This is a genomic window from Sutcliffiella halmapala (genome assembly GCF_050107295.1).
Classification (GTDB): domain Bacteria; phylum Bacillota; class Bacilli; order Bacillales; family Bacillaceae_I; genus Sutcliffiella_A; species Sutcliffiella_A halmapala_A.
Window position 1 is genome coordinate 223,973 of the sequence record NZ_JBNIKR010000002.1, and the last position, 57,671, is coordinate 281,643.

Below are 57,671 nucleotides of genomic sequence, written 5' to 3' on the forward strand. Positions count from 1 at the left end.
TTATTATACAAAAAGGATAAAGCCGAAAAAGAGTACCATGCCCTGCGCAAGGAAATGGTCAAACGCAGCGATGATTACTGGGCTCAGCCCGAAGAATGGAAGCAGCGTCACCAAGTATTTGAAATGATGAAAAAGGAATTTGATATCAATCTATACCATGAAACGAAATAGGCCCTTTGAGGGTCTTATTTTTCGTTACTGGTAAACACCGCTGTTGATTTCCGCACTAGGCTTCGCTTTCCGCGGGGCTTGCGTGAGCCCCCTCGGCTACGCCAGTGGGGTCTCCACTAAACGCTACCTCCCGCAGGACAAGGAAAGCTTCGGAAGCGATACATCGCACGCAGAAAATGCTCGCATTTTCATGGAGTCTTCGCCTATTGCTCCAATCGACAGCTAGCGGTCTTTAAAATCAACCTGATGCTTTAACGCAGCCTTTTTTTAAATAATGCTTATTTCGGATGCCCAATGTTACCGGTTGATCTCCGCTCTAGGATGCAGCAAAAGTCGATATCTTCTTTTGGTTATTGTTAAGCCGCAACATTAATTGAGGATGCCCATGTTGATTGAAGTGCAAGGCATGAGACTCCTGCGGAAGCAGCGTGTCAAGGGAGACCCCGCAGGCGCAAAGCGCCGAGGAGGCTCCCGAGGCCGCCCTGGATAAGCGGATGCCTGGAACGGAAATCAACAGGGTGTTTAATGTAGTTATTTTATTTGAATAGTAGCCCCTTGTTTTAAACTACAAACTTTACAACTTGATCTTTTATAATAATACCTGAAATGGCAATAAACTGACCAATGAAGAGTTTTATGGTATGATTCTGTAACATTCATTTAACGGAGAGAGAAGGGACGTTACCGATGACAATTGTATATATCTTTGGGGCAGCCTTTGTGTGTGGGCTTATACTGCTTTTATACATGTTCAAGCAAGCAAAGGAAGAGACAATAAAGGAAGAAACATTGGCATTTCCTGAGTTTCCTGCCAGCTTCGGAAAGGTATCCATCTTTTTTATTTCTGATATTCATAGAAGAAAGCTATCTTCAGAATTTATACAGCAGCTCGAAGGGAAAGTCGATTTTGTTGTAATTGGCGGAGACCTTGCGGAGAAAGGCGTTTCTTTGGAACAAGTAAAAGAGAATATTCAAGTTTTGAAAAAGCTGGGTCTGATATTTTTTGTATGGGGTAACAATGATTATGAATTGGATTATCACGAACTGGATTCCCTGCTGTTGCACAACGGGGTGAAAATATTGGACAATACTGCTTTCAAGTTCGAGTCAGATACCGGGGAACTTCTTGAGATTATCGGGGTGGACGATATGATTCATGAAAGGGACGATTTGAAGCTTGCCTTGCAGGATGGGACAAAAGATAGCTTTAAAATCTTGGTCAGCCATGACCCGAAGGTAGTAGAAAAGTTCTCGGGTAAAGATAAAATCAGTCTTGTTTTAAGTGGACATACCCATGGAGGGCAAATCCGTATTTTCGGCTATGGACCTCACGAAAAAGGAGCAATCCTTCATCTTCCACACACCACGCTCTTAGTAAGCAACGGTTTTGGAACCACGATGATTCCTTTGAGACTTGGCGCTCCACCTGAAACCCATCTTTTAACGATAACGACGAAAATATGAAATGGGCGACTGGTTGGTCTGGTGATTGGACTGCTCAGTCGTTTTTTTAAAAGTATAGGAAATCGAAGTTTGTATTATTCAAAACCTATACAAAGTTTACACGATGAGTTTCCTCCTATATAATTCAACTAAGGATTTTGTTAGGAGAGAAAGGGATTTTTATGTCAAAAAATGAAGGTAAGTATAATATTAAAGCAGCCTCAAAAATGCTGGGAATTCAACCTGGGACGCTTCGTGCCTGGGAAAGAAGATATCAGATGATTGCACCCGTGCGTAACGACTCTGGTCATCGCCTTTATACGGAGGAGCATATTAAAATATTGAAGTGGCTTATCCAAAAAGTGAATAAGGGTTTTACCATTAGTCAGGCAGTATCCTTGCTTGATAAGGATCAACAGGCGCTCTTGGAGACTGATGGTAGTGATTCAACTGCCAATCAGGATTTTTCCAAGGATCTATTGGAGGAACTATTAAAGGCCCTACTTGAGTTTGATGAAGGCCATGCCCATGAAATAATGGATAAAATATTCAGCTTATATTCAGTCGAAAAGGTTTTGATTGATATTTTAGGAACATTACTAGTCAAGGTGGGGGACCTTTGGGAGAATGCGGAAATATCCAGTGCGCATGAGCATTTCGCATCCGCTTTTCTTCGTTCTCGAATTGGGATGATTCTCCATGGACTGCCAGTGAATGGATTTTTGCCCAAAACGGTATCGGTTTGTGGACCAGGGGAATGGCATGAGCTAGGGTTGTTGATCTATACGCTGTTTGTCAGAAGAAAAGGGTTCGAAACCATTTATCTTGGAACCAGCATAGCCGATAATGATATTCATATCGTGCTGAAGGAAATAAAACCGAAATTTCTATTTTTGTCCTGTACGCTATCCATCAACCTTCCGAAAACACTGGAAATGGTGGATGATCTGCACAGAGACTATCCGGAGCTGATTATTGGGCTCGGTGGCTCTGCTGTTGATAGGATGCCGGAGCATAAACAAAACGAGTATCAAGAATTTTTGATCGGAAACACCATGAAAGAATGGGAAGACTGGCTTAAACAACATATGGCTGCCAAGAATTAATATAATTTACTTCCATTCTATGGGGGAACGTAACGAACCAACTTACCACTCTTATCATAAAATGTAAGAAGTAGCAGGGTGTAAAGGTTGGGAGGAGTCTTTCATGCGGCTGGAACGAATCAACTACAATAAAATAAAGATATTCCTCACGTTTGATGACCTCGATGAAAGAGGGTTGACAAAAGAGGATCTATGGAAGGACTCGCAGAAGGTTCATCAGCTGTTCCGTGACATGATTGATGAAGCGAGCGAAGAATTGGGTTTTGAAGTGAGTGGCTCCTTGGCCGTTGAGGTATATGCATTACAAGCTCAAGGCATGGTCGTCATTGTAACATCCACGGATGAAGAGTTATTGGAAGAGGAATTTACCGATGACTACATCGAAATGCAAGTAACCGTTGATGAAAGTAATGAATTGTTTTATGAGTTCCATTCGTTTGACCACCTTATCGATTTAGCAAAACGTTTAAAGCACTTTCATATAAATGGTGGCATGATCTATTCACTCGAGAATATCTTTTATCTTCTTTTAGAGGAAGAAACGCCTCCAAGCATGGATATTGATGCGCTGATTGCTGTGTTATCAGAATACGGTTTTCCTTCTACCATGACTACTCACCGGGTGCACGAGTACGGAAAGATCATTATGGAGAAGAATGCTTTTCAACAATTGAATGCCTATTTCAACTGAGTTCCAGCCGTGTCTACGCTTTTTGTAGATAGGGCTGGTTTTGTTCTATTGTATTGATGTAGATACCAGTGGAAACTTCCCGGATGAATTGCCTTCCGTATATTGTTGTGTTCAGATCCGCTTTTCTTTGTAACCGTTTACAAATTTTTTTCTAAAATATTATTTTCTATCTTTGCATAAACGGTAGTAAGGTGTATACTATGTCATGAAGATGGACTTCGTAAATTTTGAGTGAAACAATCTAGGAGGGTACTTATGGTAGCCGAGAAAAGCAGCGAGCAGACTAATAAACATGAAGACAAGTTGGATGTATTGAAATCAACACAAGTTGTGATCCATAAAGCCTTGGAGAGGCTAGGCTATCCCGAGGAAGTATATGAACTTTTGAAAGAACCTCTTCGCATGTTAACAGTGAAAATTCCTGTCCGTATGGATGATGGATCTGTGAAGATTTTCACTGGGTATCGTGCTCAACATAATGATTCTGTAGGACCTACAAAAGGTGGAATCCGCTTCCATCCGAATGTAACTGAAAAAGAAGTTAAAGCGCTTTCCATTTGGATGAGCTTGAAATGTGGAATTGTGGACCTTCCGTATGGTGGAGGTAAAGGAGGAATCGTATGCGATCCTCGTGAAATGTCCTTCAGGGAACTGGAACGATTGAGCCGCGGTTATGTCCGCGCCATCAGTCAGATTGTTGGGCCAACTAAGGATATTCCGGCTCCAGACGTATTCACGAACTCTCAGATCATGGCTTGGATGATGGATGAATACAGCCGTATTGACGAATTCAACTCACCTGGATTCATTACCGGTAAACCGCTGGTACTTGGTGGATCACATGGAAGAGAATCAGCTACTGCAAAAGGTGTAACAATCTGTATCCATGAAGCGGCAAAGAAAAAAGGGATAGAGCTTAAAGGAGCCAAGGTTGTTGTACAAGGCTTCGGTAATGCTGGAAGCTACCTATCAAAGTTCATGCATGATGCAGGCGCTAAGGTGGTAGGTATCTCGGATGCTTATGGTGGATTGTATGACCCGAATGGACTTGATATCGACTATCTTCTAGATCGCCGTGACAGCTTTGGGACTGTAACTAAATTGTTCAATAATACAATTACAAATAAAGAGTTGTTGGAATTGGAATGCGATATCCTTGTTCCTGCAGCGATTGAAAACCAGATCACAGAAGAAAATGCCCACAACATCCGTGCTAAGATCGTGGTGGAGGCTGCAAATGGTCCTACTACAATTGAAGGTACACAAATTCTGACAGACCGCGGAATCCTTCTTGTACCTGACGTACTTGCTAGTGCAGGTGGAGTGACAGTTTCCTATTTTGAATGGGTGCAGAATAACCAAGGTTATTATTGGACCGAAGAAGAAGTGGAAGAAAAGCTTGAAAAAGTGATGGTGAAATCATTTAACAGTGTTTATGATACAGCTCAGAACCGCCGTGTTGATATGAGACTTGCAGCATACATGGTTGGTGCACGCAAAATGGCGGAAGCTTCCCGATTCAGAGGCTGGATTTAATTATTTGCACATCAACATACAATCCCCTATCATAAGTGATAGGGGATTTTTTCATGTCCTATTAATAATGTGTACGGAGTTGAAGCAACTGTGATTAACAGAGATGCCATCATTGTAGGTGGAGGACCTTGCGGTATATCGGCAGCGATTGCCTTGCAGGATATCGGGCTCTCCCCACTTGTGATAGAAAAAGGAAACATCGTCAATGCCATTTATCATTACCCGACTCACCAGACTTTTTTCAGTTCAAGTGAAAAGCTGGAAATCGGCGATGTTCCATTTATTACAGAGAACAGGAAGCCTGTCAGAATTCAAGCATTAACTTACTACCGTGAAGTGGTGAAACGAAAAAAGGTGGAGATAAATGCGTTTGAAAAAGTGGAATCGGTCCAAAAGCAGGAAGATGGTACGTTCCTTGTAAAAACCTCGAAAGAAACTTATCTGACAAAATATGTAGTGGTTGCAACAGGTTATTATGATAATCATAATAAATTGGCTATCCCAGGTGCAGATCTTGAGAAGGTAACCCATTATTTCAAAGAAGGACATCCTTATTTTAATAAGCATGTCACTGTAATTGGAGGAAAAAATTCCAGTGTGGATGCTGCATTGGAGTTGGTGAAGGGGGATGCACACGTGACGGTCGTGTACAGGGGCTCGACCTATTCCCCAAGTGTGAAGCCATGGATACTGCCTGAGTTTGACGCACTCGTCAGGAATGGTACCATCAAGATGGTTTTTGATGCAAATGTTACAGAAATAACCGAAGATACGGTAACCTATGCAACACGTGAAGGGAAAGAAGAAACAATCAGAAATGATTTTGTCTTTGCGATGATCGGCTATCACCCAGATCACCATTTCCTGACCAAAATGGGTGTGGAAATTGATCAGGAGTCAGGCAGACCGGCATTCAATCCTGATACGATGGAAACGAATGTTGAAGGCATTTTCATTGCTGGTGTAATAGCTGCCGGAAACAATGCAAATGAAATTTTCATTGAAAATGGCCGTTTTCATGGGGGTCAAATTGCAGCGTGTATCAAGAATAAAATGAAATAAATAAAGAGCCGTCCGAGTAGACAACCCTTTTGTCTGTCGGACGGCTTCTGTATTTTCATCGTTGATATATTGATTCTCGAGAAAAGAGAGGTTGAATAGTGTGAAAGACCTTTTCAAGGTGCGGGAAGTGCAAAAGGTCCATCATCAAGCGGATGAAAGACCTTTCAAGGTGGCGGGCAGGCAAAAGGTCCATCATCAAGCAGATGAAGGACCTTTTCATGGTGCCGGGCGGGTAAAAGGTCCATCATCAAGCGAATGAAGGGCCTTTTCATGGGCGGGCAGGCAAAAGGTCCATCATCAAGCGAATGAAGAACCTTTTCATGGTGCGGGAAGTGCAAATGGTCCATCATCAGGCGGATGAAGGACCTTTTCAAGGTGGCGGGCAGGCAAAAGGTCCATCATCAAGCAGATGAAGGACCTTTTCATGGTGGCGGGCAGGCAAAAGGTCCATCATCAAGCGAATGAAGGACCTTTTCATGGTGGCGGGCAGGCAAAAGGTCCATCATCAAGCGGATGAAAGACCTTTTCAAGGTGTAGAGCACCAAGCATGTAATTTATCTTAAAAAGAGTCTTTGTAACTCCTGGGCATCCTTCGTTTCTTCCAATGCCACAAGCAATTTGATTCGTGCCTTCTGACCGTTCAGGCCGTTGGAGAAAATGACTCCAAGTTGCTTTAACTGGCGTCCTCCTCCATCGTAGCCATAGATGTCCTGCACGATTCCGTTAAAACAGCGGGAAACGAGGACGACAGGGATTTTTGCATCTGTCAGTTCTTTTAATCCGTCCATAGTGGTAGGAGGGAGGTTGCCTTGACCAAGTGCTTCAATCACAACTCCGTCAACCCCCATATCTTTCATAAGAGAGAAAATGGCGGAATCCATTCCGGCATATGCCTTCAGCAGCATCACCTTTTTCGTTACATCCTTGATCGCATACTTGTCTTCTGAGACCGGAGAATGGTGAAAGGAAGCTCCCCGCTTTGTGACAATGCCAATCGGCCCGTATTGCGGACTCTGGAAAGTGGCAATATTGCTGGTATGCGTTTTTGTAACGTTTTTGGCAGTGTGAATCTCATCGTTAAGAACAACCAGTACCCCTTTGTTTTTAGCTTCAGTGCTAGCTGCGACTTTAACAGAAGAGAGAAGATTGTATGGTCCATCAGAGCCGATTTCATTGCTAGATCGCATCGCCCCTGTCAGGACAACCGGAACTTTTGTCTGTACGGTCAGATCAAGGAAAAACGCGGTTTCCTCCAATGTATCAGTCCCATGGGTAATGACGATTCCTTCATAGGATTTCTTTGTTACCTGGGCATCGATGAAAGTTGATAGCTCCCACATATGGTGCGGTGTCATGTGGGGTGAAGGCAGATTGAAAAGTTCATGACTTTCAATAATCAAATTAGGATCTGTGATTATAGGTGATGCGGATAGCGGATTTTTTTCTCCGGGAGAGACCTCCCCCTGTTCGTTTTCTGACATGGAAATCGTTCCACCTGTGTGAATGAGTAAAATCTTTTTCTTCATCTATTTTCACCTCATTAATATACAAACAATTCCAAAAAAACTGGATGTATCATTCCATTAATTACGATAACATGATACGATAAAAAAAAACAGATGGAAACGAGGCTTATTTATGCTGGGCGTTGTATCCGCCGGAATTGCTCCCGGCTTGGCGTTGCTGTCATATTTTTATTTACGGGATACGTTTCAGAAAGAACCGATATCCTATGTGTTCAAGATATTCATGTTCGGGGCACTGCTTGTGTTCCCGCTAATGTTCATACAATACGTGATTCAATTGGAAATGGGTGTGACCTCCAGTTTCATAAAAGCTTTTTTTATGTCGGGGCTGTTGGAGGAATTCTTCAAATGGTTTGTTTTGATTTATCTGGTCTATCGGAATGTGCATTTTGATGAGCATTACGATGGTATTGTATACGGAGTAGCCGTGTCGCTGGGATTTGCCACTGCCGAGAATATTCTGTTTCTCATCGCAAATGGAGTGGAACTTGCCATTGGGAGGGCAGTACTTCCTGTATCAAGTCATGCATTGTTCGGGGTCATCATGGGCTACTATCTAGGTAAAGGTAAGTTTTCCATTGAACAGAAGAAACATAGAATATGTTTGAGTCTTTCTTTATTTGTTCCTTTCTTGCTCCATGGTACATATGACATGATCATTCTCTCACAAAAGCATTGGGGATTTTACATGGTTCCCTTTATGATCTTTTTATGGTGGTTGGGATTGCGAAAAGTAAAACTCGCAAATACAGCATTAGTATAGCCTACAAGGAAAACATATCCTTGTAGGCTATTTTTTTTGAAAGAAGGCTATATAAGTGCGTAGATTTGATTTCATGTTGCTAGTTGTTGATTGGAGCAATAGGCGAAGACTCCTTGAAAATGCGAGCATTTTCTGCGTGCGATGTATCGCTTCCGAAGCTTTCCTTGTCCTGCGGGAGATAGCGATTAGTGGAGACCCCATAGGCGAATCCGAGGAGGCTCCGCAAACGTCCGAGGAAAGCGCAGCCTAGTGCGGAAATCAAAAGCGGTGTTTAACAGGTAAACTCTCCATATTTTGGAATGCTTCTTTTATTGGATGGAATCTGTATAAAATGCCAACATCTACAGAAAATACATCTAACAATTGTTTAAAGAAGACAAAGGAGGAAATGTAAGGTGAAGCGGTTACTAATAATTTCATGTATGTTCCTTATCAGCACCTGTATGCTATTTTCGATAAATCAGCCCAAAGTAAGTGCCTTTTCCGAGCAAATCATTCAAAAGGGTGCTACCGGGAATGATGTGGTCGAGCTTCAAGCACGTCTTCAATACAATGGATATTACCAAGCCAAGATTGATGGGGTTTATGGCTGGACTACATATTGGGCAGTTAAAAACTTCCAACATGAATTCGGGTTGGATGATGTCGATGGTCTGGTAGGTCCCAAAACGAAGGTTATGCTCAATAAAACCACCAAGTTCTATAAGGATTGGGTACATCAACAGATTAATAGCGGGAAAAGATTTACTCATTATGGCGGCATGGAGTTGAAGTATCAGGTGGAACCTTCTGCCGCTACTATGGAAAAAGCAAAGCAGGGTGCTGCAGCAAAATGGAAGCAGGAAAAAACGCAATTTCAGAAGCCTGCACCTCAAAAGGACCCAGCAAAGCCTGAACCACAACAGCAGGCGCCAGCCAAACCTGCGCCAGGGCAGCAACCTGCAGAGCCAGCACCGGAGAAACAGCCAACGCCGGAAAAACAGCCAGCAAAGCCTGCGCCGGAACCACAGGCACCTGCCGAACCTGCTCCAGAAGAACAGCCGGAGGAAGAAAAGCAGACAGCTACAAATATGCCTGGCGGTTATTCAGAGAACGATATTCAATTGATGGCTAATGCGGTATACGGTGAAGCTCGGGGAGAGCCTTATGAAGGGCAGATAGCTGTTGCAGCAGTTATTTTGAATCGAATTAACAGCCCAACATTTCCAAATACGGTTTCAGGGGTAATCTTTGAGCCGCTGGCATTTACGGCTGTAGCAGATGGCCAGATTTGGCTCACACCAAATGATACTGCCAAAAGAGCGGTCGTCGATGCCATTAATGGAATGGACCCTACTGAAGGTGCAACCTATTATTTCAACCCAGATACAGCAACAAGCGGCTGGATTTGGGGGCGTCCGCAAATAAAAAGGATCGGAAAACACATTTTCTGTGAATAAAGAGGGTGGAAAATTATGTTGAGACTTATCATTATCGCTGTTTTAGCAATAGCTGTTGCAGGAACAGGGTATTGGGGTTATCAGGAGCATCAGGAAAAAAACGCAGTCCTCATTAATGCGGAAAATAATTATCAGCGTGCATTTCATGACCTTGTATACCATGTGGACCTGTTACATGACAAAATTGGTACTACGCTCGCCATGAGTTCAAGGGAGCAATTGTCTCCATCCTTTGCAGAGGTTTGGAGAATAACATCAGAAGCTCAAAATGATGTGGGGCAGTTGCCATTAACTTTACTTCCCTTTAACAAGACAGAGGAGTTCCTGACAAATATCGGGGATTACACCTATCAGGTTGCGATACGTGACCTGGATAAGAATCCTTTATCAAAAGATGAATTTGATTCCTTGCAGACACTGTATCAAAAATCAGGTGAAATCAAGTCAGAGCTGAGAAAAGTGCAAAGCATGGTCATGAATCAAAACTTGCGCTGGATGGATGTAGAACTTGCATTATCAGCAAAAGACCAACCGCAGGATAATGGGATTATTGATGGCTTCAAAACTGTAGAGAAGAATGTGGAGGGGTATGAGGAAACAGATTTCGGTCCGACCTTTACATCCATGAACAAAAAGGATGAGAGCTTCAGCAGACTTTCCGGTAAGACCATAACAAGAGAAGAAGCCAAACAGGTTGCTGACCGCTACTTGGAGCTTGAAGGTAATGAAAAAATTACGATAACCGAAAACGGTGAAGGATCCAAGGTAGGATTCTACAGCCTGAAAATCGTGGATAAAAATCAGGTGGATACGTATATGGATATCGCCAAAAAAGGCGGTACTCCCATTTACATTGTGCAAAACAAAGAAGCAAAGCAAAAGAACATTAGCCTGAATGAAGCAACGGAAAAAGCCCGCAACTTCCTGAAGCAGAACAAGTTTGAAAGCCAGGATCTCTATGAAAGCGTGGAATACAATAAGCTTGGTGTATTCACTTTTGTTTCCAATCTGGATGGGGTGAGGATCTATCCGGATGCCATTAAAATGAAGGTAAGCCTTGAAACCGGAGAGATTGTCGGGTTTTCTGCAAAAGACTATCTGATGGCCCACCATCTTCGTGAAATTCCTGAACCTGGAATCACATACGAAGAAGCGACGGCAAGGATCAATGAAAATGTGATGATCATGGAGGATCGCTTAGCGGTCATCAATAATGATATTGGTGAGGAAGTCCTATGCTATGAATTCCTCGGGACCATTAATGAAGATACCTATCAGATTTTCATCAATGCCGAAAATGGAAGGGAAGAAAAAGTGGAAAAACTGAAAAATGCAGAAGAATTATATGATTTGTAATTGGAAAATCGTTAAGGAAAAGCTAAAATTTGGCTTTTCCTTTTTTTGTTTACATGGTTTAATTATAGTAACTAGGGAGCTTGGAAAAAGAGAGACAAGCACGAAAGTTAGGGGGCAATTTTTTTGTTGAAGACAGGGGTAATATTAACTCTTCATATGCAAAATGATGAAGGAGTGGAAAGGTATCGGTGTAAGGTTCAAGAAGTGAAGGGAAATGAATTTTACGTTGACTATCCAGTACACATCAAAAATGGAAAAACTACATACATAATAAATGGCACGCAATTGAACGTTTCATTTGTGACCGATGATGGGCTTGCCTATCATTTTGACAGCGAAGTCATGGGCAGAATAAAGCAATCCATTCCGATGATTCAGCTTTCCTATCCAGGACACGAACAGCTAATCAAAATACAAAGAAGAGAATATGTCCGTGTCGATGGCAGTGTAGATGTAGCTATACATCCCGATTCTGCCGAGTTTCAACCCTTTACCACTGTTACACATGATATAAGTGCAGGTGGCAGTTCCATTATGTTGCCCCAGGGAGCAACATTTCCTGAGTCTGGTACCATCCAGACAAATTTCGTCGTCCATCTTAACAATGGGGAGATCTATTATCTGAAATTAAAAAGTAAGGTGATCCGAATTGTGGATGGGAAAAATGGACGAAAGCGAGCTTCTTTACAGTTCGATCATATCAAAGAGCATGAAAGGCAAATAATCATCAAATATTGTTTTGAGCAGCAACTATTAATGAGAAAAACACACTGATGAGAATATTCACCACTTTTTTCAGTCATAATAAGTAGTAACACTGAGAAAATGTGGTGAGGGAAAAATGAAAAGGTTAGAAGGTATTATCGTAAAACTTCTAATTATTCAACTGTTTTGTCTTGTGATAGCTCAAGCATTGATTCTCTACACGGAGGTTTCCCCTTTCTTGACAAAGGTTGTTCAGTATGAAGGGGTAGATGGTATGGAGATCATGGAGCATATAGAAACATTCGACCAAAATAGATGATTATGATAAAATAATGAAGATTATACGTCTGAAATCTGCAGGGGAGACCTGCTTTTTTCATTATAGGGCAAGAAATAGATCAGTACATACGAGCGATGGAAGATAGGGCTTTATTCTTCAAATTTTGTTCGTTAGCAGGAGGAATTATGAACAATCATCATTTATCAGTAGCAATCGACGGACCGGCCGCAGCTGGGAAGAGTACTGTGGCAAAAATCGTAGCAGGGAAATTGGGCTACATCTATATTGATACAGGTGCAATGTATCGGGCAGTAACTTTTCAGGCTCTTCGCCATGATATTGACCTTGAGGATGAAGAAGCGCTGCAAAGCTTAGTGGAAAAGATGGATATCGATCTGCGTGCGGCTGCCAAACATGAGCAGCATGTATTCATTAATAACGAAAATGTTACAGAGGATATTCGGACACATAATGTGACAAACTCCGTATCCATTGTAGCCAAGCATAAGGCTGTCAGAGAAGAGATGGTGGAACGCCAGCGAATCCTTGCCAAAAGAGGCGGAGTAGTGATGGATGGGCGAGACATCGGTACACATGTATTACCTCATGCAGAAGTCAAAGTATTCCTGTTGGCATCTGTGGATGAGCGTGCTAAAAGAAGACACGCAGAGAACTTGGCAAAAGGTTTTGAATCCGATTTGGAAAAACTGAAAGAAGAAATTGCACGACGTGATAAACTGGATTCAGAAAGAGAGTTTGCTCCACTTGTGAAAGCGAATGATGCAATAGAAATAGATACAACGTCCCTATCTATCGAACAAGTTGTGGAAAAGATTATGGACATTGTCAAAAACACGGAAAGGATCAACAAAGCATGACCTTCTACTCATTTGCTAGATTTATCGTTAGTGTTGCTTTAAAGCCGTTGTATCGTATAAAAGTGGTAGGTGAAGAGAATATTCCGAAAGAGGGACCGGTTCTGTTATGTTCCAACCATATAGATAATCTTGATCCTCCGGTAGTAGGTATAACTTCCCCAAGAACCGTTCATTTCATGGCAAAAGAAGAAGTTTTCCGTGTACCGATTCTAAAGACCATTTTACCAAAATTGCACGCATTTCCAGTGAAAAGGGGAATGAGTGATCGCGAAGCACTACGAACTGCAATAAAGGTTTTGAAAGAGGGGCATCTTCTGGGGCTTTTTCCTGAAGGAACAAGAAGCAAGACTGGTGAACTGCAGAAGGGATTGGCCGGTGCCGGATTTTTTGCACTAAGAAGTGAGGCAGTGGTTGTACCATGTGCTATAATTGGACCGTATAAGGCGTTTCAGCCATTAAAGGTTGTTTATGGCAAGCCGATTGATTTTGCAGAATATCGCAAGGAGAAAGTCTCCGCGGAGGAAGCTACCCTTATCATCATGAATTCCATCAAGGATCTTTTAGAAAAAAATAAATAGTTTAAGAGTTTTGACTTGACAAAATGTCCTATTTATTAGAAGTTAATAGAAAGAAGTTAAAATATTTGATGAATTTTGCTTGAAAATAGCTATTTTTTTCATCAAAGCTTCACTCTGTCTGTTTAACAATAGATGGAATCTAATCCATTTATGAATTATTACACGAAACATGCAACTTTGTTTAAGTGCATATGGTAGTGCTTGGACTTTTGTCCGACTGCTATTCATATATACGTAACGGCTACCGTTACTTACATAAATAATGGAATAGTTGGTTTGTATAGAGGAGGTAATAATATGGTAGAAGACATGAATCAAGTAGAAGTGAAAAATTTAGAGGTTGGTACCAAAGTGACTGGAACTGTTACTAAGGTGGAAGAAAAGCAGGTTCTGGTTTCTATAGAAGGAAGCAAGCTGGATGGAATCATTCCAATCAGTGAGCTGTCAAGCCTTCATGTAGAAAAGGCTACAGATGTTGTGGCAGAAGGGCAAGAGCTTCAGCTGAAAGTGACAAAAGTGGAGGATGAGCTTTTGGTCTTATCCAAAAAAGCGGTAGACGCAGATTTGGCATGGGAAGATCTTCAAAAGAAATTTGAATCCAAAGAGGTATTTGAAGCGGAAATCAAAGACGTTGTAAAAGGCGGCTTGGTAGTGGACCTTGGTGTTCGCGGCTTTGTGCCTGCGTCCTTGGTGGAAAATCATTTTGTTGACGATTTCTCTGATTATAAAGGGAAAACATTGACCTTCAAAGTGGTTGAATTGGAAAAAGAAAAAAATCGCGTAATTCTTTCCCATAGAGCTGTTGTGGAGGAAGAAATGAAAAATAAAAAGCATCAAGTGCTCGATTCCATTGAGACTGGCCAAGTACTTGAAGGTACTGTACAACGCATCACCGATTTCGGTGCATTTGTTGATATCGGTGGAGTGGACGGACTGGTTCATATTTCCCAGCTTTCCTATGAACATGTAACAAAGCCTTCCGAGGTGGTTACTGAAGGGCAAAAGGTACAAGTGAAGGTACTTTCTGTCGATCGTGACAATGAAAGAATCTCCCTTTCCATTAAAGAAACTCTTCCAGGACCTTGGAGTCAGGTTTCTGAGAATCTTTCAGCTGGAAGCGTTACAGAAGGTGTAGTAAAACGCCTTGTTTCATTCGGAGCATTCGTTGAAGTTCTCCCAGGTGTGGAAGGGTTGGTTCATATTTCCCAAATCTCCAACAAGCATATCGGAACTCCACATGAAGTTCTTTCTGAAGGGGAAAAGGTCCAGGTAAAGGTATTGGACATCAATGTTAACGAACAACGAATTTCCTTAAGCATCAGAGAATTGGAAGAGCCTGAACAGGAAGAGGACTACAGCCAATATAGCCATTCCGACGAATCCGGCGGTTTTCAGCTAGGGGATTTGATTGGCGACAAATTGAAAAAACTTAAAAAATAATTTTATAGGTGATAAACGGTGAGCAGAGCAAAAAGGAAAATGGACCATATCAAGCATGCTTTATCAACAGGTCAACAAAGACAACATGGTTTTGAGGATGTTATGTTCGTTCATCAAAGCTTGCCGAACTCCAGTGTTTCATCTGTTCAATTGAATACAAAAATAGGCGAACTTGCTTTAAGTTCGCCTATTTTTATCAATGCAATGACTGGTGGAGGCGGGGCAGAGACACTGGAAATCAACAGGGGTCTTGCTGCAGTGGCAAGGGAATGCAAGCTTGCATTGGCAGTCGGTTCTCAAATGTCTGCAATTAAAGACGTGGATGAAAGGATTACGTATGAAATAGTACGTAAAGAAAATCCAGACGGAATCATCTTTGCGAATCTAGGGAGTGAAGCGTCAGTTGAGCAGGCGGTTCAAGCCGTCGACATGCTTGCTGCTGACGCGCTGCAGATCCATTTTAATGTAATCCAGGAACTTGTAATGCCAGAAGGGGATCGGGACTTTACTGGTGCCCTCAATAGAATGGAGAAAATAGCTTCTTCGATTGATGTGCCAATCATTGTGAAAGAAACTGGTTTTGGCATGAGCAGAGAAGCTGCTCGTAAGCTTTCGGATGCAGGAGTATCCATTATTGATGTCGGCGGTTTTGGGGGAACAAATTTCTCCAGAATAGAGAACGAACGTCGGGAAAATCGACTTACCTACTTTGATGACTGGGGAATTTCCACGACATCCTCCATAGCAGAAGTGAGTCACTTTGTGCCGGAAGCAACAATCATAGGCTCAGGTGGTATACAAAGTGCCCTTGATATAGCAAAATCTATTGCACTCGGTGCATCAGCTGTTGGAATTGCAGGGTATTTTCTTCGTGTTTACTTGGATGAGGGCCAGGAAGCCTTATGTCGATTGATTGCTAATGTGCATGAGGACCTTAAAATGCTCATGACTGCTGTGGGGGCTTCTACTATTGAAGATCTGCAGCGCGTACAATTGGTTCTACGCGGAGAAACCTACCATTGGCTGACCCAGCGTGGAGTGGATACGAGCAGATATAGTAATCGGTAAATCCTTTTCTCGTTGCTTTATTTTTAGGCTATGTTTAACACCGCTGTTGATTTCCACAAAAGGCACAGCGACCCAAGGGGCGGTGATGGAGCCTCCTCGGGCTTTGCCCTGCGGGGTCTCCAGCCTACCGCTACCTCCCGTAGGAGTCTACGCCTTTTGCTCCAATCAACAGGGTGCTTATGGTATACGCCTTATTTCTTAATCGATCAATTACCAATAAATAATCATAAAAAAGCAGCGGTCCCATTTTTGGGGGACCGCTGCTTTTTGTATGCTTATCTATTACGCTCTCTTGCCTCTTTTGGACCTTCAAGCTTTGTTGCACCGGGATATTTCAAAGACTGATCACGGTCTGACTCTGTTCGCTTCTGCGCTTTCAATTTCTTCTCCTGTCTATCTTTTCCCATTTTATCACCTCAAGAAGATTAATTATCTGATTTATTATTTGCTCCTTTTGAAAAAAGATACGAAGTACCGTGACTAGCTTTCTGATTTTTTACCCATAATGGATGGTGTGATGGGAGGGAAATGGCATGGTATTGGAAGGATTATATTTTTATTTTCTATCTTGGGTCGGTTGGATCATTGTGACCTTCTTTTTTGCAAAGAGTCAACAGAGGTTTCTTTTGTCTGCACTTCTTTTATTGATGATTATCGGCTCTAATACATTTATTCCATTTGTTGATTTTCAAGTAAGCGTTTCCTTTATCGTACTTGCGATTACGGCAATCATTCTGCTTGTCAATGTGTTGAAGAAACATATTTTGCTTCATTATTTTTCCATAAGTACAGTTGCACTTGCCTATGTGTGCTTTAAACTTTTTGAGATTTATGATCCGGTTTGGATTATATTCAATCGAACTTGGATGCTTTCCATCATTCTCTTGTATTTGGGATTATTGCTTTTCAAATCAAAAAGCGAGAGGTATGTTTTTCTTTTGACGGGGCTGTTGATGGGGGAACTTCTCAGCATATTCGTGTTACATTCCGTCTTTCGTTATTCCGTCATAGGATCCTTTGAATTCCTGGATGTATTTTCTTTAACGGTTTCAGGGTTATCGGTCTGGGTATTTTTTGAAACAGTCACCGTTTATCTGGATGGCTTCATACAAAAGCGTGTAAAGGAGAAACAAGGATGAACGAATACACTTACCCTATCCTTTTTGGTGTTATAATAGGGCTCGCCACAAGGATATATATGCTAAAAACGGATTATAGGCAGTATCCGACGTATTTACATGGAAAGGTCATTCACTTGTCGCTTGCTTTCATCGCAGCGGGTCTTGGTACGATAGCTGTTCCTGCTATCATGGAAGAGGAGTTTGCGGCCATCACGTTCCTTGCTCTTGCTGCATCACAGTTTCGTGATGTACGTAATATGGAAAGAAACACGTTGACGGAACTGGATGGCTATGAGCTTGTACCAAGAGGCAGTACCTACATAGAGGGTATTGCAATCGCATTTGAAGGTAGAAATTACTTGGTGATCATCACATCGTTTTTGGCTACATTAGCGTATCTTGTAGGAAACTTCTGGGTGGGGCTAGTAGTGGGAATTTCTGCGATGCTCATTTCCCACCGACTGATGACAGGAGGACAAATCAAGGACATTGTAGAAATTGAATACGTTAAACCGCATTTCAAGGATGCTGGGCTCTATGTGGACAATATATATATCATGAATATAGGTTTGCCGGATAGGCAGAAGGAAGTCCTGCAATATGGAATGGGATTTATTCTGACACCGAAAAATTTTAATGCAAGAAGCACCATTGCCAATCTTGGACAAAGGCAAGCGATTCTTCATGATATGTCGACTGCTCTCGGAGTCTACCGTGATTCCGGAACTCCGGCTCTGGTACCGCTAGCCAAAAGGGATCTCAATGACGGACGCGTAGGGGTATTTGTTTTACCACAGGAACAGGACCTTGAAATTGCACTTTCGATATTGGGGCAGGTTCCTACCTTGGAGAACGCAATAAGGATGCCGGCGGAAAAAATCAAAGAGAAGGTAAAATAATATGGAAATGGAAAAATATATTTTAGCGGTCATTACTACAAACTCGTCCAAAATAGCGGGCGGCGCTCCTGTATTCACATGTGACACGAAAGAGGAGATGGAGTTTGTTGCAGCAAACCTTGAAGCGATCCTGGATGGAATTGCCCATGGATTGGGTGAGGAGCTATATATCATTGTGAAGCATTAGACTCACAGGAAGATGGGTGTGGAAAAAGTCAGACTTCCTTATTGGAATCAATAATGTTAAACTATTCTAGTTAGACCCTTCCGGCTTTAGGAGGGTTTATTTTATTAATGTTTAACCTTTTTGTCTTATCTTTTTCACAATAGGTAAAGACTAGAGGATATGGGAAAAGCGAAAAGTAGAGTTTCTTCATCAACTTGATAGAGAATTTTTACATAAATATTTAGAAAATTGGGAGGGTGGTCAAGATGCCAAAACCAACCGTTGCGATTGTCGGAAGACCGAATGTCGGGAAGTCGACCATATTTAATCGTATTGTAGGAGAAAGAATTTCCATTGTAGAAGATATTCCTGGGGTAACTAGAGACCGAATCTATAGCTCGGGAGAATGGTTAAACCAATACTTTAATCTAATTGATACTGGTGGAATAGAAATCAGTGATGCGCCATTTATGACGCAAATTCGTGAACAAGCTGAAATCGCCATTGATGAAGCGGATGTCATCATTTTCATGACAAATGGACGCGAAGGATTGACCACAGCGGACGAAGAGGTGGCAAAAATTCTCTACCGCTCCAAAAAGCCGGTCGTTGTAGCTGTAAACAAAGTGGATAATCCGGATATGAGAGATACATTATATGACTTTTATGCATTAGGCTTTGGAGAGCCGATTCCAATTTCAGGTTCCCATGGATTGGGGCTTGGAGATCTATTGGATTTGGTTATTGCCAATTTCCCTAACAAGCAGGAGGAGGAATATGATGATGATACCATCAAGTTCTCTCTTATCGGTCGTCCGAATGTCGGGAAGTCTTCCCTTGTGAACGCACTACTTGGAGAAGAGCGAGTGATTGTCAGTGATATTGCCGGTACTACCCGCGATGCCATTGATACACCATACAAGTACGATGGCAAGGAATACGTTATCATCGATACTGCAGGTATGCGAAAAAAAGGGAAAGTGTACGAGACTACCGAAAAGTATAGTGTATTACGTGCTTTGCGTGCAATTGAACGCTCCGACGTAGTTCTAGTCGTAATAGACGGCGAAGAAGGGATCATCGAGCAGGATAAGAAAATTGCAGGCTATGCCCATGAGGCAGGGCGTGCCATCGTGATTGTAGTGAACAAGTGGGACGCTGTGGAAAAAGACGACAAGACCATGAAGGAATTTGAGCAGAAAATTAGAGATCATTTCTTATTCCTGGACTATGCTCCAATTGTTTTCCTATCTGCGAAAACGAAGAAGCGTGTGCATACGTTGATTCCTAAAATTGATCTGGCAAGTGAGAACCATGCAATGCGTGTTGTGACAACCGTCCTGAACGATGTCATCATGGATGCAGTTGCGATGAATCCTACACCTACAGATAAAGGGCAAAGATTGAAAATCTATTATGCGACTCAAGTGGCTATCAAACCGCCGACATTTGTCATCTTTGTAAATGATCCGGAATTGATGCATTTCTCTTACAAGCGATTCTTGGAAAACCGTATCCGGGATGCGTTTGGATTTGAAGGAACCCCTATTAAACTTATTGCACGTCCACGTAAGTAATGGAGAGGGAGTGAGTTCGTGAAAAAGGTAGCAGTTCTTGGTGCCGGAAGCTGGGGCACCGCACTGGCGATGGTGTTGGCAGACAATGATCACGAAGTACGTCTTTGGGGTCATAAAAAAGAGCAGATTGATGAGATCAATACAACCCACACTAACAATAAATATTTGAAAAACATTTCTCTATCAGAGGGGATTGTCGGTTACACCTCGATGGAGCAAGCTGTATCAGGTGTTGATGCTATTGTGCTGGCAGTTCCTACAAAAGCGATGAGAGAGGTATGTCAGCAGGTCAAGCAGTACCTGGACACTCCTCATCTGTTTGTGCATGTGAGTAAAGGAATTGAACCTGATACACATCTTCGTGTCTCTGAGGTCATTGAGGAGGAGCTTCCTGAAAACGTGAGGGAAGCGGTTGTGGTACTTTCAGGCCCTAGTCATGCAGAAGAGGTAAGCTTAAGGCAGCCTACTACTGTTACAGCTGCGTCCTCCAATCTGAAAGCTGCGGAAAAGGTGCAGGACCTATTCATCAACCAACATTTCCGTGTTTATACCAACACGGATGTGGTCGGTGTGGAGATAGGCGGATCTCTGAAAAATATTATTGCCCTGGCAGCAGGTATTACCGATGGTCTCGGGTATGGCGATAATGCGAAAGCGGCCCTTATTACACGAGGGCTCGCGGAAATCGCCCGTCTGGGAAGCTGTTTGGGTGCAAACCCGTTAACCTTCCTCGGGCTGACCGGAATGGGAGATTTGATTGTAACATGTACGAGTGTGCATAGCAGAAACTGGCGTGCAGGAAATATGCTTGGTAAAGGTATGAAGCTCGATGAAGTACTAGAAAACATGGGAATGGTAGTCGAGGGTGTCCGTACGACGAAAGCGGCTTACCAACTGTCCCAGAAGCTGCAGGTGAAAATGCCGCTCACCTCCGCTCTTTACCATGTACTATTCGATGGCGTAGATCCGAAAGATGCAGTGGACGAACTGATGAGCCGCAACAAAACCACCGAGCTTGATGATCTGGCCCAATTACTTGGAGATCGCTTCTCTTCTTAAGGAAGAGGAGCTTTTTTTTACGATTGTTCGGGAAGAAATTTTTTTGAAAATGAACACCCAATTGGGCTCCCTGCATAATGTATAAAGAAGAATTGATGGGAGGGTGCTTTCGTTAATCTATACTAATCCATAATTTTTACATGCTTTATTTGCGATAAATAGGCATTTGGCGATGCATGTATGCATGACGCCGCATATGATGTGAATGAGGATATCACTGGTTGAGCTGTGGGATTGGAATATTTAGTTCTATTACATGCTTGCTGAAGTAAAACAGCCCCTTTTACTTCAGCTTTTTTTGTCCGCATTTTTGTCCGTTTTGTGACCCGTTTGCTTGGACAAGCAGGCTGAGTACAGCAATTGGAGTTTTTTTCATGTTTATATTATGCTATAATGTTTGACGGAAAAGGAGAGATGAGAATGTCACCTGCATTGATGAAAATGTGGATTTCGTTTGTTGCGATGGGCTTTATGGTCATATCCGTACTGACTGTATACTTCACTAGATTTAAAGTTGAAAATAATGTAATCAGGATTATTTTGAATACAATTGCTTTTCTGTTGATCATAGTCGCTGGACTTATCATCTTTTATGTTGTGTTTAGTGGGCCAGTACCTGAAAGTGTCTAAATGCACAGGTTCTAGAAAATAGTGATAAAGGTGGAAAAATTTATGCCGTTAAATAAGTTCCTCCTCCTAGTAGGAATGGCAGCGATGATGATGCTGCTGACAGGTTGTTTGTATCCACAGGACCGTTTGACGCAAAATCAGGTTCCCTATCAGGATCAGCTTGCGGCCGTTCAATCAGCGGTCAATCAATATCGTGAGGCAAGCGGTGGGCTGCTTCCGATAAAAGACAGGGATATGGAAACGCCTATCTATCAGAAGTATCCGATAGATTTCAATAAACTGTCACCAAAGTATATGCAGGAGCCACCCGGAACGGCGTATGAAAGCGGTGGGGTTTATCTCTATGTCCTGGTTGACGTCGAGGAGAACCCAACTGTAAAGCTGATCGACCTTAGAATTTCTGAGCAAATCCGTGATTTGAATGTGCGCATTTCCATATATAAAAGCTCAAATGGTGGTTATGCTCCGGTAAAGGAAGTCATCGGCGATTCTGCGTTCCGTGTGGATTGGGACAAGCTTGGGTTCTCTGAGGAACCACATGCCGAAAGTCCTTACTCCGGGAAAAATCTTCCATTTATTTTAGATGAGAATGGAGAAATCAAAGTAGACTACTCCATGGATCTTTATGATTTCCTTCAAAAGCACGACCATCGTTTCAAAGAAGGCGAGGATATCAGGGAGATATTGGTCGATAACTCCGTATTTGTCCCTGCATTTTCATTGCCGTATACACTAGACGAAAATAAAGAGCCTGTGATTACAAATTCTGATAATAATTAGTCATGAACCCTTTTTTAGAGAATACATTCTAAAGAAGGGTTTTTTGTTATTCCAAAGCAAGAAAACCTTCGTTGATCATAGCTGACAATCTTTAAATAAAAATACAGTTGAGAGGGATTTAATTTTCTAAAAGTAGTCATATTTAATTAGGACAACATCATACACATATAGTGTCATAGATTCTATTCTTACTAGAAAATGAATATCCCAAGATAAATGTCGGGAGGGAATCACTTGGAAAAAGTAGATATTTTCAAAGATATCGCTGAACGGACTGGCGGCGATATATATTTAGGGGTCGTAGGCGCTGTTCGTACAGGGAAATCAACGTTCATCAAAAGGTTCATGGAGTTAGTGGTTCTGCCGAATATCGGTAATGAGTCGGATAAAGCTCGGGCACAGGATGAGCTTCCGCAAAGTGCAGCAGGAAAAACAATCATGACAACAGAGCCTAAGTTCGTACCTAACCAGGCAGTAAAGGTGAGGGTGGATGAAGGCCTTGATGTGAATATTCGCCTGGTTGATTGTGTCGGTTATACGGTACCTGGTGCAAAAGGGTATGAAGATGAAAATGGGCCAAGAATGATCAACACTCCATGGTATGAGGAACCGATTCCTTTCCATGAAGCGGCCGAGATCGGCACGAGAAAGGTAATTCAGGAGCATTCCACAATCGGTGTTGTCATTGCAACGGATGGTAGCATCGGTGAAATTCCACGCAGAGATTATATCGAAGCGGAAGAGCGTGTGGTGGAAGAGCTGAAGGAAGTTGGTAAGCCGTTCATCATGGTTATCAATACTGTTCAGCCGCATCATCCAGAAACAGAAGCATTAAAAAGAGAACTTTGTGAGAAGTATGATATCCCTGTCATCGCCATGAGTGTGGAGAGTATGAGGGAGTCTGATGTCTTCAATGTACTAAGGGAAGCGCTATTCGAGTTCCCGGTGCTGGAAGTGAACGTCAATCTTCCTAGCTGGGTAATGGTGCTGAAAGAGAGCCACTGGCTGCGTGAAAGCTACCAGGAGGCAGTTAAGGATACAGTCAAGGATATTAAACGCCTGCGAGACGTTGACAGGGTTGTCGGCCAATTCAGTGAGTATGAGTTCATTGATCGTGCTGGGCTTGCGGGCATCGAAATGGGCCAGGGGATCGCCGAGATCGACCTCTATGCTCCGGATGACCTATATGACCATATTTTAAAAGAGGTAGTAGGAGTCGAGATCAGAGGGAAGGATCATCTACTTCAATTGATGCAGGATTTTGCCTACGCAAAGGCTGAGTATGATCAGGTGTCCGACGCTTTGAGAATGGTAAAGCAGACTGGCTATGGTATTGCCTCTCCTGCCTTGAGCGATATGAGCCTCGAGGAGCCGGAAATCATCCGTCAAGGGTCACGCTTCGGTGTGAGACTCAAGGCGGTAGCACCATCCATTCATATGATCAAGGTGGATGTGGAATCTGAATTTGCACCAATCATAGGTACGGAAAAACAAAGTGAGGAGCTGGTGCGCTACCTCATGCAGGACTTTGAGGATGATCCGCTTTCCATCTGGAATTCAGACATCTTCGGCCGTTCCCTCAGTTCCATTGTTCGTGAAGGGATCCATGCGAAAATCTCCTTGATGCCTGAAAATGCGAGATATAAGCTGAAAGAAACGCTCGAGCGAATCATCAACGAAGGCTCTGGTGGTTTGATCGCGATAATTCTATAAAGTAAGTTTCTGTAAGAGCACATTGTAGAAATTTTTTCTGACACTAGCTGTTGATTGGAGCAATAGGCTAAGACTCCTGCGGGAGGAAGCGTTTAGTGGAGACCCCACAGGCGCAAATGCGCCGAGGAGGCTCCACAAACGCCCCGCGGAAAGCGAAGCCTAGTGCGGAAATCAACAGCGGTGCAATACAGAGCTTAAAAAAATATGTCGAATAGGTTTAACGGCTCCCCCAATGGTGGTACTTTACACAAATGGGGAGCTGTTTTTGATTTTTGTAACGGAAATCCCTTGCCTAGTGCATTTTCATATGTTAATCTACTAACAGAAAATCTTCTCTTAATTGGCGAATAATTCCTATAAAAATCGCTTTTTTAAGAGAAATTTGTTGAAATCTAGTGATTAATGGGGTAATATAAGCCTTGTTACAAGATTTACAGCATAATGATGTATAGAATGATTGAAAACTGTGAAGAAATGTTAGTACTAGGCTTTTACTAGACCTAATCAGCATCTTGGTCTATTATAGTGATTAAACTCCCTTTGGGAGGAGGTGAATGGCATGAACAAGACAGATTTGATCAATGCAGTTGCTGAAGCGAGTGAACTTTCTAAAAAGGACGCTACTAAAGCAGTTGATGCTGTTTTCGATACAATTTTAGATGCACTGAAAAACGGTGACAAAGTTCAATTAATCGGTTTTGGTAACTTTGAAGTACGTGAGCGCGCTGCGCGTAAAGGTCGTAACCCACAAACTGGGGAAGAGATCGAAATCGCTGCTAGCAAAGTACCAGCTTTCAAACCTGGTAAGGCTTTAAAAGATGCTGTTAAATAATTAACAGCTACATATCAAATGATTGTCATCAGTAAGAGGCGCATGTGTTTGCGCCTCTTTCTTTTTGCTTTTATAAAAAAACTTATGCTAGAATCACATTATAGCTATTTGTATGATAAGTGGGAGGAAAAGAGTAATGACACAAGTAAATACAGCACAAATTGAACAAGCTGTTCGTTTAATATTAGAAGCGATTGGAGAAGATCCAAATCGCGAAGGTCTGCTGGATACACCAAAACGTGTAGCAAAAATGTATACGGAAGTTTTCTCAGGACTGAATGAGGATCCGAAAGAACACTTTAAAACAGTATTTGGCGAAGCCCATGAAGAACTTGTTCTAGTAAAAGATATCTCCTTCTTCTCAATGTGTGAGCATCACTTGGTGCCATTCTTCGGAAAAGCGCATGTAGCCTATATTCCTAAAGGTGGAAAAGTAACGGGATTAAGCAAGCTTGCAAGAGCGGTGGAGGCTGTTGCAAAACGTCCACAGCTGCAGGAACGAATCACATCAACGATTGCGGACTCCATTGTCGAATCACTTGAACCGCATGGTGTCATGGTAGTCGTAGAGGCTGAGCATATGTGCATGACCATGCGTGGTGTGAAAAAGCCTGGCGCCCTTACGATTACTTCTGCAGTCCGTGGAGTACTTGAAAAAGATCCGGCTGCAAGAGCGGAAGTTCTGTCCTTCATTAAAGGATAGATTGTATAAAGTCGTTTCGACTCATTAAGTAATATTTAGGAGGGTTCGAATGAGCCAGACACATCCAAATGATTTTATCGTCATTAAAGCAAAGGAAGACGGTGTAAGTGTAATTGGACTGACACGTGGAACGGACACGCGTTTTCACCATTCAGAAAAACTCGACAAAGGTGAAGTGATGATCGCCCAATTCACCGAGCATACCTCTGCAATCAAAATAAGAGGAAAAGCACTTATCCAATCCGCTCATGGGGAAATGGATACGGAATAATAAGAAAAACTGAGGGCGCCGAGCCCCCTTGATAGAAGCCAAGAGCAGAAGAGATTTATCTTTCTGCTTTTCTTCTATTCTGCATCTGATTCCAACTTTACGTTTCGACTGCATAAAACAGGTTAAACTAAAAGAAAGATAGTTCATTATCGACATTATGCCTCACTAATGTGCTATAATTAGCTTTGTCTATTCAAAGAAAGTGTAAGTTGAATATAGAGTAATCCAGCTTGACCAGGATTACCTGTTAAGCAAACAGCTATTCAACTGCACTGCATAAGTTAATTTTTTCTTCTCCGTAAGAAAAAGGAACAAGGGTGGTCTTTAGTGAGTAATATTCAATTACATATCTCAGAAATTAAAGAGCAGTTACATAAATTGATTACACATCCATACTTATCGAAACATATAGAATATCCCGTTATTGATGAGGATAAGCTTCTCCTCCTCTATACGGCCTTGGAATCCATCCCATTACCAGTTGAGAAAAAGGAGAAATACATCCTTTCCACCATGCTGGTGCAAATCGCCCTTGATACCCACGACTTGGTAACGAATGCAAAAATGGACCACATGAAAACGGATACCGCTAAAAACAGGCAGCTAACTGTACTCGCAGGAGACTATTACAGTGGCCTTCATTATCAGTTGCTGGCTAAAGTGGACGATATCACCATGATCAAACTCCTTGCGAACTCGATTAAACAAATCAATGAACATAAAATCGCGTATTACCAAAAAGAGTTTGATGGAATGGAAATGTTGATGGATAGTCTCGCGAAAATTGAGTCATCCCTCATTCAATCCGTCTCCCAGTATTGTTCCGATGCAATGTTCAAGGAACTGAGTGTCAATTTTCTTTTATTAAAGCGCTTAATCGCAGAGCGAAAAAAGTACTGCATGGAAAAGTCCTCTCATTTTTTCGATATGATGAAAAGAATAGCTATTTCCAAGAGTCAACTTGAAAAGTCAGATACATCGAAAGAACAGGAAACCTATATTCTTTATCTGATAGACCGTTATATTGAACATGTAAAGAAAACGATCGATCAACTGGCGGGATCCATCCCGAACATGAATCTCCTTTTAAAAAAACGGATCCAGGAGTTGTTTTATGAGGTTCCGTTTTCAACAAAAAAGTTTGTGGAAGAAGGGTAAACAATGCAGCATCCATCAAAAGAGGAAAGAGTGCATGGAGTTTTTGAAAAAATCTATAAAAACTATGACAAGATGAATTCCGTCATCAGCTTTCAGCGTCATGTTGCATGGCGAAAGGATACCATGAAAAGAATGGACGTCCAAAAAGGGACAACTGCCTTGGATGTTTGCTGTGGTACGGGGGACTGGACCATCTCCATGGCAGAAGCAGTAGGAAGTACCGGAAAGGTAATCGGGCTGGATTTCAGTGAAAACATGCTTTCCATCGGAAAAGAAAAGGTTAAGAACCTTTCCCTGCAAAACATTGAACTTATCCATGGAAATGCGATGGCACTTCCTTTCGAAGATAACACCTTTGACTATGTGACCATCGGATTTGGTCTTCGGAATGTTCCGGATTATTTCCAAGTTCTGAAGGAAATGTACCGTGTGGTGAAGCCTGGAGGAAAAGTGGTCTGTTTGGAGACATCCCAGCCGACCATTATCGGATTTAGGCAAATGTACTTCCTATACTTCCAATATGTCATGCCGATGCTTGGTAAGATCTTTGCAAAAAGCTATAATGAATATGCTTGGCTTCATGAATCTGCAAAGGATTTCCCCGGGATGAAGGAATTAAAAGCAATGTATGAAAAAGTAGGTTTCCAGCCTGTACAAGTAAAGGCTTATACTGGTGGAGTTGCTGCCATGCATTTAGGAGTTAAACCTAGAAAATAGTTTGTAAAGGTGACCTACATGAAATTAAAGATGATGTATTCCTTTTTAAATAGCGATTTGCAAATAATAGAGAATGAATTGGAAGAGACGATTCAGTCGGAACGTGCCCTGCTTCAGGAAGCATCCCTTCATCTGCTGCAGGCAGGCGGCAAAAGGATCAGACCTGTATTTGTCCTGTTAGCCGGTAAATTTGGTCAATATGACATTCATAAAATCAAATACGTTGCGGTTGCACTCGAACTCATACATATGGCCTCGCTTGTTCACGACGATGTGATTGACGATGCAGAGCTGAGACGCGGAAAGCCGACGATCAAGGCAAAATGGGATAACAGGATCGCCATGTATACAGGAGACTATATATTTGCAAGATCCCTGGAATTGATGACGATGGTGGAAAATATTGAAGCGCATCAGATTCTCTCCAATACCATTGTAGAACTGAGTAAAGGCGAAATAGAACAGATTCGGGACAAATATAACTATGACCAGAACCTGAGGGTATATCTGCGAAGAATCAAACGTAAAACGGCACTTCTAATCGCTGCAAGCTGTCAGCTTGGTGCCGTATCGGCGAATGCTCCTTCCCAGATTCATAAAAGCCTGTTCTGGTTCGGCTATTATGTCGGTATGTCTTTTCAAATTACAGACGATATACTGGATTTCACCGGTACAGAAGAACAATTGGGGAAACCTGCAGGAGGGGACCTCTGGCAGGGGAATATCACGTTGCCGGTTCTGTATGCCATGGAAGATTTCGAGTTGAACCACAAAATCAGAACAATCAACGAAAACAGTACGAAAGAGGAAATACAGGGCATCATAGATTCTATAAAAAAATCGGATGCCATCGAAAGGTCGTTTCAGCTTAGTGATCGTTATTTGAATAAAGCTTTCAAAGAGCTGGAAAAACTACCGAACGGAATTGCTAAACGTACATTCAATAATGTTGCAAAATTTATCGGAAAACGAAAATATTAAGACAATTCCCCATTTTTTGAGTTGCGTAACTAACAGAACCATGATATATTTTTGTAGGTTAGGGCTTTTCCTAACCTTACATATTCTTTGATGGGGTGGAGAAATTATTATGGAAAAAACATTCTTAATGGTAAAACCAGATGGTGTACAACGTAACCTTATTGGGGAAATTGTTTCTCGTTTCGAAAAAAAGGGATTCCAACTAGTTGGAGCAAAATTAATGCAAATCCCTACTGAATTGGCTGAAGAGCATTATGGCGAACATAAAGAGCGTCCTTTCTTTGGAGAATTGGTAGACTTCATCACTTCCGGTCCTGTATTTGCGATGGTATGGCAAGGGGATAATGTGATTGCTACAGCTCGTCAAATGATGGGTGCGACAAACCCTAAAGATTCAGCACCTGGAACAATCCGCGGTGAGTTTGCTGCAACTGTTGGAAAGAACATTATTCACGGTTCAGATTCACCTGAAAGCGCGGAACGCGAAATCGGTCTTTTCTTTAAAGGAGAAGGTTTAGTAGAATACAATAAAGATGTAAACAGCTGGGTTTATTGATTTTTTGTAAACGCTTAAACTGCAGATGGAATTTTTCTAAAAAGCCTCAAAATCATGTTGAACTACATGGTTTTGAGGCTTTTTCTTTTTTGTAGTAGAAGTATTGAAAATTTATCAACCTTCATCCGATATTTTTAATATATACTTTAAATAGATAATCAGAGATAGAAAGTAGATGACAAGGTTGATAAGAGATGACTATGAAACGTTTATAGGGAATATAAATAAAAAAACAGGAATTGATCTTTCATTATATAAAGAAGCTCAAATGAAAAGAAGGTTGACTTCCCTGTACGAAAAGAAAGGTTATTCAAGTTTTGTAGAGTATTTCAGGCAGTTGGATAACAACCAGGACGAGCTGTACGAATTCCTTGATAGAATGACCATTAATGTTTCCGAGTTTTACCGGAACTATAAACGCTGGGAGATACTGGAGAAGACGATCCTGACCCCAATGCTTGAGCAGGAGAAGCAGTTGAAAGTATGGAGCGCCGCATGCTCGACAGGAGAAGAGCCCTATACCTTGGCCATGCTGCTCTCAAAATTCCGCCCCTTGTCCAAGGTAAAAATAACTGCTACCGATATTGATGATAATGCCATTGCCAGGGCAAAGCTTGCAACCTACCAGGAGAGGTCCTTGCAGGAGGTCCCGGAAGAGATTAAAAAACGCTTTTTCATCAAAGATGGCAACTTTTATAAAGTGAAGGATGAAATCAAGCAAACGGTTACGTTTAAAAAACAAAACCTGTTGGCCGATCCTTTTGAAGCGAGTCACGATCTCATCGTTTGCCGGAATGTCCTGATCTATTTTACGGAAGAGGCGAAAGCCCATCTGTACCATAAATTCAGCAGCGCAATGAAAAAAGGCGGCATCCTATTCGTTGGCAGCACTGAACAAATATTTCAGCCTGCCCAATATGGATTTGAAGTGGTGGATACGTTTTTTTATAAGAAGATTTGAGGAATCTGTCCGTGTGGGTGGGTTCTTTTTTTGATATTGTATCGGGGGGATCCAGCTGGTTTTTGGCAGGAACATTATTGTAAGTGATTAGAAACTTTCTAAAGACCATAACCGTGTGCAGTTAGTGGTAAAAAGGCCAATAGAAGCGCTCTAATGGAGAAAATCCTATGAGTGGAAGGGAGAAAAGGCCAATAGAAGCGCTCTAAAGGCCTAAATTCCAAGAGCGTAAGGTGGAAAAGGCCAATAGAAGCGCTCTAAAGGCCTAAATTCCAAGAGCGTAAGGTGGAAAAGGCCAATAGAAGCGCTCTAATGGACAAAATCCCAAGAGCGGAAGGTAAAAAGGCCAATAGAAGCGTTCTAAAGACCAAAACCCCAGCAAGGAAGTAAGGAAAAGTTCGTTAGAAACACTATTAAGGACAAAATTAAAAGGGAAAACTCAAATAGGGTCATCATAAGCTCAATGAAGACCAAAAGCAGAAGAGTGATCCAAAGAATCGGTCACCATAAGAATCTATTTACCGGTATATTCATACTTGCTTTTTTTTTATACCACTCTAGGCTAAACTTATGGTATAGTATTACATAAATTATTAACACTTAGATGCTTAAAAGCTTTAAAGGGATAAAGGAGATGCTGAAACGATGAGATATTTGACTGCAGGAGAATCACACGGACCACAGCTCACAACCATTCTTGAAGGAATTCCGGCGGGGCTTCCATTGATAGCGGAGGACATCAATGAAGACCTGGCGAGAAGGCAGAAGGGGCATGGACGTGGCAGAAGGATGCAAATAGAAAAGGATACCGTGGAAATTTTGAGCGGAGTCCGTCACGGATATACATTAGGGTCTCCGATTACACTTGTTGTGGAAAATAACGATTGGAAGCATTGGACAAAGATAATGGGGATCGAACCTATTTCCGATGAAGATCAGGAAGAGGTAAAGCGGAAAATTACACGGCCTAGACCCGGCCATGCCGATCTGAACGGTGCAATTAAGTACGGTCATCGTGACATGCGGAATGTACTGGAACGTTCAAGTGCCAGGGAAACCACTGTACGTGTCGCGGCAGGGGCTGTAGCAAGGAAGTTTCTGTCAGAACTGGGAATAACGGTTGCCGGACATGTTACGGAAATTGGCGGAGTCAAGGCAAAGCCCAGCACCATCCAAAGCCTTCAGGAGCTGAAAGATGTAACAGAAGCATCTCCAGTTCGCTGTTTCGATAAAAATGTCGAGCAAGAAATGATGGATGCCATCGATACTGCCAAACAGAACGGGGATTCGATCGGCGGTGTGGTGGAAGTCATCGTGGAAGGAATGCCATCGGGTGTGGGAAGTTATGTGCATTATGACCGTAAGCTGGATGGAAAACTTGCAGCAGCTATCATGAGTATCAATGCTTTTAAAGGTGTGGAGTTTGGCGTCGGATTTGAAGCGGCACGCTTGCCGGGAAGTAAGGTACACGATGAAATCGCTTGGAGTCAAGAGCGAGGCTACTACAGACTGTCCAATAATCTTGGGGGCTTTGAAGGTGGCATGACAACCGGGATGCCGATTGTAGTTCGTGGGGTGATGAAGCCGATTCCTACTTTATATAAACCGCTTCAAAGCGTGGATATCGAATCGAAAGAGCCGTTCCAAGCTAGTATCGAGCGCTCTGACAGCTGTGCAGTACCGGCAGCGAGTGTCGTAGCGGAGGCTGTTGTAGCCTGGGAGGTTGCGTCCGCTTTGGTTGAGCAGTTTGGACAGGACCGATTAGATTTGATCAAGGAAAATGTCCAAAGGATGCGAGAACATGCAGCAGAATTCTAAGCTGAGTGAAGTGAAGGTGAAAACGGCTTCTAAGGAGTATTCGGTGTATATCGGTCCAGGGGCATCTGAACTGCTACATGATCTACTGGGCACCTTCAAAAGGGCACCAAAAACCATCCTCATCATCACCGATGACCTTGTAGCAAAACTGTATCTTGATAAAATTGAAGCATCCTTAGATCAGTCATACATCGTTCACCATTTCATTCTGGAAAATGGGGAAAGTGCGAAGTCTTTTCAAAACTATTATGATATCCAATCCTTTGCGCTCGAAAAAGGCCTGGACCGGAATTCGGTTGTGATCGCATTAGGTGGTGGAGTGGTTGGGGATATCGCAGGGTTTGTAGCTTCCACCTATATGAGGGGAATCAAGTTCATCCAGATCCCGACCACCCTTTTGGCACATGATAGTGCAGTAGGCGGAAAAGTGGCCATCAATCATCCGCTGGGGAAAAATATGATCGGCGCGTTCTATCAGCCTGAAGCAGTCCTATACGATACAAGCTTTTTGAGTACCTTGCCTAAGAAAGAACTGCGCTCTGGCTTTGCGGAAGTGGTGAAGCATGCGCTTATTTGGGATAAGGGATTTTACGAGTGGATCAAGGATAATATCACGTCTCTTGACGCGCTTGACCAGGAACGCTTGATGTACTGTATTGAAAAAGGAATTCAGACGAAGGCGGAAGTGGTTTCTTCAGACGAAACCGAGCAGGGGTTAAGGGCAATCCTGAACTATGGGCATACACTTGGGCATGCATTGGAGGCAGCCTACGGATATGGGGAAATCACGCATGGAGACGGTGTGGCTCTCGGCATGCTTTTCGCAACTGAACTGAGTGAAGAACTTGTACCTTCACTTGACCTGTCGAAAGAATTGCGCACGCTTTGGAAAAAGTATGGTTTTCCAAGCGAGATTAAAGACAATATCCATCAAAAAGACATATTAAATTGGATGAAAAAAGATAAAAAGTCGAAAGCCGGTCATATACATATGGTATTGATGCAAGAAGTGGGAAAAGTCCAACTAGATTCAGTACCTGATGATCTAATCATGAAAAAATTACAATCGTTCTATAAATAAAGGGGGAATACAGTGATTAGAGGAGTACGGGGAGCAACCACCATCAATCAGAACACCGATCAGGAAATTATCCAAAAGACAGAAGAACTTTTGTTAAAGATGATTCAAGCCAACGACATCGTAGCCGAAAATGTGGCACAAGTATTGATTTCTGTCACGAATGATATCACCGCTTGTTTCCCTGCAAAAGCGCTTCGTAACCTGGAAGGCTGGGATTTTGTCCCGGTCATGTGTACGAAAGAGATCGCCGTACCGGACTCTTTGCCATCTTGCATAAGGGTGATGATGACAGTGAATACAGAAGTTGCACAAAAAGATGTGAAACACATTTATCTCTATGCGGCACAAAGCCTCAGACCGGATTTATCCGAAAAGTTACCCTGAAAATAAGTTTGTGTCCTGATTAACACCCTGTTGATCTCCGTTCCAGGTGGCAGCGATCGCGGGGCGGTGCTTGAGCCTCCTCGGCGTGTGCCTGCGGGGTCTCAAGTCTACCGCTATCTCCCGCAGGAGTCTCACACCTTGCACTCCAATCAACAGCGGTGTTTATAGCGCTATCCAAATCCTGATGGTTGACAATATGGAAAGTTCTATCATATAGTACTATCAAGGAAGCAAATTGTTAGAGTTTTCTGAGCCTAGATTAGTGAGTTAGAGACGAGAGCAAGAACGAGAGAGTAACTGAGTGTCAGGAAAGCCTTATAGTAGGCAAGAATGGCAAATAGAGGCCAAGGCATAGATGCCGGCCCAGATTAGTAGACGAGTTGAGATGAGAATAGCTGAGAATGAGTTGAGTTTAGCTGAGGTTAGAATGTATTGTATTAAATCTACCCAAAGACTATCCTCGTCTTTGGGTTTTTAATTTTTCCTCATTCCGAATTCACCTCTTATATAGCTCATTCTCCATTTCTAAGATGGAGGAGAAAGTTATGCATACAAATGAGTTTGCCGAGTTTTTAGATTTGAGCAGACAACACAAAACCATTCCCATTATTGAAACATTTTTTGGAGACACGATTACACCTGTCTCTGTTTTTCAGTCACTAAGAGAAGATGCTGTCTATCTCCTGGAGAGCAAGGAGCCTAATTCCGATTGGTCCCGATATTCCTTTATAGGACTTCACCCGTTTATGAAGATTAGAGGGAAAGATTCGGTCATTACTCTGGAAGATCAACATGGCATACTCTATTCAGCCAAAAGCCTGAAAGATGTCGTAGAGTTTGCAAATGAAAGATTGCAAGTGAAAAAGGTAGAGAAAAGCCTTGGGTTCACTGGCGGTGCTGTCGGTTATTTAAGCTATGATTTCATATCGACACTGGATAAGGTCCCGATGCACCATGCCTATAAAGGGGAGGATACGGTCCATCTACTATACTGCGAAACAATCATTGTCATCGATCATAAGCAGAATGAAGTTCATTTTATCCACTACGTAAGACTGCAAGGCAACGAGACGGATGAAGAGTTGACCATCAAATATGAAAAAGCCAAGAAAAGTCTCCATGGATGTGCTACACGTATTAGAAAGCGGGAGAGTCAGGATAATCTTTTTGAATCCAAGCTGGATAACGATTTATTGGACGTAGGCTCCAATTATACAAAAGAAGATTTTCTGAAGCATGTGGACAGGATAAAAGATTACATTTCAGCCGGTGATATTTTTCAATGTGTATTATCCCAGCGCTTTGAAATGGAAGCGGACCTTGATGGATTTGACGTCTACAGGGTCCTAAGAAAGCAAAATCCATCACCATATCTGTTCTATTTGAAATATGATGATATGGAGCTGATCGGAAGCTCACCTGAACGGCTTATTCAAATCGAGGATAACCAATTGGAAATCCATCCGATTGCCGGTACGAGAAAACGAGGGGTTGACCCCATCCAAGACAGGCAGCTTGCTGAAGACCTCATGCAGGATGAGAAGGAGCAGGCGGAGCATTTCATGCTGGTCGATCTTGCGAGAAATGATATCGGCCGTGTTGCGAAGTACGGATCAGTTCATATCCCAAAGGTAAAAGAGCTTGTTTATTTCTCTCGGGTGATGCATTTGATCAGTGTTGTAAGAGGGGAGCTTTCCCCGGTATATACACCGGTAGAAGCGCTGCTTGCTTCATTCCCTGCAGGTACAGTATCGGGAGCCCCTAAGGTAAGGGCGATGCAGATTTTGCAGGAGCTGGAGTCCACTCAAAGAAACACGTATGCGGGAGCCATCTGTTACATCGGATTTGATGGAAATGTGGATTCATGCATCACTATCAGGACCATTCAAAAGAAAAATAATTCATTCTATATCCAGGCAGGCGCTGGTATCGTGGCGGATTCCGTCCCAGAGCTGGAATGGGAAGAAACGAGAAACAAAGCGTCCGCTCTTATAGAAACCGTTCAGCTAGCCAACAAGCTTTTCAAAAAAGAGACAGGGGGGTCACTTCATGTTTAAGAATTACCTTTCCTTTATAATCAATGGACAGAACCTTTCCATTAAGGAAGCGGAGAAAGCGATGGATTTGATGATGAAGGGGGAGGCGACATCCAGTCAGATAGCTAGCTTCATCTCCATTCTCCGTTTTCGTGGGGAAACGGTCGAGGAGATGATTGGATTTACCAAGGCGATGAGGCAGCATATGAAGGAGATTCCGTATGAGCATCCCCATCTCATTGATACATGCGGGACAGGAGGGGATGGCGCCTCCACCTTCAATATCAGCACAGCATCTGCGATTGTTGCAGCAAGCGGTGGAGCGAAAGTCGCAAAGCATGGTAACAGGGCGGTTTCATCTTTGAGCGGCAGTGCCGACGTCCTGGAGCAGCTTCATCTGCCGGTTCAGCAGTCGCTGCAGGAGGCAAAGGATACCTTGCAAGTGAAAGGGATGAGTTTTCTTTTTGCACCCATCTACCATGAAGCGATGAAGCATGCGGTTGCCCCCCGTAAGGAAATAGGCTTCCGCACCATTTTCAATCTGCTTGGACCACTGGCCAATCCAGTACGCTGCAGGCAACAGGTGATCGGGGTATTTTCCAGTGAATATGCAGAAAAGATGGCAGAAGTATTGCATCATCTTGGATCAAGGCATGTTCTGATTGTCGCTGGAAGTGATGGGTTGGATGAAATCACCGTTACGGGTGAAACAAAAGTGGTGGAAGTGAAGAATGGGAAGATTTCCTCTTACACAATCGCACCAGAGAATTTTGGCATGAAAAGAGGGCTTCTAAAAGATATACAAGTAACGAACAGTATGCAAAGTGCACAGCTGATCAGGCAGATTTTCCAGAACAAGGCTTCTGAGAGTGCGAAGAATATAGTTGCCTTGAACGCAGGTGCAGCCCTATATGTATCAGACATCTGCAATTCTTTGGAAAACGGTGTTCGTCAAGCCATCCATCTCATTGAGTCAAAAACTGCTTATCAGATGCTTTTGGACCTGCAAAAGGAAGGAGTAAGTGAACATGTTAACTAAAATTGTGGAGACGAAGAAACAAGAGGTAAGTATGTTGACCCTGCCTTCCCAGACATTGGTAAGAAGGCATTCCTTTTATGAGGCACTAAAAAACCCAAATCGTTCGGTCGGGTTGATTGCTGAAATGAAAAAAGCCTCTCCGTCCAAAGGGATATTAAAGGAAAGCTTTGCTCCGATCGATATAGGTGCACATTATGAAAAGGTGGGGGTGGATGCGATATCTGTCCTTACCGACCAACAATATTTCAAAGGATCGAAGCATGACCTCATGATGGTGAAAGAAACGACAAATTTGCCGGTCCTGCGAAAGGATTTCATCATTGATTCGCTTCAGGTACAGGAGAGTGCCCGTATCGGCGCGGATGCCATTCTTTTGATTGCAGAGATTCTAACGGATAAAAAGTTATACCAACTCTATCAAGAGGCTGTTGAATCAGGACTGGATATTTTAGTGGAAGTTCATAGCTTGGAAAGATTATCGCAGCTTCTACAAACCTTCACACCTGCGATCATCGGAGTGAACAACCGAAACTTGAAAACCTTTGAAACGGATATAGAGTCGACAAAGAAGCTCGCAAACTATATTCCCAGCTCCTCGCTATTGGTCAGCGAAAGCGGCATCCTGACGCACGAGGATCTTACAAAGGTCCAGAAATACGGAGCAAATGCTGTTCTTGTAGGTGAGGCATTTATGAAGGACATTTCACCAAGCATTGGTGTCAAACGCTTATTTGGAGAACTGGAGCATGCCTGATGTATCTATCAAGTATTGCGGCAATAAAACGCTGCAGGACTATCAGACTACCAGCAGAACAGGAGCGGATTATCTTGGCTTTGTTTTTGCTAAAAGCAAACGGCAGGTTCAGGTCGAAGAGGTATCATCTTGGATTGCACAAGAGAAATCACCATCAAAAAAATTAGTTGGCATTTTTGTCAATCAATCCATTGATGAAATTCTATATGCGGTGGATACGCTGAAACTTGATGTTGTTCAATTACACGGTGATGAAAGCCGAGAATACATTCAATCTCTTGGTTCTAAAATTAATGCAGGGATTTGGAAGGCCGTACACCACGAAAATGATGAGAGCTTTCAAAACCTTGAAGTCTATCAGGATCTTGTCGAAGGTTTTGTCATTGATAAAAAAGTGGGAAATGCGTACGGAGGAACAGGGGAAAGCTTCGACTGGAGCTTCCTTCCGTGTTATATAAATAAGGCGAAATCGATGAATAAACGGTGTTTTATTGCAGGTGGGATAAAGGAAGAGAATCTGGCTGAACTATTAAAATATCATCCAGATGGAATAGACATATCAAGCGGTATAGAGACCGATTTTATAAAAGACGGTGAAAAAATACAAGCCGTAGAGAGAAGGGTGAACGAGTATGGCACAACAATCAGAAACTAGAACAAGTACCCCGGACAGCTTTGGAAGATTTGGAGAATTCGGAGGGAAATATGTCCCAGAGACCCTGATGGTTCCCCTTGAGGAGTTGGAGGACGGTCTGCAGGAGGCGCTTCAGGACGAAAAATTCATAGGGCAGTATCATTACTTTTTAAAAGAATATTCCGGCAGGCCTACGACGCTGACTCTCGCAGATAACCTTTCACAAAAGCTTGGCGGAGCAAAAATTTATTTGAAAAGAGAAGACCTGAACCATACTGGCGCACATAAGATCAATAACGCCATCGGGCAGGCCCTCCTGGCAAAACGGTTAGGAAAGAAAAAGATCATCGCAGAGACCGGTGCCGGCCAGCATGGGGTGGCAGCAGCCACTGTAGCGGCAAAGTTCGGAATGGAATGCAAGGTTTTCATGGGGGAGGAAGACATCGAACGGCAATCGCTTAATGTGTTCCGGATGAAACTGCTGGGTGCAGAGGTGATTCCGGCTACGAGCGGCAACAAAACACTGAAAGATGCGACCAATGAAGCAATACGGTATTGGGTGCAGCACTGTGAGGATCATTTTTACATGATCGGATCTGTAGTCGGCCCACATCCTTATCCATACATGGTGAGGGAGTTCCAGAAAGTGATTGGTAAGGAAGCCAGACGCCAGTTCTTTCAAAGGGAAGGCCGCCTGCCGGATAAAGTGATTGCATGTGTCGGAGGAGGTTCCAATGCGATTGGTATGTTTGCGCCATTCATTGAGGATGATGTCAAGCTCATCGGAGTGGAGGCAGCAGGTATGGGAATTGACACACCGCTGCATGCCGCTACGCTTTCCAAAGGTACGAAAGGAGTTATCCACGGCTCACTCACCTATCTCCTACAGGACGAAAATGGCCAGATCACAGAACCGTATTCCATTTCGGCAGGCTTGGATTATCCGGGAATAGGGCCGGAGCATGCCTATCTGAAAGAGACAAATCAGGTGGAATACAAAAGTGTGACTGATGAAGAGGCGCTGCTTGCACTTGATCTTTTGGCGAAGGAAGAAGGGATCATTCCGGCTATCGAATCAGCGCATGCGCTTTCCATCGCATTTGCAGAGGCCGAAAAGATGTCAAGTGAGGAATCCATCCTCGTATGCCTATCCGGCAGAGGGGATAAAGATGTAGGAACACTGATGAAGCGAATGGAGGGAGAAAATCATGACCACAATGTATAAGGAGCGGCTGCCAAAGCACGAGAAATTATTTATACCGTTCATCATGGCAGGGGATCCCACCCCAGAGTTGACGGTTAAACTGGCATTGCTGCTAGAAAAAGTCGGTGCCTCTGTTCTGGAACTCGGCGTCCCATATTCTGATCCTTTGGCGGACGGACCGGTCATACAGCGTGCTTCCAAACGAGCACTTGAGCATAAAATGACCATCAAGAAAGCGATGGGACTGGCGGGGGAAATGAGAAAGAGAGGTCTGAAAATACCGATTATTCTCTTTACGTACTATAATCCTGTGTTACAATTAGGGGAAGAATCCTTTTTCGCTTTAGCGAAGGAAAATCAGATAGACGGTCTCCTCATACCAGATCTTCCATTTGAAGAAAGCGAAGCAATCAGACAATCATGTAAGGAAAATGCACTAACATACATCTCCTTGGTGGCACCGACCTCCAAGAAGAGGGTAGAAGCTATATCAAAGGCTGCAGAAGGCTTTCTATACTGTATTTCCTCGCTTGGAGTGACAGGTGTCAGAAATGACTTTTCCGAGCAGCTCTATTCCTTTTTGGAAGAGGTGCAGGAGCTGAGTTCCGTTCCTGCTGCCGTAGGATTTGGGATTTCGAGTAGCAAGCAGATCGAAAGCTTAAAGGATTATTGCGATGGCTTTGTTGTCGGAAGCGCTTTGATCCAGATGATAGAAAACGCAGAATCAGCTTTTAAAGTTGATGAAGAAAAAACCCTAGATGAACTTAAACAGCAAATAGAAGAATTAATTTCTCCGCTTTTAGTGCATGTTCAAAAAGGAGGATAAAAAGAGCAAAGAAGTTCGAGGAAGCGAAGACCCGAGCACCGCAGCGTATGATTTGTATACGCGAGGAGCGGAGGGGCAAGCTGACGAAGAAATTCGAAGCTATTTTTACCGGACTTTTTGAACATCCGCTTTTAGCAGAAAGGTGATTGTAAGAGATGGACATAAAAAAACAACTACTATCTTTGACCCCTTATCAGCCAGGCAAGCCGATGGATGAAGTGAAAAGGGAATTGGGCTTGGACAAAATTGTGAAGCTTGCATCAAATGAGAACCCCTTCGGCTGCTCGATCCATGTAAAAACAGCGATTATGGACCAGTTAGGCAAAGCAGCCACCTATCCGGACGGGTATGCGCGTCAATTGAGAGAAACACTTGCAGCACATTTATCGGTCGCAGAGGAAGAGTTGATCTTCGGCAATGGGTCGGATGAAGTGATCCAGATCATATCCCGTGCCCTCTTGCATAGCGGAAAGAATACAGTGATGGCAACACCAACCTTCCCTCAGTATAAGCATAATGCCATTATTGAGGGTGCAGAAGTCAGGGAAGTAGTCATTAAGGATGGCCATCACCAATTGGAGGACATGCTGAAGCAGATAGATGAAAATACGGCCATTGTATGGCTTTGCAGTCCGAATAATCCGACAGGAACTTATATTAATGAAGAAAGATTGTTTTCTTTTATTGAAAAAGTACCAAGTACCTGCCTTATTGTGGTCGATGAAGCTTATAAGGAATACGTGACAGCAGAGGATTACCCAGACACTTTGAATCTCCTGAAAGAGTATCCAAACCTGTTGGTAACCCGGACATTTTCCAAGGCATATGGACTTGCGAGTTTCAGGATTGGATATGGAGTGGCAAATAAAGAGCTCATCAGACTGCTCGAGCCTGCAAGGGAGCCTTTTAACACGAACTCCATGGCACAGGTTGCTGCCACTGCCGGAATACAGGATCAAAAATTCATCAATGAATGTGTAGAAAAAAACAAACAGGGCTTGGAGCAGTTCTATTCCTTCTGCAGGGAGATGCAGCTAGCTTACTATCCCTCTGAAGGAAACTTCATTCTCATCGATTTTGAAGCGGATTCGGATGTGCTTTTTCATTACCTGCTCACAAAAGGCTATATTGTTCGATCCGGTAATGCATTGGGCTATCCAGGCTGCCTTCGAATCACAATCGGAACAGAAGAGCAGAACAGGGAAATCATCTCTCATTTAAAAGAATACAAACTGAAACAAGCCATCTAATAGAGAGGAACCCTCCTCTCTATTCTCATATATTTAGGCATCAGGCGGTGAAGGAAATGGAAGGTAATGTGTTAATTATTGGACTGGGGCTGATTGGCGGTTCCGTTGCACTTGCATTAAAAAAGGAACATCCAACAGCAACAGTGATCGGATATGACCTGAATGAGCAGCAGGCAAAGCTGGCTAAATCATTGAAGGTAGTGGATGACTATTGTGAAATCTATGAAGAGGCGGCACTGGATGCCGATTTTATTTTGATTTCGGTACCTGTCATGCAGGCAAGCAAGGTACTGGAGAGGTTAAGCTGCCTTGATTTCAGGAAGCAGGTCCTCATATCCGATGTAGGCAGTACAAAAGAGAAGATTGTGGAGCGTGGAGCGGCGCTTTTTTCACAAAAAAATGTTACATTTATAGGTGGTCACCCTATGGCAGGCTCCCATAAAAGTGGAGTCATTGCTGCCAAGGCCCACCTTTTTGAAAATGCATTTTATGTGCTGACACCAACCGATCTTGAGAAAGATACAAAACAGGTGGAAACCTTAAAGAGTTGGCTAAAGGGAACTAAGGCCAATTTTGTTACAATGAGTGCTGGTGAGCATGATCTGGTCGCGGGGGTTGTCAGTCATTTCCCTCACATCGTGGCGGCAGGCCTGGTTCACCAGGCGGAAGATTTGCAGCAAAAGAGTCCGTTTGTATCCCGTTTGGCTGCAGGTGGATTCCGAGATATCACCCGGATCGCCTCGAGCAACCCGGCGATGTGGAAGGATATACTTATACATAATAAAGAAACCCTGCTTCAGCTCATCGACAGCTGGCAAGAGCAGATGAACCTTGTAAGACTGGACTTGGAAGAAGGCAAGGAAGACAAGCTGTTTGACTATTTCCAGAAAGCGAAGGAATTTCGGGATGGGCTTCCTGTTAAAGCGAAGGGAGCCATTCCGTCCTTCTATGATTTGTATGTGGACGTTCCTGATCATCCTGGTGTCATTTCCGAGATAACCGGTTATCTTGCCACAGAACAGATCAGTATCACCAACATTCGGATCATGGAAACAAGGGAAGAAATCTATGGCGTTCTGAGACTTAGCTTCCAGACTGAAGAAGATCGACAGAGTGCAACGGAATGCCTTGGAAAATATACAAATTATGAAACATATATCGTGTAATACAGTACAAGGAGTGTATGCTACATGAAGAAATTGACCAGAACTGCCTCCGGACTTAACGGAAGCATTGATATTCCAGGGGATAAATCCATTTCGCACCGTTCTGTCATGTTCGGTTCATTGGCAAAAGGGAAAACGACTGTGGAGAATTTCCTTCCCGGAGAAGATTGCCTCAGTACCATCAGCTGTTTTCGCAAGCTGGGAGTAGAAATTGAACAAAAAGAGTCGTCCGTTACAATACATGGTAAGGGCATGGGTAGCCTAAAGGAGCCTTCTGAGGTTTTGGACGTAGGAAACTCAGGAACTACTGCAAGACTGATGATGGGAATCCTTTCGGGGTTGCCATTACATACCGTGTTGATAGGGGATGCTTCGATCGCGAAGCGTCCAATGAAACGGGTCACTGATCCGCTTCGTGATATGGGAGCAAGCATTCAAGGAAACCAGGACGGTAACTTTACACCAATCTCCATTCAAGGCGGAAATCTGAAGGGGCTGAACTATGTGTCGCCTGTAGCAAGCGCACAGGTTAAATCGGCCATACTGTTGGCAGGCCTTCAGGCAACGGGCAGGACGACGGTAGAAGAACCATTCAAATCTAGGGATCACACAGAGAGAATGCTGAAGGCGTTCGGTGTGGACCTTGAATTGGATGGCTGCAGGGTGGCGCTGGAAGGAAAGCAGGAGCTGAAATCAGATCTGCATATTGTGGTGCCTGGTGATATTTCCTCGGCCGCCTTCTTCCTGGTAGCAGGAGCCATTGTACCAAACAGCAGAATAACGTTGAAAAGAGTGGGGCTGAACCCGACAAGAACAGGGATCCTCGATGTCCTGAAATCCATGGGCGCCAACCTGACCTATTCAGAAGTAACGGAGGATGGACCGGAACCATATGCGAACATTACGGTGGAGACCTCCTCATTAACAGGTGTGGAAATCTCCGGTGATATCATTCCGCGTCTGATTGATGAAATTCCGATCATTGCGCTGATGGCTACTCAAGCTTCTGGCACGACGGTAATCAAGGATGCAGAAGAACTAAAGGTGAAGGAAACAAACAGAATCGATACGGTCGTGAATGAACTGAAGAAGCTTGGAGCGGATATCACGGCAACGGAAGATGGCATGATCATCAAAGGCGGTGCCAAGCTGACAGGAGCTGTACTGGACAGCTATGGGGACCACCGAATCGGCATGATGGGTGCAATTTCCAGCCTGATAGCAGAAGGGGAGACAGTTCTTGAAAATGAAGAAGCGATCAATGTCTCCTATCCAAGCTTTTTTGAACATTTGAATCGATTGCAGAGATAGTTGTTGGAGAGTGGGTTTTAGTTTAACCAGTAACCACGGGGAGAGTTGCGATTGTGGTCGGTTGAGATGGATGAGACTAGAAGATGGAATGGTGGTCTCAAAAAGCCCGGTTGAGACCACGAAATCCGGATAAAGATGAAATGGTGGTCTCAAAGTGCCCGGTTGAGACCACGAAAACCGGAAAAAGGTAGAATGGTGGTCTCAAAGTGCCCGGTTGAGACCACGAAATCCATAAAAAGGTGAAATGGTGGTCTCAAAGTGCCCGGTTGAGACCACGAAAACCGGAAAAAGGAGAAATGGTGGTTTCAAAGTGCCCGTTTGAAACCACTAAAACCGGAAAAAGATGAAATGGTGGTCTCAAAGTGCCCGTTTCAGACCACGAAAACCGTAAAAAAGTAGAATGGTGGTCTCAAAAAGCCCGTTAGAGCCCACTGGTTCCCAAAAAAGGAACTTTGCTGGACTCGTCTACCCTACTCCCTTTTTTATGCCAATCAATCATATTTCCATTCATCCACTCATAGCTTGTCTTAAGACGAAAAAATTAGGGTGATGCTATGGAATATATAATTGATCATGCAAACATTGTCAAAAGTGATTCCTCTTTTAAAACCGCCTCTCTGCTTGTTAAGGACAACAGCATACGATTAATGAAAGAAACGATCCTTTCCACACGATTGAAGAGAATGAACTTCTCCTCCTATGTGATGACACCTGGCCATGTGATGATTGTAGATGACCTTCCGTCCATGAGTTTTCAGGAATTCAAATCATATATGATCTGCCACTATCTTAATCGAGGCTGTACAACCCTGCTTTCGGTTTTTACCATCCAACATGAGAGGGAATTTGCAGAAAAGCTGAAACTGGCAAAATCCTATCTGTTGAACAGTCCCATTGATTATTATTTTGCTATTAGAGTGCCGATTGCCAAGCTTACCCCTTCCTTGATCCGTCTCTGTAAAAGGCATAGACTGCCCGCTGTTTTCCTGGAAATCTCCGATGAGGGATCTCTGCACAATGTAGCTTGGGGATGGATTAAAGAGGCGCTATACCAATTTCCCATCGCCTTCATCCCATGTTTAAGAAAAGCCCCAGACACAAGTAAACAGATTAAAAGAACATGGAAAGCTATTATGAAAGAAGAAAGGCTGCCACATCTCATAGAATGCCCCGAATCCGGAAAAGCATTGAAAAAAGAGCTGCTGATGAAGCTAGGAATCTACCCGAATAAAGGGGATTTGAGAGTAGGCGGCGAATTAAACTATAACTTATTTGTGTACCCTGAGGACCGAATTATTGAAACAATAGAAGATCTGGATTATGATAGTCATATTCCAGAAATTACGGTTCATCGCGGCATCATCCTGAAGGCTGGGGAGTCTATCTCCTTTCGGCCAGGTTTCGGGAATGAATGCACGGTCACGGTACCAGGACACTTTATGGAAGGGCGCAGATGAGCAAGGCTCCATTATTCATGCGCGTTTCTAATTAGAAGGGAAGTTGTAGTTTGTCATACCAAGTTATCGAAAAGGCATTAACACTTATAGACAATGGGGAAGTAGAAAAAGGAATTACACTACTCCAGGAAAATCAGTCCACCTTCAATGAAGATGATCTGTTCCATACAGCACAGATCTTCCAGCAGCTCGGAATGCTAGAAGAGGCGAAGGAGCTGTTGAGCGGACTTTTATATCTCCATCCCAATGATTCCGACCTGATTCTTTCTTTGGCTGAGGTACTTATCGACCTTGATGAAGAAGACGAGGCAATGGCCCTGCTTGAAAACGTCGATGAAGAAGAGGATTCTTACCTGCAAGCACTATTGCTGCTGGCTGATCTGTATCAGGCACAAGGATTGTTTGAAGTGAGTGAAAACAAGCTCACCCAGGCAAAAAGGCTTGCACCTAAGGAACCTATCATTGATCTGGCACTAGCGGAAATATATCTATCTCAAGGGGATTACAAGAAAGCGATTCCTTATTACGAGGCGGTACTTCCATTCAAGGCGGATCTCGATTTTGACCTTGAGGAAAGATTGGCGGAATGCTATAGCGCGACAGGGCAGTTCGAAGAGGCAATGCCATATTTCGACGAAGCGCTGAAAAAAGAGTTGAAAATTGATGTTTTATTTCAATACGGATTTACCGCCCTTCATGCAGGATTCTCCAAGACGGCTGTCGAAAAGTTAAATCAGGTAAAAGAATTAGATTATGAATATTCCTCTCTATATCTGTACCTGGCAAAAGCTTATGAGCAGGAGGGTCTCTTAGAAGACAGCCTGCGTGTAGCCAATGAAGGTCTGGCGGTCAATGAATATAATAAGGAATTGCAAGTATATGCCGCAAAGGTGGCATTAAAGCAGAATAATAGTACCGAAGCGATACGATTATTAAGGGATGCAATCGCGATCGACCCAGGTTATTTGGAAGCTGCGATAACCTTGACGAAAATCTACATTCAAGATGAGCAATTCGAAGAAGTGATCGATTGTCTTCAGGAATTGATCAGGTTTGGTGAAACGGACCCTCAGTTTGATTGGGATCTTGCTGTAGCATATCAGAAATTAGAAAAATATTCTGATGCATTAAACCATTACCGTCAAGCATATACTTCTTTTAAAGATGACCCCGACTTCCTATATGACTACGGATTCTTTTTGTTGGAGGAAGGGAAGAGAGAAGAAGCGAAGCCATTGTTTGAAAAGTTGATTCAACACGACCCGACCAATTTGGAACTTCAGGATGTATACAAAAATCTAGAAGAATAATGATTATTCTACGCAGAGGAGGGACGATAGTTGTGGCTACCCCTGTATCTGTCAACGAGAAGAAGGACTTTATAAGGTGGTTCTTAGGTAACTATCAGTTAAAAAGACGAGAATGTGTTTGGATCCTGAATTATTTGATGAGTCATGATCAGTTAATGAAAAAAGTTCACTTTGTCGAGCAAGCGCAGTATTGTCCTAGAGGTATTATCATGTCGACTCATTGTGTAGAAGAAGTGCCGTTTCGGTTCTATAAGGAAAATGTCATGACAACCGATGCCGAAAAATCGTTTCATGATATTCGCTTGAACAGGGAAGAGGACATCTATATTCAACTGAATTTCCGCTCTGTCTATCACTCTCCCCAGTACGCTGCAGTGCTGGAGGAAAATCCTTATATGCCCAAGTCGTCCAAATCAAATGAAAAAGATCGTATAGTTGCAGAGCAATTTCTTCAGGAATGCATCACCACCTTCCAAAAAGAAAAGCTGCTGACTTTAATAGACGATGCCTTAGATCGCCAGGATGAGGTTGCCTTTCAGAGCCTTACCGAGCGGTTGAGAAAATTATAGATCCACCTACAATAGAACCCTGGCCACCTCGGCAGGGTTTTATTATTTGACCTTCCAAAATATAAAACTTATATTAGGAAGTGATCTGCTTATGGAAATTTACCTTAAATAAGAAATGAGATGATAGTCATGAAATGGACAAGCAAGGATATGTCCCAATATGTGCAATCGAAGGAGTATATCGATACTGCCGTCATTCCCCTTATCCCGATATCCTTTGAGGATGAAATCAAAACGATGGCTTCGCATGGAGAATACATAACTATACTCAGTCATGAATTGGAAAGGCAATTTAAAGGAAGAGTAATATTATTGCCATCCTACTCCTATCTACATAAAAATACATTGGAATACAAAGTGGAGCAATTGAACGACTTTGTTGCCCACATCAAGAACGATATGAAACACGTTTTTCTTCTAACTTCAGACAGTGAATGGAGCCAGAAGGAACAGAAGCTTGAAGGAAAGCTTGTTTGGCTCCCTGCCATCCCGCTTGAAGACATGGAAGAGAAATATAAACAAAAAATCATTCAGGATCAGATGAACCAGCTCTTGCCGATGTTTATCCAAAAATGGCAGCAGTAAGGGGGAAACTTGTAAAAATTTATTTACAATAGTAAAAAAGTATTCCTTTAGTATGAAGTTCCAATAGATGTATAAAATAAGTCACAAGGTTGCCATTATTTCAATCAAGGAGATTATTGACCTTGGGCGAAGATTGATATATCATGAGAATGTCCTAGTTTTCTATGTGTTATAACCTACTGTCCGTTTGGACTTAGTTTTTTCTATAGAGGGGGGAAAAACAATGAGTGAAAAAAACCATCGTGTGTCTAGACGTCAATTTTTAAACTATACCCTTACTGGTGTAGGCGGATTCATGGCTGCAGGTATGCTAATGCCAATGGTTCGTTTTGCAATTGACCCGGTTTTAAAAACTGGTACAGGTCAAGATATGGTAGCTGTCTGTGAAGAAAGCGAATTAACTACTGAGCCACAAAGCTTCAACTTCAAAATTGAACAGGTTGATGCGTGGTATGAATCCGAAGAACCAAGAACTGCTTGGATCTACAAGGATGGAAGCGGCAATATTGTTGCTTTATCTCCAGTATGTAAGCATCTTGGCTGTACAGTAAACTGGGCATCCGACCCGGCGAATCCGAACAGATTCTTCTGTCCATGTCATTACGGCTTATACGAAAAAGACGGTAAAAACGTACCTAATACACCGCCACTTGCTCCACTAGATGTGTACGAGCATGAAGTGAAAGATGGAACAGTGTATTTAGGTAGAGCGAAACCTAAAGGGGAGGCGTAATAATTGTTAAATAAGATTTATGATTGGGTTGACGAACGATTAGATATTACGCCGATGTGGCGGGATATTGCAGATCATGAAGTTCCTGAACACGTAAACCCTGCGCATCATTTCTCTGCATTTGTCTACTGTTTCGGTGGATTGACGTTCTTCGTTACAGTTATTCAAGTTTTATCCGGAATGTTCTTGACGATGTACTATGTTCCAGATATCAAAAATGCTTGGGAATCTGTATATTACTTACAAAATGAAGTGGCGTTCGGTCAAATCGTACGCGGTATGCATCACTGGGGAGCCAGCCTTGTAATTGTAATGATGTTCTTACATACGTTACGTGTTTTCTTCCAAGGTGCATATAAAAAACCACGTGAACTTAACTGGGTAGTAGGAGTTTTAATCTTCTTCGTCATGTTAGGTCTTGGTTTTACAGGTTACTTACTGCCTTGGGATATGAAAGCGTTATTTGCAACAAAGGTAGGATTGCAGATTGCAGAGGCAACACCGGTAATTGGTACAGCAGTCAAAACATTGCTTGCTGGTCACCCTGAAATTGTTGGTGCTCAAACATTGACCCGTTTCTTTGCGATTCATGTATTCTTCTTGCCTGCAGCTCTTTTCGGATTGATGGGAGCTCACTTTGTCATGATCCGTAAACAAGGTATTTCAGGTCCACTATAAGATTTATACTTTTAAAAACAAAGGAGGGGAACATGTATGCATAGAGGAAAAGGTATGAAGTTTGTCGGTGACTCGCGTGTCCCTGCAACTCGTAAGCCAAATATTCCGAAGGACTACTCAGAGTTTCCTGGTAAAACGGAAGCGTTTTGGCCAAACTTCCTTCTAAAAGAATGGATGGTAGGAGCGGTATTCCTAATTGCTTTCTTATGCTTGACTGTCGCGCATGAGTCGCCTCTTGAGCGTATAGCAGATCCTACTGATACTGGTTATATTCCATTACCAGACTGGTACTTTTTATTCTTATACGAGCTTTTAAAATATCGTTTTGCAGCTGGTCCATACACTGTAATTGGTGCGATGGTTATGCCAGGTCTTGCTTTCGGGGCTCTTTTACTGGCTCCATTCCTGGATCGTGGACCGGAACGTCGTCCAAGCAAACGTCCGATCGCAACGGGACTGATGCTTCTGGGTATCGCGTCCATCTTTTTCCTCACTTGGCAGTCTGTAGATTCTCATGACTGGGAAGCTGCTGCAAAGCAAGGGGAGATCACGGACGAGCTGAACATCGAAATCGATGAAACAGCGGAAGGCTATGTACTTCTTCAAGACAACACTTGTTTATCCTGTCACGGGAACAACCTTCAAGGCGGTGCCATGGGTGCGAACCTATTAGACAACCCTGATTATGCTCCTGAAGACTATGCGAAGATTGCTAAAGAAGGTATTGGAGAAATGCCTGGCGGAATCTTCAAAGGTACAGATGAAGAAGCACAAAAACTTGGTGAATACCTAGTAGAGATGAATAAATTAGCAGCGGAATCAGAATAATTAACATCTATTCTAGTTCTTCTACCAACAAAAACTGGCTATTATAGCCAGTTTTTTTGTATACTCAACATACATAATTCTATTTCTTATAAACAAAGTGAGGAAAAACAATGTTAAATTGGTTTATCTATCTTTTGAGAACACCATTTATGCTATGGAGTGTACTTATTATCAATGTATTGGGCACGATTTACGGGTATATTTGGTATGGCGTCCAACTGAAAGAAACTCCGCCCATCTTTTTGATATTTGTGCCTGATAGTCCAACCGCAAGCCTCTTTTTTGTCTTTGTGCTTGTTGGTTTTATTATGAAAAGGAATTTTAAGCTAATGGAAGCACTAGCGATTGTCACCCTTGTGAAATACGGGATATGGGCTGTTGTGATGAATATACTGACTCTACTGGAAACCGGATATCTCCCGATAGAAGGATACATGCTCATCGTGTCACATGGTGCAATGGCCGTGCAAGGGATCCTTTACAGCCCCTACTATCGTTTTACCGTCTGGCACTTGGCTGTGGCAGGGGTATGGACCTTACATAATGATGTCATAGATTACGTCTTTAAAATGATGCCCTGGTATGGCAGTCTCGTAAAGTATATGTCCGAGATCGGATATTTCACATTCTGGCTCAGCATTTTCTCCATAGCGATCGCCTACTATTTTTCACTAAGAAGCAACCGTCAAAAGTTATCTCTGCAATAAAGTTCTAACCTTGTCCCATTTCTCATAATTATCTACTAGAGAATATGGGAGGGACAAGCGATGATAGGGAAAAGGTTAACAGTCATCTTACTATTTTTACTACTTGCTATACCAACTAATTTAGCTATGGGCTTCGATGAAAATGTGCAGCCTTTAAAACTGAATATATTGACAGATGACGCGCTTCAGCTGGTGAAAAACGAACGGTATGTGGAAGCGCATAATTTATTGGATATCTTCTCAGATGAATTTACAAAATTGATGTTGAATAATCCAATGATGCCGATGGATCAGGTTAGAATCATCACCCTTGTTCATGATAAATCGATGGCGGCACTATCTGATATCAATCTGCCGCAGGAGGAAAAAGTGCGTGCATTGACCAGGCTCCGATTGGTGGTGGATGCCATGACGTCAGAGCATCAACCATTGTGGACAGAGATGGAAGATCCAATCATTACAACATTCAATCAATTGAAGGATTCCATAGAAACCAGGGATAGCCAATCCTATCAGACCCTTTATCAACGCCTTCTTCTGAACTATGACCTGATCCATCCGAGTCTTAGAATGGATGTCAAACCGGAATTTATCCAAAAGGTGGATTCGCATATAGCCTTTTTGAATGAAAACCGTGAAAGCCTACTTGCAAATCCGGAAAGTACCGAGGATTTGGCTGTAATTGAAGCAGATCTGAAGTCATTGTTCAAAGAGTTGAAAGAGGATGAGACGGATCCTTCCCTGATTTGGGTAATGATTTCAACTGGGAGTATCATCTTCCTTACCCTCTCCTATGTAGGATGGCGCAAATTCAACGCAGACCGGAAAAGGGCGAAGCGGAAAACGGAAAAGAATTGAGTAATTGGGTGTATCAACACAATTCAATTAAAACAAGGGATGAAGTCACAAAGGCTTCATCCCTTTTCATGTTCCTGCATACGCACTTCCTAAAGAGCTCACGAATAAAATGATGTTTCCTAAAGAATCCTAAAGGGGTATAGCGGTAATACGTATAAGACCAAAGGAGGTCTCAAGCTTATGGGTCTATATTTAATCTACTTTGCCATACTTCTGATTGTCCCGCTTTGGGCACAGTCGCGTGTGAAAAGTGCCTATAAAAAATATTCGAAGGTCTCGTCCTCTTCCGGACTGACGGGTGCCGAGGTTGCAACAAGAATCCTGCATGATAATGGGATGTACGACGTACGAGTGGAAGAATCCAGAGGGGTTTTGACAGACCACTATGATCCGAGAAGCAAGACAGTCCGATTATCATCACAGAACTACCACGGGACATCCATTGCAGGGGCAGCGATAGCAGCCCATGAGGTGGGGCATGCGATTCAGGATGATCAGGCATATGCCTTTCTGCGTTTCCGCCACGCATTGGTTCCCATTGCAAGTCTTGGGTCCAACATGTCCTTCTTTATCATTTTTGCCGGATTGATTTTTGGGCTGAACAATCTGATACTGCTTGGAATCATCTTTATGGCAGGAGCAGTACTGTTTCAGCTTGTGACGTTGCCGGTGGAGTTTGATGCTTCAAACCGGGCGATGGATCAGGTAGTCTCATTGGGGATTATCAACAACAGTGAAGAACGGGAAACGAAGAAGGTCCTGAATGCGGCCGCTATTACATACGTGGCTGCGGCGGCAGTAGCTGTGGCAGAACTTGCAAGATTCATACTGATTTACTTGGGAAACAGGGAATAATGCTAATGTAGTGGGACTGTCCCCACCAAAAAAGCTCCGTTGAATATCACATTCAACGGAGCTTTTATATGATTATCTTTCCAGCGGGTTTTTATTTTCGTCCAAGGTGAAGCCCTCGCCTAGGACGTCGTGGACATCGTTTACTGCTACGAATGCGTGGGGGTCGACGGAAGTGATGGTGTTCTTGAGCTTCACCAGTTCGTTTTTGGCGACCACACAGTATAGTACGTTTCTTTCTGCCTTGGAATAGGAGCCTTTTCCATGTAGGATAGTCACGCCGCGGTCCATCTCCTGATTGATTCTCAAGGCGATGTCTTCATGCTTGTCGGAAATGATGGTGGCACCCTTCGCTGCGTATGCCCCTTCCTGCATGAAATCGATGACCCGTGCTGCAACAAATACCGCAACAAGTGTATACATCGCTTCCTGATAGCTTAAATAGGTGATCAAGGACAGGATGATGACGATTGCGTCAAACAGAAACATGGTTTTACCCATACTCCATCCGATATACTTATGTCCTAGTCTTGCGATGATGTCCACTCCGCCCGTAGTCCCGCCATAGCGGAAAATGATTCCGAGCCCGATACCGATGAAAACCCCGGCAAAAAGTGCCGCAAGGGCCAAATCATCCTCGAGTGGTGGAAATACCAATGGAACACGCTGAAAGATCCAAAGGAATACGGAAAGACTGATAGTTCCGATCATCGTATAAATGAACGTGTTCCGTCCAAGCAGCTTCCAGCCGATGAAGAATATTGGAATATTCAAAAGTAGGTTGGTATAGGATGGATCTAATTCGAAGAGAAAGAATAAGAGCAGGGTGATCCCTGTAAATCCTCCCTCTGCAAGATTGTTTTGCATGTTAAAGTTGACTAGTCCGAATGCAAAAATAGCCGATCCAAATAAAATGAAGAAGATATTAGTTAGTTTTATGCCTTTAAACATGGAGTCCTCCAAAAAGCTAGTGAATTTTTGAACTATTTCATTATAATAAACATGTAGATGATAAGTAAATCACTTAATTATTTGTCAAATGATAAGGTTTTAGCTAACATGATAGGATGAGGTGAAAAAGTTGACTCAAAAAACAATGAAAGAGATGCAAAAAGAGGTAGACCAATACATATCACAATTTAAAGAGGGGTACTTCAGTCCACTTGCGATGCTAGCAAGGATGACGGAGGAATTAGGGGAATTATCCCGCGAGGTTAACCATTATTATGGAGAAAAGCCGAAAAAAAATACAGAAAAAGAAAATACGATGGAAGAAGAGATGGGAGATGTCCTCTTTGTATTGATCTGTTTTGCTAACAGCTTGAATATAGATCTGCAGGAAGCGCATGACAGGGTGATGCATAAATTTCAGACAAGGGATAAAGACAGATGGACGAGGATAGAACCTGAATTAGACATAGAGGGAGAAGAGTGAACATGCAAAATATCAGGATTATACTGGCAGGTCCACGTGGAAGAATGGGCCGTGAAGCAGTAGATTTAATACATAGAACTGAACATTTTGAACTGGTGGCCTGTCTTGATCGGGTGAATGGGGGTAAAATGCTGTCCGAGGTAGAAGGGTTCCCGGCAATGGATGCCAAAATTTACACAGATGCGGGCGAATGTTTCAGTAATGTCGAGGCGGATGTACTTATCGACCTGACAACTCCGGAGATCGGTAAGTTGCATACAAAGCTTGCACTTGAGCATGGAATACGACCTGTAGTCGGAACAACCGGCTTTAATGAGGAGGAGTTGAAGGAACTGACTTCCCTTGCAGAAGAGAAGAAGACTGGTGTTATTATCGCTCCCAACTTTGCGGTCGGCGCCATTCTTATGATGAAATTTGCACAGATGGCTGCCAAACATCTGCAGGACGTGGAAATCATAGAACTTCACCACGACCGGAAGCTTGATGCTCCTTCAGGGACTGCAATCAAGACAGCTGAATTGATTTCCAAGACACGTGAGCCTAAACATCAGGGTCATCCAGATGAGGAAGAACAGCTGAAAGGGGCAAGGGGAGCGGAAACGAAGGATGGCATACGTATCCATAGCGTACGTCTGCCGGGCCTTGTAGCCCATCAGGAGGTCATCTTTGGAGGTGAAGGACAGTCCTTGACCATCAAGCATGACTCGTATAATCGTGCTTCATTTATGTCAGGTGTCAAGCTTGCAGTTGAGACGATCATGCGACTAGATGTATTAGTATACGGACTTGAAAATATTATCGAGTAAGGGTGGGGAAAACCATGAAAATTGCATTGATTGCACATGATAAGAAAAAGCCGGATATGATACAGTTTGCTACAGCATATGAGCCGATCCTAAAAAAACATGAGTTATATGCTACAGGAACCACCGGTCTTCGAATTGCGGAAGCAACAGGCATGAATATTCACCGATTTCAATCAGGACCGCTTGGTGGAGACCAGGAAATTGGGGCGATGATTGCACAGAACCAGATGGACATGGTCATCTTTTTCCGGGACCCACTGACAGCTCAGCCGCATGAACCGGATGTAACAGCACTTTTGCGATTGGTGGATGTCTATTCCATTCCGCTTGCAACCAATATGGGTACAGCAGAAATACTGATTCATGGATTAGAACGTGGAGAGCTTGGCTGGCGAAATCTTGTGAAGAAAAAAGAGGAAGAGTAAATGGCATCATTAGATATTCTGGCCTTCGGTGCCCATCCTGATGATGTGGAAATCGGGATGGCGGGGACATTGGCAAAATATAAGGAAAAAGGATCGAGGATCGGCATTTGCGATTTGACGATGGCTGAATTGTCCTCCAATGGAACCGTTGAAATCCGTCAAGAGGAGGCAAAAAGGGCCGGTGAAATTCTTGGACTGGATGCAAGAATACAGCTTAAGCTCCCTGATCGCGGACTAGCATTGACAGAAGCTCACATTAAAGAAGTGGTGACCGTAATTCGTACATACAAGCCAAAGGTTGTATTTGCCCCTTATTGGAATGACCGTCACCCTGATCACGGCAACTGCGCAAAGATAGTGGAAGAGGCTGCTTTTTCTTCTGGAATCAGAAAATACAGTGCAGAAGAGGATTTAGAACCGCATAAAGTACAGAACATATTTTTTTATATGATAAACGGCATGCATCAAGCCCAGTTTTACATAGATATCACTAATCAAGTGGAAAAGAAGACCCATGCCCTGATGGCGTATGAAAGTCAATTTGAGGTCGGGGAAAATGGGGTTGTCACGCCATTGACCAACGGATATGTGGATAGCGTCATCAGCAGGGAAAAAGTGTACGGCAAACAAATAGGATCTGCGTATGCGGAAGGATTCTTTGCAAAAGGTCCTTTAATCGTAAACAACGATCTAATAGGTGGGATGTAAGTGAAACTCAAAATAGGAATCACCTGTTATCCTACGGTTGGAGGATCGGGTGTCATTGCAACGGAGCTCGGAAAGCTTCTCGCGGAAAAGGGGCATGAAATCCATTTTATCTCCTCAAGCATGCCATTCAGGCTGAATAAGGTCTATAGCAACATCTATTACCACGAGGTGCAGGTCAACCAGTACTCCGTATTTCAGTACCCTCCTTATGATTTGGCGTTGGCGAGTAAAATGGCAGAGGTGGCGAAGCGGGAAAAACTGGACCTGCTGCATGTCCATTATGCAATCCCTCATGCGGTCTGTGCTTACTTGGCCAAAAAGATGACCGGAGATGAGCTGAAAATAGTAACAACACTCCATGGAACGGATATCACTGTACTTGGCTACGATCCATCCTTGAATGACATGATCAGATTCGGGATTGAAGGCTCGGATGTCGTCACAGCGGTTTCAGAGTCGCTAGTACAGCAGACCTATGAACTTTTGCAACCGCGCGCAGCGATACAGACTGTCTATAACTTTATCGATGAACGCGTCTATTACAAGAAGGACAAATCCGATTTAAAAGAACAGTACGGTATCCTTCCGGAAGAAAAAGTGGTCATTCATGTATCCAATTTCCGTAAGGTGAAACGGGTGGAGGATGTGGTTCAATCCTTTTACCGCATTCAAAAGAAAGTGGCCTCGAAGCTGCTGCTGGTCGGGGACGGTCCCGAGATTTCAGTTGTCTGCAAAATGGTCAAGGAACTAGGAATCACCGATAAGGTTCTATTTTTAGGGAAACAGGAGAATGTGGAGGACCTACTTTCCATTTCGGATTTGAAATTGCTCTTATCTGAAAAAGAAAGTTTTGGACTTGTTTTGTTAGAAGCTATGGCATGCGGTGTGCCTTCTGTCGGAACCAATATCGGGGGTATCCCGGAAGTGATCGAACATGGTGTTACCGGCTTCTTGAGTGAAGTAGGTGATGTGGAAAACATAGCCGATCAGGCTATTTCCATTCTTATCGATCCTGATTTACATAAACGATTTTCCAAGAATTCCATCCAGCGGGTCAAGGACCGGTTCAGCTCGAGATATATTGTGGAACAATATGAAGATCTATATTTGAAACTAATCAAGGAATAGCTCCTTCCATTAGAGAAGGATCAAAGGGAAGGGATATGGATGAACGCCTCTTTTCAACATGCAGCCGCCATTATACAAGTTCTTGAGGGATCTGGACATGAAGCTTATTTTGTTGGGGGGTCTGTCCGAGATCATCTGATGGAAAGGGCATTGGGAGACATTGATATTGCGACTAGCGCTACTCCCGATCAGATACAGTCGCTTTTTCCTAAAACCGTCGACGTCGGAGCTGAACATGGTACCATCATCGTTGTCACAGAGCACGATTCATTTGAAGTGACCACCTTTCGGACAGATGGCACCTATACAGACAACCGAAGACCTGACGAAGTTATGTTTGTTAAAAGCTTATTTGAAGATCTTAAACGCCGCGATTTCACGATGAACGCGATTGCGATGACCAGAACGGGGGAAATCCTTGACCAATTTCACGGAAAAAAGGATATCGAAAGAAAAATAATTCGGACAGTGGGGGAAGCGTCGGAACGATTCCACGAGGATGCCCTCAGAATGTTTCGTGCACTCCGATTCAGTTCCCAGCTCGGATTTTCCATTGACAAAGAAACATTCCTTGCAATCAAGAAGAATGCAAGCCTGATGGAAAATGTCTCTGTAGAAAGAAAAACAGTCGAAATGGAAAAGCTGCTCCTTGGAAAAGGCTTAAACAAGGCAATCCCCTTATTGATTGATTCAGGATTATTCCGTTATTTACCATTCCTAGAGGAGAAAAGGGAGGAGCTTGGACGACTGGCTTCCTTTCCTTTTCTTGATTTGTCCAGCAGGATAGAATTATGGACAGCATTTGCTAATTTGTTGGAAATAACCGAGCTCGAGGCCTTCTTGAATGCCTGGAAACTTCCTAAAAAGGTGAGTAAAGCAGTTATGCTGAATATCTTGACCATGCAGCAATTTATTGAAAATGGCTG

General features: G+C 43.1%; 63 protein-coding genes (2 of these 63 running past the window's edge). 60 read left to right on the forward strand and 3 right to left on the reverse strand.

Translation table 11 applies throughout. The features are described 5' to 3' along the window. The 7 genes from ACQCT5_RS04980 to ACQCT5_RS05010 form a co-directional block, all read left to right on the forward strand. Nucleotides 1-171, forward strand: the 3' portion of a protein-coding gene (locus ACQCT5_RS04980) for a DUF2663 family protein (RefSeq protein WP_499639599.1). 285 nt of this gene lie to the left of the window's left edge; 171 of the gene's 456 nt are visible here — the last part of the coding sequence; its start codon lies off the left edge, out of view; the stop codon is at nucleotides 169-171. A gap of 687 nt (nucleotides 172-858) precedes the next feature. Next, on the forward strand, nucleotides 859-1,635 hold the full coding sequence (locus ACQCT5_RS04985) for a metallophosphoesterase (protein WP_499639601.1): 777 nt from the start codon (nucleotides 859-861) through the stop codon (nucleotides 1,633-1,635). Between the two features lie 161 nt (nucleotides 1,636-1,796). After that, the gene (locus tag ACQCT5_RS04990; RefSeq protein ID WP_499639603.1) at nucleotides 1,797-2,720 is read left to right on the forward strand and encodes a MerR family transcriptional regulator; all 924 of its coding nucleotides are present in this window, start codon (nucleotides 1,797-1,799) and stop codon (nucleotides 2,718-2,720) included. A gap of 103 nt (nucleotides 2,721-2,823) precedes the next feature. Further along, the gene (locus ACQCT5_RS04995; protein WP_499639605.1) at nucleotides 2,824-3,411 is read left to right on the forward strand and encodes a genetic competence negative regulator; all 588 of its coding nucleotides are present in this window, start codon (nucleotides 2,824-2,826) and stop codon (nucleotides 3,409-3,411) included. Nucleotides 3,412-3,666: 255 nt separating this feature from the next. Beyond that, a complete protein-coding gene (locus ACQCT5_RS05000) occupies nucleotides 3,667-4,947 on the forward strand; it encodes a Glu/Leu/Phe/Val family dehydrogenase (protein ID WP_499639606.1) in 1,281 nt (426 codons plus the stop codon). A gap of 90 nt (nucleotides 4,948-5,037) precedes the next feature. Next, complete coding sequence (locus ACQCT5_RS05005) at nucleotides 5,038-6,009, forward strand: YpdA family putative bacillithiol disulfide reductase (protein WP_499639608.1); 972 nt, start codon at nucleotides 5,038-5,040, stop codon at nucleotides 6,007-6,009. A gap of 100 nt (nucleotides 6,010-6,109) precedes the next feature. Next, a complete protein-coding gene (locus ACQCT5_RS05010) occupies nucleotides 6,110-6,268 on the forward strand; it encodes a hypothetical protein (RefSeq protein WP_499639610.1) in 159 nt (52 codons plus the stop codon). A 295-nt stretch (nucleotides 6,269-6,563) separates the two neighbouring features. Here ACQCT5_RS05010 and ACQCT5_RS05015 read toward each other — a convergent pair whose 3' ends face one another. Next, nucleotides 6,564-7,535, reverse strand: coding sequence for an asparaginase (locus ACQCT5_RS05015; RefSeq protein WP_499639612.1), 972 nt, complete (start codon nucleotides 7,533-7,535; stop codon nucleotides 6,564-6,566). 112 nt (nucleotides 7,536-7,647) lie between these two features. Between ACQCT5_RS05015 and prsW the strand changes: the two genes are divergently transcribed. From prsW to fni, 9 genes are all read left to right on the forward strand, one after another. Continuing rightward, nucleotides 7,648-8,298 carry a glutamic-type intramembrane protease PrsW gene (prsW, locus tag ACQCT5_RS05020; RefSeq protein ID WP_499639614.1) on the forward strand — a complete coding sequence of 217 codons (651 nt, stop codon included), beginning with the start codon at nucleotides 7,648-7,650 and terminating at the stop codon, nucleotides 8,296-8,298. Nucleotides 8,299-8,720: 422 nt separating this feature from the next. Next, nucleotides 8,721-9,737 carry a cell wall hydrolase gene (locus tag ACQCT5_RS05025; RefSeq protein ID WP_499639985.1) on the forward strand — a complete coding sequence of 339 codons (1,017 nt, stop codon included), beginning with the start codon at nucleotides 8,721-8,723 and terminating at the stop codon, nucleotides 9,735-9,737. 15 nt (nucleotides 9,738-9,752) lie between these two features. Next, nucleotides 9,753-11,093: a germination protein YpeB gene (ypeB, locus tag ACQCT5_RS05030; RefSeq protein WP_499639616.1), complete on the forward strand. Its 1,341-nt coding sequence runs from the start codon at nucleotides 9,753-9,755 to the stop codon at nucleotides 11,091-11,093. 123 nt (nucleotides 11,094-11,216) lie between these two features. After that, nucleotides 11,217-11,867, forward strand: a complete 651-nt coding sequence (locus tag ACQCT5_RS05035; protein ID WP_499639618.1) for a flagellar brake protein — start codon at nucleotides 11,217-11,219, stop codon at nucleotides 11,865-11,867. A gap of 67 nt (nucleotides 11,868-11,934) precedes the next feature. Continuing rightward, the gene (locus tag ACQCT5_RS05040) at nucleotides 11,935-12,117 is read left to right on the forward strand and encodes a YpfB family protein (RefSeq protein WP_499639620.1); all 183 of its coding nucleotides are present in this window, start codon (nucleotides 11,935-11,937) and stop codon (nucleotides 12,115-12,117) included. A gap of 146 nt (nucleotides 12,118-12,263) precedes the next feature. Next, the gene (gene cmk, locus ACQCT5_RS05045) at nucleotides 12,264-12,956 is read left to right on the forward strand and encodes a (d)CMP kinase (protein WP_499639622.1); all 693 of its coding nucleotides are present in this window, start codon (nucleotides 12,264-12,266) and stop codon (nucleotides 12,954-12,956) included. Next, on the forward strand, nucleotides 12,953-13,534 hold the full coding sequence (locus tag ACQCT5_RS05050; RefSeq protein WP_499639624.1) for a lysophospholipid acyltransferase family protein: 582 nt from the start codon (nucleotides 12,953-12,955) through the stop codon (nucleotides 13,532-13,534). The genes cmk and ACQCT5_RS05050 overlap by 4 nt, the downstream gene beginning before the upstream one ends. Nucleotides 13,535-13,831: 297 nt before the next feature. Then, complete coding sequence (rpsA, locus tag ACQCT5_RS05055) at nucleotides 13,832-14,974, forward strand: 30S ribosomal protein S1 (RefSeq protein WP_499639626.1); 1,143 nt, start codon at nucleotides 13,832-13,834, stop codon at nucleotides 14,972-14,974. A gap of 18 nt (nucleotides 14,975-14,992) precedes the next feature. Continuing rightward, on the forward strand, nucleotides 14,993-16,042 hold the full coding sequence (gene fni / locus ACQCT5_RS05060) for a type 2 isopentenyl-diphosphate Delta-isomerase (protein WP_499639627.1): 1,050 nt from the start codon (nucleotides 14,993-14,995) through the stop codon (nucleotides 16,040-16,042). Nucleotides 16,043-16,317: 275 nt separating this feature from the next. On the opposite strand, the gene ACQCT5_RS05065 is transcribed toward fni, so the two are convergent. Continuing rightward, nucleotides 16,318-16,449, reverse strand: a complete 132-nt coding sequence (locus ACQCT5_RS05065; protein ID WP_499639629.1) for a YpzI family protein — start codon at nucleotides 16,447-16,449, stop codon at nucleotides 16,318-16,320. Nucleotides 16,450-16,575: 126 nt separating this feature from the next. On the opposite strand from ACQCT5_RS05065, the gene ACQCT5_RS05070 reads away from it, so the two are divergent. From ACQCT5_RS05070 to ACQCT5_RS05255, 38 genes are all read left to right on the forward strand, one after another. After that, on the forward strand, nucleotides 16,576-17,181 hold the full coding sequence (locus tag ACQCT5_RS05070; protein WP_499639631.1) for a YphA family membrane protein: 606 nt from the start codon (nucleotides 16,576-16,578) through the stop codon (nucleotides 17,179-17,181). Then, on the forward strand, nucleotides 17,178-18,062 hold the full coding sequence (locus ACQCT5_RS05075) for a YIEGIA family protein (RefSeq protein WP_417899998.1): 885 nt from the start codon (nucleotides 17,178-17,180) through the stop codon (nucleotides 18,060-18,062). The genes ACQCT5_RS05070 and ACQCT5_RS05075 overlap by 4 nt, the downstream gene beginning before the upstream one ends. Before the next feature lies 1 nt (nucleotide 18,063). After that, the gene (locus ACQCT5_RS05080) at nucleotides 18,064-18,249 is read left to right on the forward strand and encodes a capping complex subunit for YIEGIA (RefSeq protein WP_499639633.1); all 186 of its coding nucleotides are present in this window, start codon (nucleotides 18,064-18,066) and stop codon (nucleotides 18,247-18,249) included. A gap of 245 nt (nucleotides 18,250-18,494) precedes the next feature. Next, entirely contained in the window at nucleotides 18,495-19,805 is a 1,311-nt protein-coding gene (gene der, locus ACQCT5_RS05085; protein WP_417900000.1) for a ribosome biogenesis GTPase Der, read from the forward strand. An 18-nt stretch (nucleotides 19,806-19,823) separates the two neighbouring features. Further along, nucleotides 19,824-20,864, forward strand: a complete 1,041-nt coding sequence (locus ACQCT5_RS05090; protein ID WP_499639635.1) for an NAD(P)H-dependent glycerol-3-phosphate dehydrogenase — start codon at nucleotides 19,824-19,826, stop codon at nucleotides 20,862-20,864. A gap of 420 nt (nucleotides 20,865-21,284) precedes the next feature. Next, nucleotides 21,285-21,494 carry a DUF2768 domain-containing protein gene (locus tag ACQCT5_RS05095; RefSeq protein ID WP_499639637.1) on the forward strand — a complete coding sequence of 70 codons (210 nt, stop codon included), beginning with the start codon at nucleotides 21,285-21,287 and terminating at the stop codon, nucleotides 21,492-21,494. A gap of 42 nt (nucleotides 21,495-21,536) precedes the next feature. Further along, on the forward strand, nucleotides 21,537-22,274 hold the full coding sequence (locus ACQCT5_RS05100) for a YphF family lipoprotein (RefSeq protein WP_499639639.1): 738 nt from the start codon (nucleotides 21,537-21,539) through the stop codon (nucleotides 22,272-22,274). Between the two features lie 234 nt (nucleotides 22,275-22,508). Further along, complete coding sequence (gene spoIVA, locus ACQCT5_RS05105) at nucleotides 22,509-23,987, forward strand: stage IV sporulation protein A (protein ID WP_499639641.1); 1,479 nt, start codon at nucleotides 22,509-22,511, stop codon at nucleotides 23,985-23,987. A 559-nt stretch (nucleotides 23,988-24,546) separates the two neighbouring features. Further along, nucleotides 24,547-24,819, forward strand: coding sequence for a non-specific DNA-binding protein Hbs (gene hbs, locus ACQCT5_RS05110; RefSeq protein ID WP_010193643.1), 273 nt, complete (start codon nucleotides 24,547-24,549; stop codon nucleotides 24,817-24,819). Nucleotides 24,820-24,955: 136 nt separating this feature from the next. Then, complete coding sequence (folE, locus tag ACQCT5_RS05115) at nucleotides 24,956-25,522, forward strand: GTP cyclohydrolase I FolE (protein ID WP_499639643.1); 567 nt, start codon at nucleotides 24,956-24,958, stop codon at nucleotides 25,520-25,522. A gap of 49 nt (nucleotides 25,523-25,571) precedes the next feature. Beyond that, nucleotides 25,572-25,793 carry a trp RNA-binding attenuation protein MtrB gene (gene mtrB, locus ACQCT5_RS05120; RefSeq protein WP_386638827.1) on the forward strand — a complete coding sequence of 74 codons (222 nt, stop codon included), beginning with the start codon at nucleotides 25,572-25,574 and terminating at the stop codon, nucleotides 25,791-25,793. Between the two features lie 327 nt (nucleotides 25,794-26,120). After that, the gene (locus ACQCT5_RS05125) at nucleotides 26,121-26,951 is read left to right on the forward strand and encodes a heptaprenyl diphosphate synthase component 1 (protein ID WP_499639645.1); all 831 of its coding nucleotides are present in this window, start codon (nucleotides 26,121-26,123) and stop codon (nucleotides 26,949-26,951) included. Between the two features lie 3 nt (nucleotides 26,952-26,954). Next, entirely contained in the window at nucleotides 26,955-27,668 is a 714-nt protein-coding gene (locus tag ACQCT5_RS05130; protein WP_499639647.1) for a demethylmenaquinone methyltransferase, read from the forward strand. 18 nt (nucleotides 27,669-27,686) lie between these two features. Beyond that, entirely contained in the window at nucleotides 27,687-28,649 is a 963-nt protein-coding gene (gene hepT, locus ACQCT5_RS05135) for a heptaprenyl diphosphate synthase component II (RefSeq protein WP_499639649.1), read from the forward strand. 109 nt (nucleotides 28,650-28,758) lie between these two features. Continuing rightward, nucleotides 28,759-29,205, forward strand: a complete 447-nt coding sequence (ndk, locus tag ACQCT5_RS05140) for a nucleoside-diphosphate kinase (protein WP_499639651.1) — start codon at nucleotides 28,759-28,761, stop codon at nucleotides 29,203-29,205. Nucleotides 29,206-29,380: 175 nt separating this feature from the next. Continuing rightward, a complete protein-coding gene (locus ACQCT5_RS05145; RefSeq protein ID WP_499639653.1) occupies nucleotides 29,381-30,166 on the forward strand; it encodes a CheR family methyltransferase in 786 nt (261 codons plus the stop codon). 642 nt (nucleotides 30,167-30,808) lie between these two features. Next, nucleotides 30,809-31,981: a chorismate synthase gene (aroC, locus tag ACQCT5_RS05150; RefSeq protein ID WP_499639655.1), complete on the forward strand. Its 1,173-nt coding sequence runs from the start codon at nucleotides 30,809-30,811 to the stop codon at nucleotides 31,979-31,981. Between the two features lies 1 nt (nucleotide 31,982). Continuing rightward, nucleotides 31,983-33,062 carry a 3-dehydroquinate synthase gene (gene aroB / locus ACQCT5_RS05155; RefSeq protein ID WP_499639987.1) on the forward strand — a complete coding sequence of 360 codons (1,080 nt, stop codon included), beginning with the start codon at nucleotides 31,983-31,985 and terminating at the stop codon, nucleotides 33,060-33,062. 12 nt (nucleotides 33,063-33,074) lie between these two features. Further along, nucleotides 33,075-33,446: a chorismate mutase gene (aroH, locus tag ACQCT5_RS05160; RefSeq protein ID WP_499639657.1), complete on the forward strand. Its 372-nt coding sequence runs from the start codon at nucleotides 33,075-33,077 to the stop codon at nucleotides 33,444-33,446. 545 nt (nucleotides 33,447-33,991) lie between these two features. Beyond that, a complete protein-coding gene (trpE, locus tag ACQCT5_RS05165) occupies nucleotides 33,992-35,503 on the forward strand; it encodes an anthranilate synthase component I (protein WP_499639659.1) in 1,512 nt (503 codons plus the stop codon). Then, nucleotides 35,496-36,521, forward strand: coding sequence for an anthranilate phosphoribosyltransferase (gene trpD / locus ACQCT5_RS05170; RefSeq protein ID WP_499639661.1), 1,026 nt, complete (start codon nucleotides 35,496-35,498; stop codon nucleotides 36,519-36,521). Before trpE ends, trpD begins: the two co-directional genes overlap by 8 nt. After that, nucleotides 36,511-37,275, forward strand: coding sequence for an indole-3-glycerol phosphate synthase TrpC (trpC, locus tag ACQCT5_RS05175; RefSeq protein WP_499639664.1), 765 nt, complete (start codon nucleotides 36,511-36,513; stop codon nucleotides 37,273-37,275). Before trpD ends, trpC begins: the two co-directional genes overlap by 11 nt. After that, nucleotides 37,268-37,930 carry a phosphoribosylanthranilate isomerase gene (locus ACQCT5_RS05180; RefSeq protein WP_499639666.1) on the forward strand — a complete coding sequence of 221 codons (663 nt, stop codon included), beginning with the start codon at nucleotides 37,268-37,270 and terminating at the stop codon, nucleotides 37,928-37,930. Before trpC ends, ACQCT5_RS05180 begins: the two co-directional genes overlap by 8 nt. Continuing rightward, nucleotides 37,908-39,134: a tryptophan synthase subunit beta gene (trpB, locus tag ACQCT5_RS05185; protein ID WP_499639668.1), complete on the forward strand. Its 1,227-nt coding sequence runs from the start codon at nucleotides 37,908-37,910 to the stop codon at nucleotides 39,132-39,134. The genes ACQCT5_RS05180 and trpB overlap by 23 nt, the downstream gene beginning before the upstream one ends. Next, nucleotides 39,127-39,939: a tryptophan synthase subunit alpha gene (trpA, locus tag ACQCT5_RS05190; RefSeq protein WP_499639989.1), complete on the forward strand. Its 813-nt coding sequence runs from the start codon at nucleotides 39,127-39,129 to the stop codon at nucleotides 39,937-39,939. The genes trpB and trpA overlap by 8 nt, the downstream gene beginning before the upstream one ends. A gap of 155 nt (nucleotides 39,940-40,094) precedes the next feature. Beyond that, nucleotides 40,095-41,189 (forward strand): histidinol-phosphate transaminase, encoded by a 1,095-nt coding sequence (gene hisC / locus ACQCT5_RS05195; RefSeq protein ID WP_499639670.1) that lies wholly within the window; start codon nucleotides 40,095-40,097, stop codon nucleotides 41,187-41,189. Between the two features lie 56 nt (nucleotides 41,190-41,245). Then, nucleotides 41,246-42,355 (forward strand): prephenate dehydrogenase, encoded by a 1,110-nt coding sequence (locus ACQCT5_RS05200; protein ID WP_499639672.1) that lies wholly within the window; start codon nucleotides 41,246-41,248, stop codon nucleotides 42,353-42,355. A gap of 24 nt (nucleotides 42,356-42,379) precedes the next feature. Next, nucleotides 42,380-43,666 carry a 3-phosphoshikimate 1-carboxyvinyltransferase gene (gene aroA / locus ACQCT5_RS05205; RefSeq protein WP_499639674.1) on the forward strand — a complete coding sequence of 429 codons (1,287 nt, stop codon included), beginning with the start codon at nucleotides 42,380-42,382 and terminating at the stop codon, nucleotides 43,664-43,666. Nucleotides 43,667-44,220: 554 nt separating this feature from the next. Continuing rightward, entirely contained in the window at nucleotides 44,221-45,123 is a 903-nt protein-coding gene (locus tag ACQCT5_RS05210; protein WP_499639676.1) for a hypothetical protein, read from the forward strand. 50 nt (nucleotides 45,124-45,173) lie between these two features. After that, nucleotides 45,174-46,433, forward strand: a complete 1,260-nt coding sequence (locus tag ACQCT5_RS05215; RefSeq protein ID WP_499639678.1) for a tetratricopeptide repeat protein — start codon at nucleotides 45,174-45,176, stop codon at nucleotides 46,431-46,433. Nucleotides 46,434-46,465: 32 nt separating this feature from the next. Continuing rightward, nucleotides 46,466-47,002, forward strand: coding sequence for a ReoY family proteolytic degradation factor (locus ACQCT5_RS05220; protein ID WP_417900022.1), 537 nt, complete (start codon nucleotides 46,466-46,468; stop codon nucleotides 47,000-47,002). Between the two features lie 129 nt (nucleotides 47,003-47,131). After that, entirely contained in the window at nucleotides 47,132-47,587 is a 456-nt protein-coding gene (locus ACQCT5_RS05225; protein WP_499639680.1) for a YpiF family protein, read from the forward strand. Between the two features lie 223 nt (nucleotides 47,588-47,810). After that, nucleotides 47,811-48,320 carry a ubiquinol-cytochrome c reductase iron-sulfur subunit gene (locus ACQCT5_RS05230; RefSeq protein ID WP_499639682.1) on the forward strand — a complete coding sequence of 170 codons (510 nt, stop codon included), beginning with the start codon at nucleotides 47,811-47,813 and terminating at the stop codon, nucleotides 48,318-48,320. A 3-nt stretch (nucleotides 48,321-48,323) separates the two neighbouring features. Further along, nucleotides 48,324-48,998: a menaquinol-cytochrome c reductase cytochrome b subunit gene (gene qcrB, locus ACQCT5_RS05235; protein WP_078380200.1), complete on the forward strand. Its 675-nt coding sequence runs from the start codon at nucleotides 48,324-48,326 to the stop codon at nucleotides 48,996-48,998. Between the two features lie 36 nt (nucleotides 48,999-49,034). Further along, complete coding sequence (locus ACQCT5_RS05240; protein WP_499639685.1) at nucleotides 49,035-49,826, forward strand: c-type cytochrome; 792 nt, start codon at nucleotides 49,035-49,037, stop codon at nucleotides 49,824-49,826. A gap of 110 nt (nucleotides 49,827-49,936) precedes the next feature. Then, nucleotides 49,937-50,533 (forward strand): lipoprotein heptaprenylglyceryl N-acetyltransferase LhaT, encoded by a 597-nt coding sequence (gene lhaT / locus ACQCT5_RS05245; RefSeq protein ID WP_499639687.1) that lies wholly within the window; start codon nucleotides 49,937-49,939, stop codon nucleotides 50,531-50,533. Nucleotides 50,534-50,593: 60 nt separating this feature from the next. Next, a complete protein-coding gene (gene ypjB / locus ACQCT5_RS05250) occupies nucleotides 50,594-51,391 on the forward strand; it encodes a sporulation protein YpjB (RefSeq protein WP_499639689.1) in 798 nt (265 codons plus the stop codon). A gap of 180 nt (nucleotides 51,392-51,571) precedes the next feature. Next, complete coding sequence (locus ACQCT5_RS05255; RefSeq protein WP_499639692.1) at nucleotides 51,572-52,246, forward strand: zinc metallopeptidase; 675 nt, start codon at nucleotides 51,572-51,574, stop codon at nucleotides 52,244-52,246. Nucleotides 52,247-52,318: 72 nt separating this feature from the next. Here ACQCT5_RS05255 and ACQCT5_RS05260 read toward each other — a convergent pair whose 3' ends face one another. Beyond that, entirely contained in the window at nucleotides 52,319-53,194 is an 876-nt protein-coding gene (locus ACQCT5_RS05260; RefSeq protein WP_499639694.1) for a YitT family protein, read from the reverse strand. Between the two features lie 145 nt (nucleotides 53,195-53,339). Here ACQCT5_RS05260 and ACQCT5_RS05265 point away from each other — a divergent pair, with 145 nt between their 5' ends. The 6 genes in view from ACQCT5_RS05265 to ACQCT5_RS05290 are tightly spaced (at most 39 nt apart) and all read left to right on the forward strand, a layout consistent with a single transcriptional unit that may run on beyond the window. Beyond that, entirely contained in the window at nucleotides 53,340-53,678 is a 339-nt protein-coding gene (locus tag ACQCT5_RS05265) for a nucleotide pyrophosphohydrolase (protein ID WP_499639991.1), read from the forward strand. Between the two features lie 2 nt (nucleotides 53,679-53,680). Continuing rightward, a complete protein-coding gene (dapB, locus tag ACQCT5_RS05270; RefSeq protein ID WP_499639696.1) occupies nucleotides 53,681-54,484 on the forward strand; it encodes a 4-hydroxy-tetrahydrodipicolinate reductase in 804 nt (267 codons plus the stop codon). A gap of 14 nt (nucleotides 54,485-54,498) precedes the next feature. After that, a complete protein-coding gene (gene mgsA, locus ACQCT5_RS05275; RefSeq protein WP_499639698.1) occupies nucleotides 54,499-54,909 on the forward strand; it encodes a methylglyoxal synthase in 411 nt (136 codons plus the stop codon). Then, complete coding sequence (gene bshB1, locus ACQCT5_RS05280; RefSeq protein ID WP_499639700.1) at nucleotides 54,910-55,617, forward strand: bacillithiol biosynthesis deacetylase BshB1; 708 nt, start codon at nucleotides 54,910-54,912, stop codon at nucleotides 55,615-55,617. After that, nucleotides 55,618-56,745: an N-acetyl-alpha-D-glucosaminyl L-malate synthase BshA gene (bshA, locus tag ACQCT5_RS05285; protein ID WP_499639702.1), complete on the forward strand. Its 1,128-nt coding sequence runs from the start codon at nucleotides 55,618-55,620 to the stop codon at nucleotides 56,743-56,745. It abuts the gene before it with no gap. A gap of 39 nt (nucleotides 56,746-56,784) precedes the next feature. After that, nucleotides 56,785-57,671: the 5' portion of a CCA tRNA nucleotidyltransferase gene (locus tag ACQCT5_RS05290; RefSeq protein ID WP_499639704.1), read on the forward strand. It continues 307 nt past the right edge of the window; the window shows 887 of its 1,194 coding nt (coding positions 1-887); its start codon is at nucleotides 56,785-56,787; its stop codon lies beyond the right edge, outside the window.

Coding starts and splice junctions, on each gene's coding strand:
- ACQCT5_RS05000 (WP_499639606.1), top strand. CDS start 3,667: ATGGTAGCCGAGAAAAGCAGCGAGCAGACTAATAAACATGAAGACAAG.
- trpE (WP_499639659.1), top strand. CDS start 33,992: ATGCATACAAATGAGTTTGCCGAGTTTTTAGATTTGAGCAGACAACAC.
- rpsA (WP_499639626.1), top strand. CDS start 13,832: ATGGTAGAAGACATGAATCAAGTAGAAGTGAAAAATTTAGAGGTTGGT.
- ACQCT5_RS05015 (WP_499639612.1), bottom strand. CDS start 7,535: ATGAAGAAAAAGATTTTACTCATTCACACAGGTGGAACGATTTCCATG.
- ACQCT5_RS05225 (WP_499639680.1), top strand. CDS start 47,132: ATGAAATGGACAAGCAAGGATATGTCCCAATATGTGCAATCGAAGGAG.
- mgsA (WP_499639698.1), top strand. CDS start 54,499: ATGAAAATTGCATTGATTGCACATGATAAGAAAAAGCCGGATATGATA.
- aroC (WP_499639655.1), top strand. CDS start 30,809: ATGAGATATTTGACTGCAGGAGAATCACACGGACCACAGCTCACAACC.
- bshB1 (WP_499639700.1), top strand. CDS start 54,910: ATGGCATCATTAGATATTCTGGCCTTCGGTGCCCATCCTGATGATGTG.
- hisC (WP_499639670.1), top strand. CDS start 40,095: ATGGACATAAAAAAACAACTACTATCTTTGACCCCTTATCAGCCAGGC.
- ACQCT5_RS05230 (WP_499639682.1), top strand. CDS start 47,811: ATGAGTGAAAAAAACCATCGTGTGTCTAGACGTCAATTTTTAAACTAT.
- trpA (WP_499639989.1), top strand. CDS start 39,127: ATGTATAAGGAGCGGCTGCCAAAGCACGAGAAATTATTTATACCGTTC.
- hbs (WP_010193643.1), top strand. CDS start 24,547: ATGAACAAGACAGATTTGATCAATGCAGTTGCTGAAGCGAGTGAACTT.
- ndk (WP_499639651.1), top strand. CDS start 28,759: ATGGAAAAAACATTCTTAATGGTAAAACCAGATGGTGTACAACGTAAC.
- dapB (WP_499639696.1), top strand. CDS start 53,681: ATGCAAAATATCAGGATTATACTGGCAGGTCCACGTGGAAGAATGGGC.
- folE (WP_499639643.1), top strand. CDS start 24,956: ATGACACAAGTAAATACAGCACAAATTGAACAAGCTGTTCGTTTAATA.
- trpC (WP_499639664.1), top strand. CDS start 36,511: ATGTTAACTAAAATTGTGGAGACGAAGAAACAAGAGGTAAGTATGTTG.
- ACQCT5_RS05100 (WP_499639639.1), top strand. CDS start 21,537: ATGCCGTTAAATAAGTTCCTCCTCCTAGTAGGAATGGCAGCGATGATG.
- ACQCT5_RS05265 (WP_499639991.1), top strand. CDS start 53,340: ATGAAAGAGATGCAAAAAGAGGTAGACCAATACATATCACAATTTAAA.
- ACQCT5_RS05095 (WP_499639637.1), top strand. CDS start 21,285: ATGTCACCTGCATTGATGAAAATGTGGATTTCGTTTGTTGCGATGGGC.
- ACQCT5_RS05040 (WP_499639620.1), top strand. CDS start 11,935: ATGAAAAGGTTAGAAGGTATTATCGTAAAACTTCTAATTATTCAACTG.
- ACQCT5_RS05240 (WP_499639685.1), top strand. CDS start 49,035: ATGCATAGAGGAAAAGGTATGAAGTTTGTCGGTGACTCGCGTGTCCCT.
- mtrB (WP_386638827.1), top strand. CDS start 25,572: ATGAGCCAGACACATCCAAATGATTTTATCGTCATTAAAGCAAAGGAA.
- ACQCT5_RS04995 (WP_499639605.1), top strand. CDS start 2,824: ATGCGGCTGGAACGAATCAACTACAATAAAATAAAGATATTCCTCACG.
- lhaT (WP_499639687.1), top strand. CDS start 49,937: ATGTTAAATTGGTTTATCTATCTTTTGAGAACACCATTTATGCTATGG.
- ACQCT5_RS05080 (WP_499639633.1), top strand. CDS start 18,064: ATGGAAATGGAAAAATATATTTTAGCGGTCATTACTACAAACTCGTCC.
- ACQCT5_RS05145 (WP_499639653.1), top strand. CDS start 29,381: ATGACAAGGTTGATAAGAGATGACTATGAAACGTTTATAGGGAATATA.
- aroA (WP_499639674.1), top strand. CDS start 42,380: ATGAAGAAATTGACCAGAACTGCCTCCGGACTTAACGGAAGCATTGAT.
- ACQCT5_RS05180 (WP_499639666.1), top strand. CDS start 37,268: ATGCCTGATGTATCTATCAAGTATTGCGGCAATAAAACGCTGCAGGAC.
- ACQCT5_RS04985 (WP_499639601.1), top strand. CDS start 859: ATGACAATTGTATATATCTTTGGGGCAGCCTTTGTGTGTGGGCTTATA.
- hepT (WP_499639649.1), top strand. CDS start 27,687: ATGAAATTAAAGATGATGTATTCCTTTTTAAATAGCGATTTGCAAATA.
- trpD (WP_499639661.1), top strand. CDS start 35,496: ATGTTTAAGAATTACCTTTCCTTTATAATCAATGGACAGAACCTTTCC.
- ypeB (WP_499639616.1), top strand. CDS start 9,753: ATGTTGAGACTTATCATTATCGCTGTTTTAGCAATAGCTGTTGCAGGA.
- der (WP_417900000.1), top strand. CDS start 18,495: ATGCCAAAACCAACCGTTGCGATTGTCGGAAGACCGAATGTCGGGAAG.
- ACQCT5_RS05210 (WP_499639676.1), top strand. CDS start 44,221: ATGGAATATATAATTGATCATGCAAACATTGTCAAAAGTGATTCCTCT.
- ACQCT5_RS05130 (WP_499639647.1), top strand. CDS start 26,955: ATGCAGCATCCATCAAAAGAGGAAAGAGTGCATGGAGTTTTTGAAAAA.
- ACQCT5_RS05260 (WP_499639694.1), bottom strand. CDS start 53,194: ATGTTTAAAGGCATAAAACTAACTAATATCTTCTTCATTTTATTTGGA.
- ACQCT5_RS05255 (WP_499639692.1), top strand. CDS start 51,572: ATGGGTCTATATTTAATCTACTTTGCCATACTTCTGATTGTCCCGCTT.
- ACQCT5_RS04990 (WP_499639603.1), top strand. CDS start 1,797: ATGTCAAAAAATGAAGGTAAGTATAATATTAAAGCAGCCTCAAAAATG.
- ACQCT5_RS05025 (WP_499639985.1), top strand. CDS start 8,721: ATGTTCCTTATCAGCACCTGTATGCTATTTTCGATAAATCAGCCCAAA.
- ypjB (WP_499639689.1), top strand. CDS start 50,594: ATGATAGGGAAAAGGTTAACAGTCATCTTACTATTTTTACTACTTGCT.
- ACQCT5_RS05050 (WP_499639624.1), top strand. CDS start 12,953: ATGACCTTCTACTCATTTGCTAGATTTATCGTTAGTGTTGCTTTAAAG.
- ACQCT5_RS05200 (WP_499639672.1), top strand. CDS start 41,246: ATGGAAGGTAATGTGTTAATTATTGGACTGGGGCTGATTGGCGGTTCC.
- ACQCT5_RS05070 (WP_499639631.1), top strand. CDS start 16,576: ATGGTATTGGAAGGATTATATTTTTATTTTCTATCTTGGGTCGGTTGG.
- ACQCT5_RS05075 (WP_417899998.1), top strand. CDS start 17,178: ATGAACGAATACACTTACCCTATCCTTTTTGGTGTTATAATAGGGCTC.
- prsW (WP_499639614.1), top strand. CDS start 7,648: ATGCTGGGCGTTGTATCCGCCGGAATTGCTCCCGGCTTGGCGTTGCTG.
- cmk (WP_499639622.1), top strand. CDS start 12,264: ATGAACAATCATCATTTATCAGTAGCAATCGACGGACCGGCCGCAGCT.
- ACQCT5_RS05065 (WP_499639629.1), bottom strand. CDS start 16,449: ATGGGAAAAGATAGACAGGAGAAGAAATTGAAAGCGCAGAAGCGAACA.
- trpB (WP_499639668.1), top strand. CDS start 37,908: ATGGCACAACAATCAGAAACTAGAACAAGTACCCCGGACAGCTTTGGA.